The organism is Nocardia jiangsuensis (assembly GCF_042650385.1).
Classification (GTDB): domain Bacteria; phylum Actinomycetota; class Actinomycetes; order Mycobacteriales; family Mycobacteriaceae; genus Nocardia; species Nocardia jiangsuensis.
Genome location: NZ_JBHSAX010000009.1, coordinates 55,887 through 112,705, shown reverse-complemented (window position 1 = coordinate 112,705; position 56,819 = coordinate 55,887). Strand labels below are relative to the sequence as shown.

54 protein-coding genes (2 of these 54 cut by a window edge) are annotated in these 56,819 nt (G+C 71.7%); 31 read left to right on the top strand and 23 right to left on the bottom strand.

Annotated features, from left to right (window positions below; translation table 11 throughout):
• The 5 genes from ACFO0B_RS09750 to ACFO0B_RS09730 all read right to left on the bottom strand — a co-directional run.
• Positions 1-393 carry the start of a hypothetical protein gene (locus ACFO0B_RS09750; protein ID WP_378612034.1) on the bottom strand. The gene continues 1,428 nt to the left of window position 1, outside the view, so 393 of the gene's 1,821 nt are visible here — the first part of the coding sequence; its start codon is at positions 391-393; its stop codon lies off the left edge, out of view.
• Positions 390-1,658 carry an ABC transporter substrate-binding protein gene (locus ACFO0B_RS09745; RefSeq protein WP_378612033.1) on the bottom strand — a complete coding sequence of 423 codons (1,269 nt, stop codon included), beginning with the start codon at positions 1,656-1,658 and terminating at the stop codon, positions 390-392. The genes ACFO0B_RS09750 and ACFO0B_RS09745 overlap by 4 nt, the downstream gene beginning before the upstream one ends.
• 74 nt (positions 1,659-1,732) lie before the next feature.
• Positions 1,733-1,924, bottom strand: coding sequence for a ferredoxin (locus ACFO0B_RS09740; RefSeq protein ID WP_378612032.1), 192 nt, complete (start codon positions 1,922-1,924; stop codon positions 1,733-1,735).
• The gene (locus tag ACFO0B_RS09735) at positions 1,921-2,133 is read right to left on the bottom strand and encodes a ferredoxin (RefSeq protein ID WP_378612031.1); all 213 of its coding nucleotides are present in this window, start codon (positions 2,131-2,133) and stop codon (positions 1,921-1,923) included. The genes ACFO0B_RS09740 and ACFO0B_RS09735 overlap by 4 nt, the downstream gene beginning before the upstream one ends.
• On the bottom strand, positions 2,130-3,437 hold the full coding sequence (locus ACFO0B_RS09730; protein ID WP_378612030.1) for an NADH-ubiquinone oxidoreductase-F iron-sulfur binding region domain-containing protein: 1,308 nt from the start codon (positions 3,435-3,437) through the stop codon (positions 2,130-2,132). Before ACFO0B_RS09730 ends, ACFO0B_RS09735 begins: the two co-directional genes overlap by 4 nt.
• 43 nt (positions 3,438-3,480) lie before the next feature.
• On the opposite strand from ACFO0B_RS09730, the gene ACFO0B_RS09725 reads away from it, so the two are divergent.
• Entirely contained in the window at positions 3,481-3,942 is a 462-nt protein-coding gene (locus tag ACFO0B_RS09725; protein WP_378612029.1) for a hypothetical protein, read from the top strand.
• 2 nt (positions 3,943-3,944) lie between these two features.
• Here ACFO0B_RS09725 and ACFO0B_RS09720 read toward each other — a convergent pair whose 3' ends face one another.
• The 6 genes from ACFO0B_RS09720 to ACFO0B_RS09695 form a co-directional block, all read right to left on the bottom strand.
• Positions 3,945-4,811, bottom strand: a complete 867-nt coding sequence (locus tag ACFO0B_RS09720; RefSeq protein WP_378612028.1) for an alpha/beta fold hydrolase — start codon at positions 4,809-4,811, stop codon at positions 3,945-3,947.
• Between the two features lie 73 nt (positions 4,812-4,884).
• Positions 4,885-5,277, bottom strand: a complete 393-nt coding sequence (locus ACFO0B_RS09715) for a Rieske (2Fe-2S) protein (protein WP_378612027.1) — start codon at positions 5,275-5,277, stop codon at positions 4,885-4,887.
• Positions 5,274-6,419 carry an amidohydrolase family protein gene (locus tag ACFO0B_RS09710; RefSeq protein ID WP_378612026.1) on the bottom strand — a complete coding sequence of 382 codons (1,146 nt, stop codon included), beginning with the start codon at positions 6,417-6,419 and terminating at the stop codon, positions 5,274-5,276. The genes ACFO0B_RS09715 and ACFO0B_RS09710 overlap by 4 nt, the downstream gene beginning before the upstream one ends.
• 10 nt (positions 6,420-6,429) lie before the next feature.
• Positions 6,430-7,512, bottom strand: coding sequence for an amidohydrolase family protein (locus tag ACFO0B_RS09705; RefSeq protein ID WP_378612025.1), 1,083 nt, complete (start codon positions 7,510-7,512; stop codon positions 6,430-6,432).
• 16 nt (positions 7,513-7,528) lie between these two features.
• Complete coding sequence (locus ACFO0B_RS09700) at positions 7,529-8,893, bottom strand: cytochrome P450 (protein WP_378612024.1); 1,365 nt, start codon at positions 8,891-8,893, stop codon at positions 7,529-7,531.
• A gap of 19 nt (positions 8,894-8,912) precedes the next feature.
• Entirely contained in the window at positions 8,913-9,773 is an 861-nt protein-coding gene (locus ACFO0B_RS09695) for a mycofactocin-coupled SDR family oxidoreductase (RefSeq protein ID WP_378612023.1), read from the bottom strand.
• A gap of 207 nt (positions 9,774-9,980) precedes the next feature.
• Between ACFO0B_RS09695 and ACFO0B_RS09690 the strand changes: the two genes are divergently transcribed.
• The 15 genes from ACFO0B_RS09690 to ACFO0B_RS09620 all read left to right on the top strand — a co-directional run bounded on the left by ACFO0B_RS09690 (position 9,981) and on the right by ACFO0B_RS09620 (position 26,093).
• The gene (locus ACFO0B_RS09690) at positions 9,981-11,576 is read left to right on the top strand and encodes an AMP-binding protein (protein WP_378612022.1); all 1,596 of its coding nucleotides are present in this window, start codon (positions 9,981-9,983) and stop codon (positions 11,574-11,576) included.
• A complete protein-coding gene (locus ACFO0B_RS09685; protein ID WP_378612021.1) occupies positions 11,573-13,213 on the top strand; it encodes an FAD-dependent oxidoreductase in 1,641 nt (546 codons plus the stop codon). Before ACFO0B_RS09690 ends, ACFO0B_RS09685 begins: the two co-directional genes overlap by 4 nt.
• Before the next feature lie 20 nt (positions 13,214-13,233).
• Entirely contained in the window at positions 13,234-14,097 is an 864-nt protein-coding gene (locus tag ACFO0B_RS09680) for an alpha/beta fold hydrolase (protein ID WP_378612019.1), read from the top strand.
• Position 14,098: 1 nt separating this feature from the next.
• The gene (locus ACFO0B_RS09675; protein ID WP_378612018.1) at positions 14,099-15,730 is read left to right on the top strand and encodes a bifunctional 3-(3-hydroxy-phenyl)propionate/3-hydroxycinnamic acid hydroxylase; all 1,632 of its coding nucleotides are present in this window, start codon (positions 14,099-14,101) and stop codon (positions 15,728-15,730) included.
• A complete protein-coding gene (locus ACFO0B_RS09670) occupies positions 15,699-16,649 on the top strand; it encodes a 3-carboxyethylcatechol 2,3-dioxygenase (RefSeq protein WP_378612016.1) in 951 nt (316 codons plus the stop codon). The genes ACFO0B_RS09675 and ACFO0B_RS09670 overlap by 32 nt, the downstream gene beginning before the upstream one ends.
• Entirely contained in the window at positions 16,646-18,358 is a 1,713-nt protein-coding gene (locus ACFO0B_RS09665) for an FAD-binding protein (protein WP_378612015.1), read from the top strand. Before ACFO0B_RS09670 ends, ACFO0B_RS09665 begins: the two co-directional genes overlap by 4 nt.
• A complete protein-coding gene (locus ACFO0B_RS09660) occupies positions 18,355-19,155 on the top strand; it encodes a coniferyl-alcohol dehydrogenase (RefSeq protein WP_378612014.1) in 801 nt (266 codons plus the stop codon). Before ACFO0B_RS09665 ends, ACFO0B_RS09660 begins: the two co-directional genes overlap by 4 nt.
• 38 nt (positions 19,156-19,193) lie before the next feature.
• Entirely contained in the window at positions 19,194-20,183 is a 990-nt protein-coding gene (locus ACFO0B_RS09655; RefSeq protein WP_378612012.1) for a cyclase family protein, read from the top strand.
• Positions 20,184-20,201: 18 nt separating this feature from the next.
• A complete protein-coding gene (locus ACFO0B_RS09650) occupies positions 20,202-20,807 on the top strand; it encodes an NADPH-dependent FMN reductase (RefSeq protein WP_378612011.1) in 606 nt (201 codons plus the stop codon).
• Positions 20,804-21,658: an alpha/beta fold hydrolase gene (locus ACFO0B_RS09645; RefSeq protein WP_378612010.1), complete on the top strand. Its 855-nt coding sequence runs from the start codon at positions 20,804-20,806 to the stop codon at positions 21,656-21,658. Before ACFO0B_RS09650 ends, ACFO0B_RS09645 begins: the two co-directional genes overlap by 4 nt.
• Before the next feature lie 71 nt (positions 21,659-21,729).
• Positions 21,730-22,548 (top strand): SDR family NAD(P)-dependent oxidoreductase, encoded by an 819-nt coding sequence (locus tag ACFO0B_RS09640; RefSeq protein ID WP_378612009.1) that lies wholly within the window; start codon positions 21,730-21,732, stop codon positions 22,546-22,548.
• A gap of 19 nt (positions 22,549-22,567) precedes the next feature.
• Positions 22,568-22,762, top strand: coding sequence for a ferredoxin (locus ACFO0B_RS09635; protein WP_378612008.1), 195 nt, complete (start codon positions 22,568-22,570; stop codon positions 22,760-22,762).
• Positions 22,763-22,788: 26 nt separating this feature from the next.
• Positions 22,789-24,021 (top strand): cytochrome P450, encoded by a 1,233-nt coding sequence (locus ACFO0B_RS09630; RefSeq protein WP_378612007.1) that lies wholly within the window; start codon positions 22,789-22,791, stop codon positions 24,019-24,021.
• An 82-nt stretch (positions 24,022-24,103) separates the two neighbouring features.
• A complete protein-coding gene (locus ACFO0B_RS09625; RefSeq protein WP_378612006.1) occupies positions 24,104-24,754 on the top strand; it encodes a TetR/AcrR family transcriptional regulator in 651 nt (216 codons plus the stop codon).
• Positions 24,755-24,890: 136 nt separating this feature from the next.
• Positions 24,891-26,093 (top strand): cytochrome P450, encoded by a 1,203-nt coding sequence (locus ACFO0B_RS09620; protein ID WP_378612005.1) that lies wholly within the window; start codon positions 24,891-24,893, stop codon positions 26,091-26,093.
• Between the two features lie 51 nt (positions 26,094-26,144).
• Here the strand turns inward: ACFO0B_RS09620 and ACFO0B_RS09615 are convergent, their stop codons facing one another.
• Both ACFO0B_RS09615 and ACFO0B_RS09610 read right to left on the bottom strand, forming a co-directional pair.
• Entirely contained in the window at positions 26,145-27,671 is a 1,527-nt protein-coding gene (locus ACFO0B_RS09615; RefSeq protein ID WP_378612003.1) for an alpha/beta hydrolase, read from the bottom strand.
• On the bottom strand, positions 27,664-28,395 hold the full coding sequence (locus ACFO0B_RS09610; protein WP_378612002.1) for a MerR family transcriptional regulator: 732 nt from the start codon (positions 28,393-28,395) through the stop codon (positions 27,664-27,666). The genes ACFO0B_RS09615 and ACFO0B_RS09610 overlap by 8 nt, the downstream gene beginning before the upstream one ends.
• Before the next feature lie 153 nt (positions 28,396-28,548).
• On the opposite strand from ACFO0B_RS09610, the gene ACFO0B_RS09605 reads away from it, so the two are divergent.
• Together ACFO0B_RS09605 and ACFO0B_RS09600 are read left to right on the top strand one after the other, a co-directional pair.
• Positions 28,549-30,420: a S9 family peptidase gene (locus ACFO0B_RS09605; protein WP_378612001.1), complete on the top strand. Its 1,872-nt coding sequence runs from the start codon at positions 28,549-28,551 to the stop codon at positions 30,418-30,420.
• A gap of 857 nt (positions 30,421-31,277) precedes the next feature.
• Positions 31,278-31,967: a hypothetical protein gene (locus tag ACFO0B_RS09600; protein WP_378612000.1), complete on the top strand. Its 690-nt coding sequence runs from the start codon at positions 31,278-31,280 to the stop codon at positions 31,965-31,967.
• A gap of 165 nt (positions 31,968-32,132) precedes the next feature.
• On the opposite strand, the gene ACFO0B_RS09595 is transcribed toward ACFO0B_RS09600, so the two are convergent.
• The 5 genes from ACFO0B_RS09595 to ACFO0B_RS09575 form a co-directional block, all read right to left on the bottom strand.
• Positions 32,133-34,511, bottom strand: coding sequence for a CaiB/BaiF CoA-transferase family protein (locus ACFO0B_RS09595; protein WP_378611999.1), 2,379 nt, complete (start codon positions 34,509-34,511; stop codon positions 32,133-32,135).
• Positions 34,512-34,519: 8 nt separating this feature from the next.
• Entirely contained in the window at positions 34,520-35,470 is a 951-nt protein-coding gene (locus tag ACFO0B_RS09590; protein WP_378611998.1) for an enoyl-CoA hydratase/isomerase family protein, read from the bottom strand.
• Between the two features lie 81 nt (positions 35,471-35,551).
• A complete protein-coding gene (locus ACFO0B_RS09585; protein WP_378611997.1) occupies positions 35,552-36,676 on the bottom strand; it encodes a M24 family metallopeptidase in 1,125 nt (374 codons plus the stop codon).
• The gene (locus tag ACFO0B_RS09580) at positions 36,666-37,904 is read right to left on the bottom strand and encodes a M24 family metallopeptidase (RefSeq protein WP_378611996.1); all 1,239 of its coding nucleotides are present in this window, start codon (positions 37,902-37,904) and stop codon (positions 36,666-36,668) included. Before ACFO0B_RS09580 ends, ACFO0B_RS09585 begins: the two co-directional genes overlap by 11 nt.
• Positions 37,901-39,076: an amidohydrolase family protein gene (locus ACFO0B_RS09575; RefSeq protein ID WP_378611995.1), complete on the bottom strand. Its 1,176-nt coding sequence runs from the start codon at positions 39,074-39,076 to the stop codon at positions 37,901-37,903. The genes ACFO0B_RS09580 and ACFO0B_RS09575 overlap by 4 nt, the downstream gene beginning before the upstream one ends.
• 233 nt (positions 39,077-39,309) lie before the next feature.
• Here ACFO0B_RS09575 and ACFO0B_RS09570 point away from each other — a divergent pair, with 233 nt between their 5' ends.
• The 11 genes from ACFO0B_RS09570 to ACFO0B_RS09520 all read left to right on the top strand — a co-directional run bounded on the left by ACFO0B_RS09570 (position 39,310) and on the right by ACFO0B_RS09520 (position 50,828).
• A complete protein-coding gene (locus ACFO0B_RS09570; RefSeq protein ID WP_378611994.1) occupies positions 39,310-39,996 on the top strand; it encodes a TetR/AcrR family transcriptional regulator in 687 nt (228 codons plus the stop codon).
• A gap of 23 nt (positions 39,997-40,019) precedes the next feature.
• Complete coding sequence (locus ACFO0B_RS09565; RefSeq protein ID WP_378611993.1) at positions 40,020-40,415, top strand: hypothetical protein; 396 nt, start codon at positions 40,020-40,022, stop codon at positions 40,413-40,415.
• 173 nt (positions 40,416-40,588) lie between these two features.
• The gene (locus ACFO0B_RS09560) at positions 40,589-42,067 is read left to right on the top strand and encodes an aldehyde dehydrogenase family protein (protein WP_378611992.1); all 1,479 of its coding nucleotides are present in this window, start codon (positions 40,589-40,591) and stop codon (positions 42,065-42,067) included.
• A gap of 112 nt (positions 42,068-42,179) precedes the next feature.
• Positions 42,180-42,920, top strand: coding sequence for an MlaE family ABC transporter permease (locus ACFO0B_RS09555; RefSeq protein ID WP_233021256.1), 741 nt, complete (start codon positions 42,180-42,182; stop codon positions 42,918-42,920).
• Between the two features lie 19 nt (positions 42,921-42,939).
• Positions 42,940-43,779, top strand: coding sequence for an MlaE family ABC transporter permease (locus tag ACFO0B_RS09550; protein WP_378612273.1), 840 nt, complete (start codon positions 42,940-42,942; stop codon positions 43,777-43,779).
• 8 nt (positions 43,780-43,787) lie between these two features.
• The gene (locus ACFO0B_RS09545; RefSeq protein WP_378611991.1) at positions 43,788-44,972 is read left to right on the top strand and encodes an MCE family protein; all 1,185 of its coding nucleotides are present in this window, start codon (positions 43,788-43,790) and stop codon (positions 44,970-44,972) included.
• Complete coding sequence (locus tag ACFO0B_RS09540; RefSeq protein WP_378611990.1) at positions 44,969-45,991, top strand: MCE family protein; 1,023 nt, start codon at positions 44,969-44,971, stop codon at positions 45,989-45,991. The genes ACFO0B_RS09545 and ACFO0B_RS09540 overlap by 4 nt, the downstream gene beginning before the upstream one ends.
• Positions 45,991-47,025 (top strand): MCE family protein, encoded by a 1,035-nt coding sequence (locus ACFO0B_RS09535; RefSeq protein ID WP_378611989.1) that lies wholly within the window; start codon positions 45,991-45,993, stop codon positions 47,023-47,025. The genes ACFO0B_RS09540 and ACFO0B_RS09535 overlap by 1 nt, the downstream gene beginning before the upstream one ends.
• Positions 47,022-48,254: an MCE family protein gene (locus tag ACFO0B_RS09530; protein ID WP_378611988.1), complete on the top strand. Its 1,233-nt coding sequence runs from the start codon at positions 47,022-47,024 to the stop codon at positions 48,252-48,254. Before ACFO0B_RS09535 ends, ACFO0B_RS09530 begins: the two co-directional genes overlap by 4 nt.
• Before the next feature lie 6 nt (positions 48,255-48,260).
• Positions 48,261-49,424: an MCE family protein gene (locus ACFO0B_RS09525; protein WP_378611987.1), complete on the top strand. Its 1,164-nt coding sequence runs from the start codon at positions 48,261-48,263 to the stop codon at positions 49,422-49,424.
• Positions 49,425-50,828, top strand: a complete 1,404-nt coding sequence (locus ACFO0B_RS09520) for an MCE family protein (protein WP_378611986.1) — start codon at positions 49,425-49,427, stop codon at positions 50,826-50,828.
• 124 nt (positions 50,829-50,952) lie between these two features.
• Here the strand turns inward: ACFO0B_RS09520 and mftC are convergent, their stop codons facing one another.
• From mftC to mftA, 3 genes are read right to left on the bottom strand one after another with little or no spacing between them, the layout of a single operon-like run.
• Positions 50,953-52,134, bottom strand: a complete 1,182-nt coding sequence (gene mftC / locus ACFO0B_RS09515; RefSeq protein WP_378611984.1) for a mycofactocin radical SAM maturase — start codon at positions 52,132-52,134, stop codon at positions 50,953-50,955.
• A complete protein-coding gene (mftB, locus tag ACFO0B_RS09510) occupies positions 52,131-52,427 on the bottom strand; it encodes a mycofactocin biosynthesis chaperone MftB (protein ID WP_378611983.1) in 297 nt (98 codons plus the stop codon). The genes mftC and mftB overlap by 4 nt, the downstream gene beginning before the upstream one ends.
• Positions 52,405-52,494 (bottom strand): mycofactocin precursor MftA, encoded by a 90-nt coding sequence (gene mftA, locus ACFO0B_RS09505; protein WP_233017410.1) that lies wholly within the window; start codon positions 52,492-52,494, stop codon positions 52,405-52,407. Before mftA ends, mftB begins: the two co-directional genes overlap by 23 nt.
• Positions 52,495-52,621: 127 nt before the next feature.
• Here mftA and ACFO0B_RS09500 point away from each other — a divergent pair, with 127 nt between their 5' ends.
• A complete protein-coding gene (locus tag ACFO0B_RS09500) occupies positions 52,622-53,476 on the top strand; it encodes an acyl-CoA thioesterase (RefSeq protein WP_378611982.1) in 855 nt (284 codons plus the stop codon).
• A 13-nt stretch (positions 53,477-53,489) separates the two neighbouring features.
• On the top strand, positions 53,490-53,885 hold the full coding sequence (locus tag ACFO0B_RS09495) for a DUF427 domain-containing protein (protein WP_378611981.1): 396 nt from the start codon (positions 53,490-53,492) through the stop codon (positions 53,883-53,885).
• Position 53,886: 1 nt separating this feature from the next.
• On the opposite strand, the gene ACFO0B_RS09490 is transcribed toward ACFO0B_RS09495, so the two are convergent.
• On the bottom strand, positions 53,887-54,813 hold the full coding sequence (locus ACFO0B_RS09490; RefSeq protein WP_378611979.1) for an LLM class flavin-dependent oxidoreductase: 927 nt from the start codon (positions 54,811-54,813) through the stop codon (positions 53,887-53,889).
• Positions 54,814-55,027: 214 nt separating this feature from the next.
• On the bottom strand, positions 55,028-56,819 hold the 3' portion of the coding sequence (locus ACFO0B_RS09485; protein WP_378611978.1) for an FAD-dependent oxidoreductase. It continues 164 nt past the right edge of the window; 1,792 of the gene's 1,956 nt are visible here — the last part of the coding sequence; its start codon lies off the right edge, out of view — the gene reads right to left on this strand; the stop codon is at positions 55,028-55,030.

Here is a 56,819-nt window from a genome sequence, read left to right as displayed (position 1 = left end):
CAGATAGGCCCGCGCCCCGGCCGGGCTCAGTCCGCGCCCGACCTGGTAGCAGGCGGCCGCGACCACCCACGGCGTCGCCACCGCAAGGAAGGCACGCAGCTTGTCCGCGGCGGCATCGTCCCCGGCGCGCTTGCCGACGGCGACCGCGACCGCGACCGCCAGCACGGCCGCCACGCACCACAGCGGGACCGCGGGCGCGGTCGCGACCGCGAAACCGACGGTGATCCCCGCCGGAACGATCAGCACCGCGGTGACCAGCACCGCCGCGGGCGCGGCCCAGAGCAGGGTCAGCCGGCGCAGCCGCGGCACGCCGGGCACCGGTGCGCCCCGCATGGGCCGGGTGGTCAGCGCCAGCGTGATGCCGTGCGCCCGGATGTGCGAGTTCGCGCTCACCGATGCCCCCGTTCCCGATCGTCCAGCGCCGCGACAGCCCGATCCACGGCGGGCTGCACCGGATTCGCGCCGTCCCCGACCTCGGCGAGAAACCCGGTCAGCACCGGCCACAACCCGTGCCGCCCACCCATCGCACCGATCCGCTCGGACAGCTCGACCACCGGTTCCGCGGCCAGCTCCCCGGCCACCGGACCCAGAATCCGCGAGTACGTCGCCTCGGTGGCCCGATGCGGTCCCAGAAACCCCCCGAACCCCTCGATCCAGGGCTTCGCCGCCGCCGGCGCGGCGAGCGCGGCGACCACCTCGTCCGCCGCCCGGCTCGCCCGCGCCGTCACCACCGCAACGTCGCCGCCGACGATGTGCGGGCGGGTGCCGCCGGGGACGGGTGGGAACCAGGTGGTCCCCACCACCTCCTCGGATCGTCCCGCGTGCCGCAAGCAGCGCCGCACGATCGGCTCGGCGAAGTCGGGCATCGCGACCATCAGCGCGGTGCGCTGGTCGAAGACCTCCCGGACGGCGTCGGGGAACTGCCTGGTCATGGCGTAGCCGATACCGCGTGCCGCGCGCACCCCCCACAGCGCGCCGAGGTCGAGCAGCGCCGCCCGGACCGACGGCCGATCCCAGCGCCGCGGCGGCGCGCTCTCGGCCAGATCCGCGTAGTCGGCGGGGGATTCGGCGAGCAGCATGTTCTCGAAGCTGTCGGTGAGCGTCCACCCGTCGGCCCCGGCGAGCGCGAGGAATCGCACCGGCCCACCGGAGACCTCACCGGCGGCCGCGACCCAGTCCCGCACGGTCCACCCGGCCGGATCGCCGAGCCCGTACTCCGCCATCGCCTCCCGGTCGAACCACACCAGCGACTTGGCCGTCGCCTTGAACGGCGCGCCGTAGGGCTTGCCGTCGTGGACGAGCAGCCGCTCCCAGTACTCGGCGTACGGCGCGTCCCGCCACACCTGCTCCGGCAGCGCCCGCAGCCCGCCGCGCGCCGCGAGCGCCCGCACCTGCCCGATCTGCGGCATCATCACGATGTCCGGCGCCTCCCGGCTCGCCGAGCCGAACGCGGTGTCGATATCGTCGCCGAGCGGCACCACCTCGACGGCTGTCCCGATCTCCGGCGCGGCGAGCACCGCCCGGAAGGCGGCCAGCTCACCCCCGCTCCACGCCACCGCGATCCGCACCGCCCCCGACCCGCCGAACGGGCCCGTGCCGCACCCGGCGGCCAGCGGCAGCAGCGCTCCCGCCCGCAGCAGCCCCCTGCGTGAAACCATGCTCCCCCGATGTCGTTGCCCGACAGCCGGTCCCGATTATGCCGCGTGGCCTCCCGCGAAGGTTCCGAATCGGCTCACTCGGTGGCGGTGAGCGCGGCGCGCGGGCACTGCGCGACCGCCTCTCGAACCCCCGGCGCCAGCGCGTCCGGGACCTCCTCGTGCAGGACGTGCAGGTTGTCCTGGTCGTCCAGGTCGAAGACCTCGGGGGCGATTCCGGCGCAGACGCCGTTCGCCTCGCAGAGGGTCCAGTTCACATCCACCTTCACGGGGTCACCTCCGGGTCGTCGACGGTCAGGATGGCGTGCACGGGGCAGTCGAGCAGGGCGCGCAGGACGCCGTCGTGCTCGGTGGGCGGGACCGAGCCGTCGGTCTCGAGGGCGGCGTAGCCCCAGTCGTCCAGGGAGAAGTGGCGCGGCGCGTGTCTGGCGCAGATGCCGAAGCCGTCGCAGAGGGTGCGGTCGAGGCGGATCTTCACGGGCGGACCTCCGGGTGCACCTCGAACGGGCGTTCGGCGCGGTACGGGCCGTCGGCACAGGTGGGGCAGGTGCCGGTCAGGTGCGTGGCGACGTCGGCACCGAAGTGGGCGAGCAGGGTGGCGGCGGCGTTGGTGGCGCCGTCCAGGGTGCCGCAGGCGCCGCGGCCGCGCAGCACAACCGACCAGCGGCGCAGCCGGGCCACGTCCTCGTCGGTGGCGGCGCCGTCGCGCAGCGCGCCCGCCGCGGCGGCCATGGCGGCGGTGCCGTTCCAGCAGGAGCCGCACTGGCCCGCGTTCTCCCTGGCGAAGTACTCCAGCACCGCGGCGGCGACGGCCACCGGGCATTCGGTGGTGATGAGCGAGAAGGCGCCGCAGCCGAGTCCGCCGCCGATCGCGCGCAGGGCGTTGTGCTCCAGCGTGACGTCCACGACGGCCCGGTCCACCATGCCGGCGAAGTAGCCACCGGTGAGCGCGCCGCGCACGCTGTCCGGCGAAACGCCGTGCAGCGCGAGCAGTTCGGTGAAGGGCAGGCCGTGCGGGAGCTCGTACAGCGCGGCGGGGCGGCCGCCGCCGGTGACGGTGGCGAGGAATGTGCCGGGGGAGGCCTCGGTGCCCGCCGCGCGGAACCCTGCCCCGCCGTGCGCGTGCACGAAGGGCAGGTGCGCGAGCGTCTCCACATTGCTGACCACGGTGGGCAGCCCGGCGACGCCGCGCTCGAACGGACGTGGCGGCTTGTCGCTCGGCAGCGCGGGGCCGCCCTGCACCGCGCGGACGGCCGCGGTCTCCTCACCGGCCACGTAGGTCGGGTCGACCAGCACCAGCTCGATCGGGGGCGCCTCGATCCCGGACGAGTCGAGTTCGGTGAGCGCGGCGTCCAGGCTGCGCGCCGCGGCGGGGTCGGAGAGGTAGAGCACCGCGCGCTCGGCCCCGACGACCCCCGCGGCCAGCCGCAGCCCGTCCAGCACCAGGTGCGGGCGCTGCCGCAGCAGCCACTTGTCCTTGATCGAGGCGGGCTCGCCCTCCTCGCCGTTGGCGAGCACAACGGTGCCGCTGCCGCGCTGATGCGCCGCGCGCACCCCGGCCAGCTTCACCGCGAGCGGGAACGCCGCCCCGCCGCGACCGAGCAGCCCGCTGCGCCGCACCTGCTCCAGCAGCGCCTCCGGATCACCGGCCGGACGGTAGCCACCGGCCGTGCGGTACCCGTCCAGCTGCTCCGCGTCCGCGCCCGCGCGCAGCAGCCGCGGCTCCAGCCCCGGCGCCGGGCCGCCGACCCGGAACCCGGACCGCTCGAAAATGTCCTGCATGGCAACCTCTTCCGGGGGAGAAACGGCCGCTAGGCTGGCCGGTATGAGAACCGCGGTGGTGCGAATCGACGTCGACCCGGCCGGCGAGCTGTCGCCCGCCGGGCTCACCGACGGGCTCGCCGCGCTGCGCGCCCACCTGACCGAGATCCCGGCGGCGGCGGTGGTGGTCGGCTCGGCCGCGGGCAGGGAGCTCCAGCTGCACATCGAGACCGGCGATACCGAGGCCGCCGTGCACGCCGCCGTGCGCGCCTGTGCGAAGGCCTTCGGCACCGAGCCGGTGCCCGGCGTGGTCACCTACGTCAGCCGCGGCACCGACGACGACGCGTACGGCGTGCTCGCCGGGTTGGGGCTGCGCGGCGACATCCGGCGCGAACCGGATGCCGACGGCTTCGACGTGGTGCACGTGACCCTCGACCGCGCCGACCTGGAGCGGGTGCCGGAGAGCCGGATCCACACCGCCCTGGAGGCGTCGCTCAACTGCGAGGTGCTCGTCCATACCCGCTGAGCTCAGCCGTCGAGGAAGGACAGGATGGGCGGCGCGGCCAGCACCCAGGTGTCGAACAGGTTGTAGCGGTCGACCCGCTGGTGCGCCCGGTCCTCGACGGCGCGCTCCCAGGCGTCCTCCGGCCACGGCGGGTCGATCAGCGTCGAGCCGGCGATCAGGCAGCTCACCTCCAGCGAGGTGCGCTTCGGGTGGTCCAGGTCGTTCGTGCCGCCGCGAATGATCAGCGTGGGCACGGTGATCCGGTCGAAGAGCTCGTCGTCCACGCCGGGCACGGTCTGCCCCGGCTTGGAGACGTACGCGTTCAGCCAGCGCAGCGAGAGCTTGACGAACTCGTCCCGGTCCAGCGCGAGCAGCCGCTGCTCGTTCTTCGGGTTGGCCGCGATCAGCTCGCGCCACTCCCGCATCCGCGGCAGCCCTTCGACGCCGAGGCCGCGCGCCACCTGCAGGCTGGGCAGCACGTAGTGGGCGCCCAGGTTGAAGGTGCCGTAGATGCCGCCGACGATGTTCCAGAGCACCAGTTTCGAGACCAGCTCCGGGTACAGGATCGTGGTGAGCATCGAGTCGCGGGCGCCGCCGGAGCCGCCCGCCAGCACCACCGGGCCGGTGTCCAGCGCGGTGAGCAGGCCGTGCAGGGTCTCGGCGCGCATGTGCGATTCGCTCTGCCCGTAGAACTGGACGTCCGAGGCGCCGCAGTTGGGACGGTCCCAGAGCAGGACCCGGTACCCGCCCGCGACCAGCGCCTCGGCCAGCGGGCGCAGCCCGGGGATGTCCATCCCGAACCGCCCGCCGGGCGTGAGCACGATGAGTTCGCCGCTGTCGCCGAGAATCTCGTAGACGACCGAACCGCCGTTCACGACGACCGATGGCATGGGGACTCCTCTCCGGGACCGCACCGGAGCCTCCGGCCGGCCGCGCGACCGGGCACCCGCCGTCCGGGGCGGCTCACGCCGTCACGATGACGTCGGCGCCGTCCACCCGCACCGGGTAGGTGCGGATGCTCCACTCCGGCTTCACCGCGGTTGTCCCGGTGGCGAGCTCGAAGCCCCACTGGTGCCAGGGGCAGTAGATGTACTCCTTGTCCCGCACCTCGACCGCGTCGCCGGGCACCGACTCGTCCACCACGGTCCGGCCGCGGGCCCGGCCCGCGCAGAGCGGGCCGCCCTCGTGCGGGCAGTAGTTGGCGATGGCGTAGAAGGTGCCGCCCACGTTGTAGACGCCGACCCCGTGCCTGCCGATCGGCACCACCTTGGACTCACCGGGCGGGATCTCGTCCACCGTGGCGACGACGTGTTCCCGCCCCTGGGCGAGCCGGGGGCGTTCGGGCTGCGCGGTCACAGCACCCGCCTCTGGCCCTCGATCGCGGGCACGAACTCCGGCAGGTGGTAGGTCTCGATGCCGTTCTTGTACATGACCCGCTCGCGCGCGTGCTCCGGCAGGTGCTTGACCAGCCAGCGCGGGTCGTCGAAGGTCCAGTGCGGGTAGTCCGAGGAGTAGAGCAGGATCCGGTCCGCCTCCATCCACTCGAAGGCCCTGGTCAGCTCGGTCTTGTCCTCCGGGTAGTCCAGCGGCTGGGTGGTGAAGCGGATGTGCTGCTTCACGTACTCCGACGGCTTGCGCTTGATGTCGACGAACGACTTGCGCGCCGCGTAGATGGCGTCCATCCGCCACATGAGCGGCAGGATCCAGGTGAAGGCGTGCTCCACGAAGACGATCCGCAGCTCCGGGAAGCGGTCGAAGACGCCGTCGAAGATCAGGCTCATGATCTGGTTCGCGGCGAGCAGCGAGTAGGTGACCATGAAGTCGTGGTTGTAGCTGGGGAAGCCGACCGGCGGCATGGGCATGGTCTCGTACGCCCCGCGGCCCAGGTGGCAGCTCACCACCAGGTCGTGCTTCACCGCGGCGGCCCAGATCGGGTCGTAGCGCGGGTCGCCCCAGGCCGGGCGCGGCTCGGCCTTGATCAGGATCTGCGACATGAAGGGGTGCCCGGCCCAGTGCTCGATCTCGCGCACCGCGCCGTCCACATTGTCGATGGCGGCGCAGATCGAGCCGCGCCAGCGCTGGTGCCGGTTGTGCACCGGGTCCAGCCAGTGGTTGGCCAGCCAGTGGTTGATGCCGGTGGCCAGCGCCTGGGTCGCCTCCGGCAGCCGGGTCGCCTTCACCGTCGGCTCCAGGATGCAGATGTCCGAGCCGGCCTCGATGATGAGCTGTTGCAGCGCGAGTTCGGGGTCGCTGCCGGGGAATTCGCCGTCCTTCGGGAAGGTGTCGACCCGCATGGCGTAGGAGTGCGCGTAGTCGGGGGCGTCGTAGATGATGGTCTCGCCGACCCGGTGGCTGAGGAAGTGCTTGCTGCGGAACGGCTCCGGGATGTACTCGACCAGCTCCCGGCGCCGGGGCACCGGGTGCACGTCGGAGTCGACCACGCGCACGGCGACCTGCTCGGCGGCCGGTGCGCGCTGCTGCTGATGCGCCAGTGTCATGGGCGTCTCCTTATCCCGCGGGGGCCATGATGTCGATGCCGTAGAGCTCGGCGGCATTGCGCCAGAGCAGCTTCGCGCGCTGCTCCGCGCTCAGCCCGGCCGGCAGCGCGAGCGCGTCGCCCGCGTGCCAGTGCGGGTAGCTGGAGCCGAACATGAGCATGTCCTCCTTGCCGGTGAACCCGAGCCACTCGGCGGCGAACTCGGTGTCACCGGGGCCGTCCAGGCTGCCCTGCACGAAGTACACGTGGCCGGGCAGGTAGTCGCTCGGCATCTTCGGCGCCCACGGGGTCTGCTCCAGGTGCGGCCTGCCGAAGGTGTCCATCCGCCAGCTGAACGGGGTGAGCATGTCGGCCCCGCCGTCCGCCCACACGAACTTCAGCGCGTCGAAGCGCTCGAAGACGCCCTCCGCGATCATGTTCATCAGGTGGTAGACGTAGTTCAGCGCCATGAAGCCGAGGTACTGCTCGTAGCCGCGGGTGTGCCCGGACGGCGTCGGCGGGAAGGCGATGCTCTCGCCGGTCTCGATGTGCGCGGCCACCGGGAGCCCGGCCGTGGCGGCGGCCTCCCAGATCGGCCAGTACTGCGGCTTGCCGTACAGCGCCATGGACTGCAGCGGGATACCGAGCTGCACCACCCGCGGGTGCGAACCCCAGCGCTCGATCTCGCGCAGCGCGCCGGGCACGTCGTCGGGGTTCACCCGGATGGTGCCGCGGAACCGGTCGGCGTGCGCGCCGTCGAGCCAGCGAGTCACCAGCATCTCGTTGTGCGCCGCCAGCACCGCGGTGGTGAGGTGCCGGTCCGGCAACACCCCGCGGGTCATCGGATGGAGAACCGCCACGTCGACGCCGCGCTCGCCGAAGAGCTGCGCGGCCACCAGCTCCGGGTCCGAGCCCGGGTACTGCTTCTCCGGGCCGCGGGTGCCCTTCGCGTACTCACCTCCCGGTGCGCCGTACCAGTCCATCTCGGCATCGGGGATGCCGCGGCTGCGGTACGGCTCGCGCAGGAAGCTCCGCATGTCGGCGTTCGAGGCGAAGAAGACGTGCACGCTCGCGTCAACGACGGGGGTGCTGGTGCCGTCGGGCAGTTCTCTCATCCGATCACTCTCTCGATCAGTCGATCACCGCGACGTCCGGACGCTCCGTCACCGGGGCGGCCAGCTGCTGCTCGTCGCAGATCCGCTGCAGCTTCTCCAGGGTCTCGTCCAACCCGGGGCCGAGCTTCGTACCCGGGGTGAAGGTGGCGGGCAGCTTGCGCATGCCCTGGATCACGCCGATCGTCTCGTAGTGCACCGTGCCCTCGGGATCGCACCGGTAGTCCGGCATCCGGTCCAGCACCGCGGTGAGCATCGACTTGAACACCGTGCGCGCCACGTTGGAGCCGATGCAGCGGTGGATGCCGAGGCCGAAGCTGAAGTGCCGGTTGCCCTTCCGATCCAGAACCACCTCGGTCGGGTCGGGGAAGACCGACGGGTCGCGGTTGGCCATGGCCCAGGAGAGCCAGAGCCGGTCGCCCTCCCGGAACTCGGTCTCCTGCAGCTCGACGTCCTCGGCGATGGTGCGGCCGTCGCCGGGGGCCGGGGTGAAGTAGCGGAGGAACTCCTCGGTGGCCGGGTCGAGCAGCTCCTCGCGCTCCCGGCTGAGCAGCTCGCGCTGGTCGGGGTTCTCGGAGAGCCACTCCAGCGAGTGCGCGGTCAGCGCGGTGGTGGTGTCGAAGCCGCCACCGATGATCAGCCCGAGCATGCCGAGCAGCTCCAGGTCGGGGGCGGGCTCGCCGTCGATCCGCAGCTGGGTCAGCGCGTACACCAGGCCGGGGCGCGGGTTCTCCTTGATCTCGGCCAGGCTGGTGAGCAGATCGATGCCCATGGCCCGGTGCATCTCCGCCACCTTCGGCGCCTCCGGCGAGTTCTCCGGGGTGTAGACGGCGGCGTGCACCGGCTCGCTGTAGAGCGACCAGCGCTTCAGCGGAATGCCGAGCATGGCCAGGGTGAGCACGGCCGGGACGACGTTCGCCAGGTCGTCGACGAAATCGATGCGGCCGGACTCGATGTGCTCGTCGAGGGCGGCCCGTACGATCTCGTCGATCACCGGCTCCCAGCGCCGCACCGCGGCGGGGGAGAGGTAGGGGTTGAGCACCGAGCGGTAGATCCGGTGCTCCGGGTCGTCCATCTCCAGGATGCCGCCGCGCACCATCGAGGCGCGCTGCGCGGTGGGGATCGAGATCCCCTTGTACCCCTTGCGCTCCCCGTGCAGGTCGTGGTCGTTGGAGACGTGCGGGCAGCGCGCCAGCTCGAACACCGCGTCCGCGCTCGCCGCGACCCAGTGCCCGTCGTGGGTGTCGGACCAGGCGACCGGGCACTTGCCCTGCATCTCCTCGGTGATGTCCTGGAAGCGGTGCCGGTACTCGGGGCTGTGCCGGTCGAACTGGTACCTGACCCGCTTGCGGTCCTCGCCGGCCACGCTCTCGTCGATGGTCACGATGTGAATCCTCTTCAGCTCAGATGTGGTAGTCGTACCACTTCAGGTAGCCGCCGCCGTCGACCCGCAGCTGCGTACCGGTGACGTACCTGGCCTCCTCGGACGCCAGGTACACGATGGCGTTGCTGATGTCCTCGGGCTCGACGTAGCGGATGGGCATGGCCTGCTGGACGGCGAACACCGGTTCGGCGTCGGCGCGGGTCGGGTGCTCCAGGTCCGGCCGGAACGAGCGGTACATGGGCTCGCTCTGCAGCATCGGGGTGTTGCAGTTGGTGGGGTGCACGACGTTCGCGCGGATGCCGCGCGGCGCCAGCTGCCTGCCCAGCTCGTAGACGTAGGCGGTGAGCGCGCGCTTGGAGTGCACGTACGCCATGCCGCCCGGATCCTTGCCCGGCTGGTCGACCTTGGAGATGTCGATCAGCGAGGCGGTGGAGCCGGTCGCGATGATCGAGGCGCCCTCGGTCAGGTGCGGCAGCGAGACGTGAATGGCGTTGATGGTGCCGATCAGATTGGTGTTGATCACGTCGGTCCAGGCCTGCAGCTGCGGCTCGCCCTTCATGCCGGCGATGCCGGCCTGGGCGACCACGATGTCCAGCTTGCCCAGCTCACGAACGCCGTCGTCCACGGCCTTCTGCAGTTCGGACGCGATGCGCACGTCCGCCTTCGCGGTGACGATCCGGCGACCGGTCTTGGCGACCAGGTTCGCGGTCTCCTCCAGATCCTCCGGGGTCGCCAGTGCGTACCCGACCGTCGCGATGTCCTCGCAGAGGTCGACCGCGATGATGTCGGCGCCCTCCTCGGCGAGCCGCACCGCGTGACTGCGGCCCTGCCCGCGCGCGGCGCCGGTGATGAACGCAACCTTGCCTTCGACACGTCCCACAGCTGTCCCTCTCCTGTGACTTCTCGGACGAGAATTTACCTCGCCATCGAGGAGAACGCTACTCTCCTCACGGAAAATCTCGCAAGGTTTTCGGACTTTTCGGGCAGGTCGAGGCGCTGATCCGCCGCGAATGCGCACGGCAGCGTGAATGTGTTATTACCCTCAGAGGAGAATGGCATTTTCACTCGATCTCGGAGGCGACCCGCGATGCGAACCATCCCCGACGAACTCAGGGCCGCGTACGAGGCAGCGGGCTGGTGGCGCCCGGAGACGCTGGGCGAGCAGCTCACCCGCGACCTGGCCGGGCTGCGCGAACTCCCGTTCCGGGTGCACTCGGACGCGCGGCCCTGGTCAGGCAGCTTCGGCGAGGTGGAGCTGCTGGCGCGGCGGCTGGCCGCCGGGCTGCGGGAGCGCGGGGTCGGGCCGGGCGACACCGTCGTCTTCCAGCTGCCCAACTGGATGGAGGCGGCCGCCACCTTCTGGGCATCGGCGTTTCTCGGCGCGGTGACCGTCCCGGTGGTGCACTTCTACGGCGCGCGCGAGCTCACGCACATCCTCGGGGTGACGAAGCCCGCGGTCTTCATCACCGCGGCGAGCTTCGGCAGGCTGGTCTTCGACCCGGAGGTGAGCGCCGGGGTGCCGATCGTCGGCGTGGTGGGCGGAAGCGGCTCGGCGGCGGTCGATTTCGACGCGCTGCTCGCCGACGAGCCGCTGGCGGGCGCGCTCCCCGCCGATCCGGCCGGGCCTGCCCTGATCGCCTTCACCTCGGGGACGACCAGCGCGCCGAAGGGCGTCGTCCACAGCCACCAGACGCTGGGCTGCGAGGCGCGGCAGCTGGCCGAGCAGAACAAGCTGGACCGCGGCGCGCAGCTCACCGCGGCCCCGGTCGGCCACTTCATCGGCATGCTCGCGGCCTTCCTCATCCCTGTGCTGCACGGGAAGCCGGTGCACCTCACCGACGTCTGGGATCCGGGCCGGGCGCTGGCGCTCATGCGCAGCGACGGCCTCTCGGTCGGCGGCGGGCCGCCGTACTTCGTCACCAGCCTGATGGAGCACCCGGACTTCTCCCCCGAGCACATGGCGCACATGCGCTACGTCGGGCTCGGCGGCTCCACCGTGCCGCCGTCGGTCACCCGCGGGCTGGCCGATCTGGGGCTGATCCCCTTCCGCGCGTACGGCAGCACCGAGCACCCCTCGATCACCACCTCCCGGTACCACGCGCCGGAGTACGAGCGGCTCTACACCGACGGCAGGCCGATGCCCGGCGTGGAGATCCGGCTCGGCCCGGACGGCGAGATCCTCAGCCGCGGACCCGATCTCTGCCTCGGCTACACCGACCCCGAGCTCACCGCGGCCGCCTTCGACGCCGACGGCTGGTACCACACCGGCGATATCGGGGTGCTGCACCCGGACGGCCACCTCACCATCAGCGACCGCAAGTCCGACGTCATCATCCGCGGCGGCGAGAACGTCAGCGCGATCGAGGTCGAGGAGGTGCTGGCCGGGCTGCCCGCGGTGGCCGAGGCGGCGGTGGTCGCGGTGCCGGACGCGCGCTTCGGCGAGGTGGTCGGGGCGGTGCTGCGGCTGCGGCCGGAGCACGCGCTGCCGACCGTCGACGAGATCGCCGCGCACTTCGCCGCGGCGGGCGTGGCCAGGCAGAAGTGGCCGGAGCGGGTCTTCGCCGCCGACGAGTTCCCGCGCACCGCGAGCGGCAAGGTGCAGAAACATCTCATCCGGCGGGGCATTGCCACATCCCGGCGAGGAGAATACGATTCTTCTCAGTTGCGAACGGAGATTTCATGACGACCCCCGCTCAGCCCGGAACCCCCGCATGGGACACCGAGGTCGACGTCGTGGTGCTCGGGAGCGGCGCCGCGGGCCTCACCGCCGCGCTCTCCGCCGCCGTGGCCGGTGCCTCGGTGGCGGTGTACGAGAAGGCCGAGACCGTCGGCGGCACCAGTGCGGTCTCCGGCGGCATCGCCTGGATTCCGGCGCACGACCGGGCCCCGGACGGGCCGCTCACCGTCGAGGACGCCATGGCCTACCTGGACGCGCAGTCGTTCGGGTCGATGGACGTCCCGCTGGTGCAGACCTTCGTGCGCACCGGCGGCGCGGCCGTGGATTTCGTGGAGAAGCACAGCGCGGTGCGCTTCGAGATCGCCGACGGGTTCCCCGACTACAAGCCGGAGCTGCCCGGCGGCCGCCCCGGCGGCGGCCGCTCGCTCAGCCCGATCGCCTTCGACCTGGGCCGGCTCGGCGCCTGGCGGGACCGGATCACCACCTTCCCGGCGGACTGGAGCAATGTCGGCTTCGACGCCGAGACGAGGGCGCGGCTGAACGCGGGCGTCACCGACGCCAACGCCGACCTGGTGGTGGCGGGCGCCGCGCTGATCGGCGGGCTGCTCACCGGGGTGCTCGCGGCGGGCGTCGTGCCGCGCACGGGCGCCCGCGCGGTCGAGCTGGTGACGGCGGAAGGGGCCGTCACCGGGGTCCGGATCGCCACCGCGGCCGGGCTCTCCACGGTGCGCGCGCGGCGCGGCGTGATCCTGGCGACCGGTGGCTTCGAGTGGGACGCCGAGCTGGTCCGCGCCTACCTGCGCGGCCCCATGCGCGGCCCGGTCTCGCCGCCGAACAACACCGGCGACGGGCTGCGGCTGGCCATGGCGCTCGGCGCCGAGCTCGGCACCATGAGCGAGGCGTGGTGGGTGCCGGTGGTGCAGATCCCCGGCGACACCATCGAGGGGAAGCCGCGCAGCCGCAGCGTCCGGCTGGAGCGCACCCGGCCGCGCAGCATCATCGTCAACCGGGCCGGTCGCCGCTTCGTGAACGAGGCGGGCGAGTACAACGCCATGGTCGGCGCCTTCCACTACCTGGATCCGCGCGGGGGCTACGTCAACGACCCCGGCCACATCGTCTTCGACGCCGAGCACCTGCGGAAGTACGGCTTCCTCGGCGTGCCGCCGGGCGGCGCGGTGCCGGAGTGGTTCAACGAGTCGGCCGATCTCGCCGAGCTGGCCGGGCGGATCGGCGCCGACCCGGACGGCCTCACCGCCACCGTCGAGCGCTGGAACAAGACCGTCGCCGACGGCGCCGACCCGGACTTCGGCCGCGGCGCCAGCGCCTACGACGGCTACTGGGGCGACCCGGACGCCGAGCCGGCCTGGGCCAGGACGCTCGGCCCGCTGGACACCGCGCCGTACTACGCGGTGCCGGTCACCGCGGGGGCCATGGGCACCAAGGGCGGCCCGCGCACCGACGAGGACGGCCGGGTGAAGCACGTCAGCGGCGCGGTGATCCCCGGACTCTTCGCGGTCGGCAATGCCATGGCCGGCGCGACCGGGCGGGCCTACGGCGGCGCGGGCGGAACCATCGGCCCCGGCCTGGTCTTCGGCTACCGCGCCGGGCACGCCGCCGCCACCGGCTCCTCCGTCGAATCCTGAAAGCAGAAGGGAACCACGCGTTGTCGGAGTACGAGAGCATCTGGAGCGATCTCCAGGGTGTGGCGTTCGAGCAGGGCTACCTGGACGCCGGGGGCGTGCGGACCCGCTACCTGCGCGCGGGCCAGGCGGGGAAGCCGACGCTGATCCTGCTGCACGGGTCGGGCGGGCACGCCGAGGCCTACGTGCGCAACCTCGCCGCGCACGCCGAGCACTTCGACACCTGGTCGATCGACATGCTCGGGCACGGCTACACCGGCAGACCGGGGCACCCGCTCGAGATCCCGCACTACGTGGCGCACCTCGCCGCCTTCCTCGACGCCATCGGCGTCGCCACCGCCTCGATCAGCGGGGAGTCGCTGGGCGGCTGGGTGGCGGCCCGGTTCGCCATCGACCACCCGGAGCGGGTGCACCGGCTGGTGCTGAACACCGCGGGCGGCTCGCAGGCCGACCCGGTGGTCATGCAGCGGATCATCACGCTCTCCATGGCCGCGGCCGCCGACCCGACCTGGGAGACGGTGCAGGCCAGGATCAAGTGGCTGATGGCGGACAAGTCCAAGGACTACGACGACATCGTGGCCAGCAGGCAGCGCATCTACCGGCAGCCCGGCTTCGTCGACGCCATGCGCGACATCATGGCGCTGCAGGACCCGGAGATCAGGCAGCGCAACCTGCTCGGCCCGGACGAGTACGGCCGCATCACCGCGCCCACCCTCGTCCTCTGGACCAGCGACGACCCCACCGCCGACGTCACCGAGGGCAAGCGCATCGCCGCGATGATCCCGGGCGCGCGCTTCGAGGTCATGCCGGACTGCGGGCACTGGCCGCAGTACGAGGACGCGGCCACCTTCGACGCCCTGCACCTGGGCTTCCTGCGGGAGAGCTGACGTGCCGGCCGATTACGACGTGCTGCTGGTCGGCGCGGGCCCGGTCGGGCTCACGCTGGCCAATGTGCTCGGCGGGCACGGCGTGCGGACCAGGGTGGTGGAGGAGCGGCCGACGCTCATCGACTACCCGCGCGGGGTCGGGCTGGACGACGAGTCGCTGCGCACCTTCCAGTCCATCGGGCTGGTGGAACAGGTGCTGCCGCACACCAACCCGAACCAGATCATGCGGTTCGTGGACGGGCGGCGCAGGCTGCTCGCCGAGATCGCGCCCACCGACACCTCGTTCGGCTGGCCCAAGCGGAACGGTTTCGTGCAGCCGCTGGTCGACGCCGAGCTGCTGGCCGGGCTCGCGCGGTATCCGTCGGTCGAGGTGTCCTGGGACACCGCCGTGACCGCGTGCGTCGATACCGGCGCCTACGTGGAGGTCTCACTCGGGGACGGCAGCGTGGTGACCGCGGAGTACGTGGTCGGCTGCGACGGCGGGCGGAGCGTGACCCGCAAACAGATGGGGGTGGGCTTCGAGGGGACCACCTCGCCGACCCGCTGGCTCGTGGTCGACCTGGCCTCGGATCCGCTCGGCCACCCCAATATCGAGGTCGGCGCCGATCCCACCCGGCCCAATGTCTCGGTCTCCATCGCGCACGGCATCCGGCGCTTCGAGTTCATGATCCACGACGACGAGCCGGACGAGCTCGCCGAGGATCCCGCCTTCTTCCAGCGGATGGTGGCCTCCTTCGTGCCGTACCCGGAGCGGCTGGAGGTGATCCGGCGCCGGGTCTACACCCACCACTCCCGGATCGCGGACACCTTCCGGAAGGGCAGGCTGCTGCTGGCGGGCGATGCCGCGCACCTCATGCCGGTGTGGCAGGGCCAGGGCTACAACAGCGGCATCAGGGACGCCGCCAACCTGGGCTGGAAGCTGGCCGCGGTGGCGACCGGCAGGGCAGGCGACGCGCTCCTCGACAGCTACGACACCGAGCGGCGCAAGCACGCCCGCGCCATGATCGACCTCTCCACGCTGGTCGGGAAGGTGATCTCGCCGACCAACAAGCGGGTGACCGCCGCGCGCGACGTGCTGGTGCGCGCGGCCGCCGCGATCCCGCCGGTGAAGTCGTACGTGCTCGGCATGCGGTTCAAGCCGATGCCGCGGTACGACACCGGCGCTGTGGTGCACACCTGGTCGCGCTCGCCGAAATCCGCCGTCGGGACGCTCTTCGTGCAGCCCCGGGTCGACACCCGCGAGCGCTCCGACGTGCTCCTCGACGACGTGCTCGGGCCGTGGTTCGCGGTGCTGTTCTGGAACAACCGGCCGCGCGAGGTGCTGGGGGAGCGGGAGTTCGCGCGCTGGAAGGCGCTCGGCGCGGTCTTCGTCGCGGCCCGGCCCTCCTGCCAGCTGCACTGGCCCGACCACGACGATCCGGACGTGCTGATCGTCGGCGACCGCACCGGCGGGCTCAAGCGCTGGTTCGACGGGCACCTGGACTCGGTGCTCTTCCTGCGCCCCGACCGCTGCATCGCGGGCGCCTCGCCCGCGCAGTACGCGCCGGAGGTCGGCGCCGCGCTGGCCGACGCGCTCGCGCTCGACCCGGAGGGGGAGCACGATGCCGCTGGCCGTGTGCTGCGTCTCGCATAGCCCGCTGCTCGAGCTGCCCGGGCCGGGGCGCGAGCTGCTCGACGATGTGGAGGGGGCGCTGGAGCGGGCCGCCGGGTTCGTCCGGGAGTTCGATCCCGAACTGGTGCTGACCTTCTCGCCGGACCACTACAACGGGTTCTTCTACCGGACCATGCCCGCCTTCTGCGTCGGCACCGCGGCGAGCGGGGTCGGCGACTACGGCAGTCACGCCGGGCCGCTCGACGTGCCGGCCGAACTCGCCACCGAGCTGGCCGAGGCGGTGCTCGCCGACGGCGTCGACGTCGCGGTGTCGGTGGCCATGGAGGTCGACCACGGCACCGTGCAGCCGCTGCGCAGGCTGCTCGGCTCGGCCACCGCGCTGCCGGTGATCCCGATCTTCGTCAACGCGGTCGGGGTGCCGCTCGGGCCGCTGCACCGGGCCGCCGCGCTGGGGGCGGCGGCCGGGCGGTTCGTCGCCGGGCTCGGCAAGCGGGTGCTGATCATCGGCTCCGGCGGGCTCTCGCACGACCCGCCGGTGCCCGCGCTGGCCACCGCCGCCGGGCCGGTGCGCGAGCGCATCGTGCACGGGGCGCCCATGTCGGCCGAGGCGCGGGCCGCCCGCCAGGAGCGGGTCATCGCCGCCGCGCGCGAGTTCGCCGCGGGGGAGGGGCCGTCCGCGCCGCTCGCCCCCGAGTGGGACGCCCGATTCCTCGACGTGCTCGACCGCGGCGCGCTCGGCGAGTTCGCCGGGTGGGACAACGCCGACATCACCCGCGCGGCGGGCAACTCCGCGCACGAGGTGCGCACCTGGGTCGCCGCCTTCGCCGCGCTGGCCGGCCAGGGCCCCTACCGGGTGGCCGACCGCTACTACCGCGCCGCCCCCGAACTCATCGCGGGCTTCGCCGTCCGCACCGCGCTGCCGGAAGGGAGGTCGTCATGACCGAACCAGTGGAGAGAGCCGACGAGACCGTGGACGTACTCGTCGTCGGCTCCGGCGGCGGCGGGCTCACCGCCGCACTCGCCGCCGAGGCCGCGGGGCTGACGGTGCTCGTGGTCGAGAAGGCCGCGTACTACGGCGGCTCGACCGCGCTCTCCGGCGGCGGCATCTGGGTCCCGAACGCCCCCGCCCAGCACCGCGACGGCTTCCAGCTCGACCCGGACAGCGTCGTCCAGTACCTGCGCACCATCACCGAGGGCCTGGTGACCGACGAACGGCTCCGCGCCTACGTGCACAGGTCCCCGGAGATGATGGCCTTCCTGGAGAGCCGCAGCCGCTGGCTGGAGTTCGTCTGGAAACCCGGCTACGCCGACTACTACCCGGAGCTCCCCGGTGGCTCCGACCAGGGCAGCACCATCAATGTCCCGCCGATCGACCTGCGCGAGCTCGGCCCGGACGAGGAGCTGCTGCTCAAGCCGCTCGCCCTGGCGCCGAAGGGCATCTGGCTCGGCCCCAAGGACCTGCGCCTCTTCTACCAGGTCCGGCAGAACTGGCGCGGCAAGGCGGTGCTGGTCAAGCTGCTGTGGCGCAAGTTCCGCGCGCACGTCTTCGGCGACCGCATCGCCGCCATCGGCCAGTCCCTGGTGGCGCGGCTCCGGTTGGCGCTGCGCGAGCACGACATCCCGCTCTGGCTGAACGCCCCGATGACCGAGCTGACCACCGGCCCGGACGGCGAGGTCACCGGCGCGGTGGTCGAGCGCGACGGGGTGCCGGTGCGGATCCGCGCCGAGCGCGGCGTCATCCTCGCCACCGGCGGCTTCGACCACGACATGGAGTGGCGCAGGCGCGAAGAACCGCTCATCGACGAGGACTGGAGCTTCGGCAACCCGCTCGCCACCGGCGACGGCATCCGCGCGGCCGAGAAGGTCGGCGCCGCGACCGATCTGATGGACGAGTCCTGGTGGTTCCCGTCCATCCAGTGGCCGGACGGCCGGATGCAGTTCCTGCTCAACGAGCGGATGATGCCCGCCCAGTTCATCGTCAACGGCAACGGCGAGCGCTACATCAACGAGGCGGCGCCGTACATGGACTTCGGCCACGCCATGCTGGCCGGCCAGCGGACCGGCGTCGACCACATCCCGAGCTGGCTGATCACCGACCACCGGTCGTGGAACCGCTACGTCGTCGCCGGGCACCTCCCGCTGCCCAAGATCCCGTTCGCCCCGGTCCCCACCGGGCGCAGGATCCCGCAGGCGTGGCTGGACTCCGGCGTCGTGGTCGCGGCGAATTCCATCGAGGAGCTGGCCGCGAAGATCGGCGTGCCGCCGGAGCGGCTGCGCGCCACCGCGGACCGCTTCAACGAGCTCGCGAACTCGGGCCACGACGACGACTTCGACCGCGGCGACAGCGTCTACGACAACTACTACGGCGACCCGACCCTGCCCAACCCCAACCTGGCGCCGCTGCGCAAACCCCCGTACTACGCCTTCCGCATGGTGCTCGGCGACCTCGGCACCTCCGGCGGGCTGCGCACCGACGAGCACGCCCGAGTCCTGCGCCCCGACGGCAGTGTCGTCCCCGGCCTCTACGCCACCGGCAACACCGCGGCGCCGGTCATGGGCCGCTCCTACGCGGGCGCGGGCGCCACCATCGGCCCCGCCATGACCTTCGGCTACATCGCCGCCGAACACCTCGCCGGGGCGGGCGGATGACGATCGGTGAGCTGTGGCGCTACGACGGCCGCCGCGCCGTCGTCACCGGCTGCGCGTCGGGGATCGGCGCACAGGTCGCGCGGCAGGTGCGGGAGCTCGGTGGCACCGTGATCGGGCTCGACCTCGCCGAACCGGCCGCCGAGCTGGACGGCTTCCACCGCGTGGACATGGCCGACCCCGCCTCCATCGACGCGGCCGTCGCCGAGCTGGGCCCGGTGGACACGCTGTTCAACGTCGCGGGCGTCTCCTCCGGCATCGGCGACCCGCCGAAGGTCGTCACCATCAACTTCCTCGGCCTCCGCCACCTCACCGAGGCCCTGCTGCCGGGGTTGCGGCAGGGCGCGACGATCGCCAGCGTCTCCTCCCTGGCCGCCGCGAACTGGCTCGAGCACCGCGACCAGACGACCGGGCTGCTCGACACCGACGGCTTCGAGGCCGGAAGGGCCTGGTGCGCGGCCAACCCCGAAGCGCTCGAAGACGGCGGCTACCGCCTGTCGAAGGAGGCGATCATCCACTACACCGCCCGCGCCGCAGCCCCGCTCGGCGCGCGCGGCATCCGCGTCAACTGCACCGGCCCCGGCGTCACCGAGACCCCGATCCTGGACCAGCTGCGCACCGCCTACGGCGACCAGTACCTCGACACCATCCCGAAACCGCTCGACGGCCGGGTCTCCGACCCGGCCGAACAGGCGGCGGTGCTGGTGTTCCTCAACAGCGCGGCGGCGAGCTACGTGACCGGCCAGGTGATCTGGGTGGACGGCGGCAATGTCGCCGGCCGGCTCGCCGGCCCGGTGTGACAGCGCGGCTGACGAAAGAACTCGGAAGGACAACGACAGTGGCAAGCTTGACCGATTTCCGGAAACTCGGCGACGAGGTTCGCAACTGGGGCCGGTGGGGCGCCGCCGACGAACTCGGCACGCTCAACTTCATCACCCCGGAGAAGGTGGCCCAGGCCGCAGGCCTGGTGCGGCACGGGAAGGTGTTCCCGCTCGGCGTCGACTTCGGCTCCTCCGGCCCGCAGGGCGCCTTCAAGTTCCGGCACAACCCGGTGCACGTCATGACCGTGGACGGCGGCGACGTCACCGCGCTCACCGAGTACGGCCCGAAGTGGCTGCGCAACAGCGTCGGCGCCGAGGTCGCGGGGTTCTTCGCGGACAACCCGTTCCGCTTCAACGACGACATGATCGTCATGCCGCTGCAGGCCGCCACCCAGTGGGACGCGCTCTCGCACGTCTACTACGACGAGAAGCTCTACAACGGCTTCCCGGCCGCCTCGGTGACCAGCTTCGGCGCCTTCCACTGCGGCATCGACAAGGTGGACGGCAAGGGCATCACCAGCCGCGGCGTCCTGCTCGACCTGGTGAAGCACCGCGGCGCGGACACCTGGCTGCCCGGCGGCGAGCCGATCACCCCGGACGAGCTGGACGAGGTCGCGAAGCGGCAGGGCGTCGAGGTGGGCCGCGGCGACATCGTGCTGGTGCGCACCGGCTGGTGGGCCCGGTTCGAGGAGGCGGGCGACGGCTCCGAGCCCTACTCCGGGCTGGACTGGCGCTGCGCCAAGTGGCTGCACGAGCGCGAGGTCGCCGCGGTGGCCGCGGACAACCTCATGGTCGAGGACCCGGTCTCCGGCGTCGAGGGCACCTTCCTCCCCATGCACATGCTGTGCCTGCGCGACATGGGGCTGATGCTCGGCGAGTACTGGGACCTCACCGCGCTCGCCGCGGACTGCGCCGCCGACGGCGTCTACGAGTTCCAGCTGGTCGCCCCGCCGCTGCGGGTGGTCGGCGCGGTCGGCTCCCCGCTGAATCCCATCGCCATCAAGTAGATGAAGGAGGTAGCGGCCATGACCGCGAGCACCACCCCGGTGACCACCGAACCGCACCGCGCCGGTGGCCGCCCCTTCGTGGTCGGGGTCGGCGGCACGCTGCGCGCCGGGTCGTCGACCGAGCGCGCGCTGCGGCACTGCCTGGCCGCGGTCGAGCGCAACGGCGGCGAGACCGCGCTCTTCGCCGGCCCCGACATCGACCTGCCCATGTACAGCCCGCACGACCCCGCGCGCACCGCCGAGGCGGCCGCGCTGGTGACGGCGCTGCGCCGGGCCGACGCGGTGGTGATCGCCTCGCCCGGCTACCACGGTGGTGTCTCCGGGCTGGTCAAGAACGCGCTCGACTACATCGAGGACCTGCGCGGCGACCCGATCGTCTACCTGGACAACAAGCCCCTCGGCTGCATCACCTGCGCCTACGGCTGGCAGGCCGCGGTCGGCACGCTCGGGCAGCTGCGGGTGATCGGGCACGCGCTGCGCGCCTGGCCGACCCCGCTCGGCGTCGCCATCAACTCCGCCGAACCGGTGTGGGACGCCGCGGGCGAGCTGGTCGACGAGACGGTGCGCGGCCAGCTCGAGCTGCTCGCCACCCAGGTGCTCGCCTTCGCGGGGAGCCGCGCGTGATCGCCGAGCGCAGGACCCTGCTGGTGGACGGCGCGCGCACCAGCTATCTGGAGGCGGGCGCCGGCGAGCCGGTGGTGCTGCTGCACGGCGGCGAGTTCGGTGCCGGCGCCGAGGTGGGCTGGGAGTTCACCGTGAACGCGCTGGCCAGGCGGTACCGGGTGCTCGCCCCGGACATGCTCGGTTTCGGCGATTCGGCCAAGGTGGTCGACTTCACCGACGGCCGCGGGCTGCGGATCCGGCACATCGCGCGCTTCCTCGCGCTGCTCGGCATCGAATCGGCGCACTTCGTCGGCAACTCCATGGGCGCGATCAACCTGCTGGCCGACGCCACCTCGGAGCGGCCGAAGCTGCCGCTGCGCAGCCTGGTTGCGATCTGCGGCGGCGGCGAGATCCAGCGCAACGAGCACATGGCGGCGCTCTACGACTACGACGGCTCGCTGCCCGGCATGCGCCGGATCGTGACGGCGCTCTTCCACGGCGGCTCCTGGCCCGCCGACGAGGGGTACGTGCGCCGCCGCTACGAATCGAGCATCGCGCCGGGGGCGTGGGAGGCGCTGGCGGCGGCCCGGTTCCGGCGGCCGGGGCTGGAGCCGCCCGCCGCGCCGTCCACCGAGCGCGCCTACCACCGCATCGGGGTTCCGGTGCTCGTGATCGAGGGTGGCGAGGACAAGCTGCTTCCCCCCGGCTGGGCGGCCGAGATCGCCGCGCTGCTCCCGGACGGCCGCTCCGCGGTGGTGCCCGGCGCCGGGCACTGCCCGCAGATCGAGCGGCCGGAGATCGTGAACGCGCTGCTCCTGGACTTCCTCGCGAACTGTGCGAAAACCGACTCCCGGAAGGAGATCTCGGCATGAGCGAATCAGGCCCGGAGGCGGGAGCGGAGCGTGGCCACGGAGGGCCTTCGCTCATGCCCAATGGATACCGCATGAGCGATCTGGCAGGCAGGGTCGCCGTCGTCACCGGGGGAGCGGCCGGGATCGGCCGGGCCGTGGTGGCGCGGTTCGTGGCCGAGGGCGCGCGGGTGGTGGTCGGCGACCTTGACCCCGAGCGCGGGGCCGAGGCGGTCGCCGGGCTCGGCGCGGCCGCGGTGTTCCAGACCACCGACGTCTCCGACCCCGAGCAGGTCGAGGCGCTGGTCCAGCGGGCGACAACCGATTTCGGCGGCCTGCACATCATGGTGAACAACGCGGGCATCTCCGGCCGGATGCACAAGAGCATCCTGCACGACGACCTGGCCGACTTCCACCGGGTGCTCGGCGTGAACCTGCTCGGCGTCATGGCAGGCACCAGGCACGCCGCGCGCCACATGGCCGAGCACGGTGGCGGCTCGATCATCAACCTCTCCTCGATCGGCGGCATCCAGGCGGGCGGCGGCGTGCAGACCTACCGCGCCTCCAAGGCCGCGGTGATCCACTACACCCACTCCGCCGCGATCGAGCTGGCGCAGTTCGACATCCGGGTGAACTGCCTGGCGCCGGGCAATATCCCGACCTCGCTGCTCTCCTCGTCCGGCAGCGGCATGTCCGACGCGGCGCGGGAGAAGTTCACCCGGCTGGCCCGCGAGGCCATGCAGAACGACCGCCCGCTGCGCCGCGACGGGACGCCGGAGGACGTGGCGGAGGCCGCCGTCTATCTCGCGAGCGAACGCGCTCGCTACGTCACCGGGACGGTGCTGCCGATCGACGGCGGCACCCGCGCGGGCAAGCCCCTGGCCAAGCAGTTCGACAAGGCAGCCGCGCGCTGACCCCGGAGAGAGAGAACCCATGAAAGTCACTGTCGATCAGGTCAAGTGCGTCGCGGCCGGGCACTGCGTGATGCACGCGGACGAGGTCTTCGACCAGCGCGACGACGACGGCATCGTCGAACTGCTCGATCCGAACCCGCCCGAAGAGCTCGCCGACGAGGTGCGCCAGGCGGCGGCGGTCTGCCCCGCCATGGCCATCCACGTCGAGGAATGAATTCCCCCACCCTCCAGGAGTGAACCGTGACCGATACAGCCACCAGCAGCGTGACCGCGGAGGTGCCCGAGTACCCGATGGTGCGCTCCGCCGGCTGCCCCTTCGCGCCGCCCGAGCAGGCCCTGAGCATGGGGCGGGCCCGCCCGCTGAACCGGGTGCGGATCTGGGACGGCAGCACGCCGTGGCTGGTCACCGGCCACGCCGAGTTCAAGGAGCTGATGTCGGACCCGCGGGTCAGCGTGAACGACAAGGTGCCCGGCTTCCCGTACTGGAACGAGGGCATGAAGGCGATCAAGGACTCCAGGCCGAAATCGCTCTTCACCACCGACGGTGAGGAGCACCAGTTCTACCGCCGGATGCTCACCAAGCCGTTCACCTTCAAGCGGGTCAAGCAGCTCCGCGACGTGATCCAGCAGGTCACCGACGAGCACATCGACGCCCTGCTGGCCGGGCCGCAGCCCGCCGATCTGGTCGCGGCGCTGGCCCTGCCGGTGCCGACGCTGATGATCAGCGAGATGCTCGGCGTCCCCTACGCCGACCACGAGTTCTTCCAGCAGCACGCCAGCGCCAACGTGGACCGCTTCGCCACCAAGGAGCAGGCCGAGGCAGGCCGCAGCATCCTGGCCCGCTACCTGGTCGAGCTGGTGAAGCAGAAGCTGGAGGAGCCGGCCGAGGACGCGCTCTCCGACATCGCCGAGCGGGTGCGGGCCGGCGAGATCGACATGCGCGAGGCCGCCCAGCTCGGCACCGGGCTGCTCATCGCCGGCCACGAGACCAGCGCGAACATGATCTCGCTCGGCGTCCTGGCGCTGCTGCACAACCCGGAGCAGTGGGAGCTGCTGCGCACGAGCGACGACCCGAAGCTGGTCGCGAGCGCGGTCGAGGAGCTGCTGCGCTACCTCAGCGTCATCCAGAACGGCCAGCGCCGGGTGGCGCTGGCCGACATCGAGATCGCCGGCGTCACGGTGCGGGCGGGCGAGGGCCTGATCTTCGACCTGGCACCGGCGAACTGGGACGAGAAGGCGTGGGAGCAGCCGGAGCGGCTCGATATCACCCGGCCCGCGCTGCAGCACGTCGGCTTCGGCTTCGGGCCGCACCAGTGCGTCGGGCAGCAGCTGGCCAGGGCCGAGCTGCAGATCGTCTTCGGTACGCTGGCGCGGCGGATTCCCACACTGCGCCTGGCGATTCCGTTCGAGGAGGTCGAGTTCAAGCACGACCGGCTCGCCTTCGGGGTCTACTCGCTCCCGGTCGCCTGGTAGTGGCCGGCCGCGCGGCGCACACGTGTTGTGCGCCACTGCGCATCACCGTACAATGCGGCGCCGCGCCGAGTACTATGCCCTGATGCACACCAGTGAGGAGCAGCAGCCCGCTTGGAAGGCGCGTGCCGTGGAGCGGTCGCTGCGCACCGCGACGCAGCGGGCGGGCGATCGGGTGCAGAAGTTCCTGGACGCCGCGCAGGCCATCATCACCGAGAAGGGGAGCACCGATTTCACGGTGCAGGAGGTGGTCGACCGCTCCCGCCAGTCGCTGCGCAGCTTCTACCTGCAGTTCGACGGCAAGCACGAGCTGCTGCTCGCGCTCTACGAGGACGCGGTCGGCCGCACCGCCGCGCAGATCAGGGCCGCCACCGGCACCGCGGACGACCCGGTGGCGAAGCTGCGCACCGCGGTCGAGCTGCTCTTCCAGCTCTGCTGCCCGGACCCGGAGGCGCGGCGCCCGCTCTTCACCGAGTTCGCGCCGCAGCTGATCGGCTCGCACCCGAACGCGGTGCGCTCCGCGCATACGGCGCTGTTCACGCTCTTCGCCGACCTGCTCGTCGAGGTGCAGGAGGCGGGTGCGCTCGTGCCCGGCGGGAACCCGCGCAGGCTGGCCGCGCTGACCATGCAGACGGTCATGTTCATCGCGCAGCCGTCGGATACCGACGGCGATCCCGATCCGATCACCGCCGACGAGGTCTGGCGCTTCTGCGCGCACGGTATCGCCGCGCGCTGATCTCCCCGTCCTCCCTCGGGCCCCGGTTCGCCGGGGCCCTTTTCCTTTCTCTCCGGATCGCGAGAGAATGCCGCTCTCATTGTCGGAGAAGGTAAGTTACACTGGCGTTCGCTGTTCTCCAGAGAGGCGAATCCCTGTGACCACCAGTGCGGCCAGCGACGTGTACTACGACCCGTACGACGTCGAGCTCAACGCGGACCCCTTCCCGATGTTCAAGCGGCTGCGCGACCAGCTGCCGCTCTACTACAACGAGAAGCACGATTTCTACGCCATCAGCCGGTGGGCGGACGTGAACGCGGCACTGATCGACCACGCCACCTACAGCTCGGCCAAGGGTGCGATCATCGAGTTGATCAAGGCCGATATCGAGATCCCGCCGGGCGTGGTGATCTTCGAGGATCCGCCGATCCACGACATCCACCGCGGGCTGCTGTCGCGGATGTTCACCCCGCGCAAGATCCAGGCGCTGGAGGCGCAGATCCGGCAGTACTGCGTGGACAGCCTGGAGCCGCACGTGGGTACCGGCAAACTCGACTTCATCACCGACATCGGCGCGCAGATGCCGATGCGCACCATCGGCCTGCTGCTCGGCATCCCGGAGCAGGACCAGGAGGCCATCCGGGACTTCGCCAACGAGCAGATGCGCACCGAGGAGGGCAAGCCGATGAAGGCGGCCTCCGAGGGCATGGACACCGGCGACATCTTCTCCGCCTACATCGACTGGCGGGTGGAGAATCCCGCCGACGACATCATGACCGAGCTGCTGAACGTCGAGTTCGAGGACCACACCGGCGAATGGCGCAAGCTCACCCGCACCGAGCTGCTCACCTACGTGAACGTCGTCTCCGGCGCGGGCAACGAGACCACCACCCGGCTCATCGGCTGGGCCGGGCGGGTGCTCGCCGACCACCCGGACCAGCGCCGCAGGCTGGTCGAGAACCCGAAGCTCATTCCCAAGGCCGTCGAGGAGCTGCTGCGCTTCCAGCCGCCCGCCCCGCACGTCGCGCGCTACGTCACCCGCGACGTCGAGCTGCACGGACAGACCGTGCCCGCGGGCAGCGCCATGATGATGCTGATCGGCGCCGCCAACCGGGACGAGCGGCAGTTCGCGCCGGACGGTGACGTGTTCGACATCGACCGGGACACCAGGGGGCACCTGTCGTTCAGCGTCGGTACGCACTTCTGCCTCGGGTCCGCGCTGGCGCGGTTGGAGGGGCGGATCGCGCTCGAGGAGATCCTGAAGCGGTTCCCGGAGTGGGAGGTGGACTCGAGCGCCGCCCGGCTCTCGCCCACCTCCACCGTGCGCGGGTGGGAGACCCTGCCCACCTTCACCGCTTGAGGTTGTCCCGACCGCGCCGGCTGCTCGCGCTCGGCTTCCCGCGGCCCGGTGTCACAGCGCGCAGCGCGCGCCGGGTTCCGGGGTCTTCAGGTCGATCAGGTAGCCGGCGACTGCGTCGTTGACGCAGGGGCTGGCGCCGCCGAGCGCCACGGTGTGCTGCTCGGCCTCGACGGTGAGCAGCGTGCCGCCGAGGGTGTCGGCCAGGCTCACCCCGCCGTCGTAGGGAGTGGTGGGGTCGCCGGTGATCGAGATGGTCAGGGTGGGCGGGAGCCCCTCGATGCCGGTGGCGTACGGGTAGCCGAGGGTGGGTTCGGCCGGCCAGGCTTCGCAGGGGTCGCGGGCTCCGTCGGGGCCGAGGCCGGTGTCCAGGAACGGGGCCACCTGGTGGATGCGGCCCTTCAGCTCGACCTCCTGCTCGGGGGTGTGCCGCTCCTCGTCCAGGCAGTTGATGGCGAAGAGCGCCTCGGTGAAGTTGCCGTAGCGGCCGTCGGCGCCGCGGCCGCCGAAGGCGTCGCCGAGCGCGGCCAGGGTGGTGCCCTCGCCCGCGCGGAGCTCGGTGAGCCCCTTCCAGATCACCGGCCAGGCCCTGGCGTCGTAGAGCCCGGCGATCACGCTGCCGACAGCGCCGTCGTACTCCATCGGGCGGCCGTCCGCCAGGATGATCGGGCGCTCGATGAGCGGCCGGGTCAGCGCCTGGAAGGCGGCGGTGGCCTGAGCCGGGTCGGGGCCGAGCGGGCAGTCCGGGGTGGCGGCGCAGGCGGCGGCCATCACGTCGAAGGAGCGCTGGAACCCGGCGTACTGGGTGAGCCTGCGCTCGTCGGTGCCCTTCAGCGGGTCGATCGCGCTGTCGAGGACGAGCGCGCGCACCCGCTCCGGGAAGGTCTCGGCGTAGACCGCGCCGAGCCGGGTGCCGTAGCTCTGGCCGAGGAAGTTCAGCTTCTCGTCGCCGAGCGCCGCGCGCAGGATGTCCATGTCGCGCACGGCATCCCTGGTCCCCAGGTGTGCCAGGACGTCCTCGCCGCCGGAGCCCGCGGCGCAGCGCTCGACCAGGCGGCGGGTGTCGTCCGCGGTGAGCGTCTTCGGGCCGATCAGCACCGAGGTGACCGCCTCCCCGGCGTCGATCTCGGCGTCGGTGAAGCAGTCCACCGCCGGGGTGGAGGCGCCGACGCCGCGCGGGTCGAAGCCGATCAGGTCGAAGCGCTCGGTCACCGGGCTCTGCGCGAGCGTCTGCGCGCCGACCGCGGCCATGCTCATGCCGGGGCCGCCCGGGCCGCCGGGGTTGAGCAGCAGCGAGCCGATCCGTTCGCCGCGCGCGGGTGCCTTCAGCACCGCGATGCTCAGGGTGCGGCCGTCGGGGTCGGTGTGGTCGAGCGGCACCTCCAGCCGGGCGCATTGCAGCGCCGGATCGCCGGCGAAGGCCTGCTCGTCGGCGGCCGTGGTGGCGTAGCCCGCGCACGGGCCGAAGCTGAGCCGCTGGTCGTAGAAGCGGTCCAGGTTCGGCGGGGCGGTGTCGGCGCCGCAGGCGGCGAGGCCGAGCAGCAGCGGTATCGCGGCGGCGAGCAGGGCGAACTTACGCATGGGTATCCCCTCGGTCGGTCTTCATCGCGATGCCGATGCGCCGCATGACGTCGAGCTGGGCCGGGTTGTACAGGTCGCGCATGGCGACGCCGATGGTCTGGGCGGCGCGCTGCGGGGGCAGGTCGAGCTCGCGCATGCCCGGGTGCGCGGCGAGCAACTCGCGGATCCGCGGGACCATGCGCTCGGCCAGGTCGCGGCGGGTCTCGGGGTCGGCGTCGGCGGGCAGGTCGTCGAACTCGCGGTCGACCTCGGTCGGTTCGTCGGAGCGGATCAGGTCGGCGTAGGCGTCGAGCTGGTCGCCGGTGAGCAGCCTGCTCAGCACCGTCACCATGCCGCGGTCGGCGCCGGTGAGGTCGGCCTCGGCCGCGGCCAGCGCCAGCTCCGGCGGCAGGTCGGTCGGCGGCGCGTGCCGCAGCAGCAGCTGCAGCTCGACCCTGGCCCGCTGCAGCCGTTCGATGGTGGCCGCCAGCTCGTTGTCCAGCGCGCGCAGCGCCGCCTCCGGATGCTCGGTCGCGTCGCCCATCTCGGCGATCTGCGGTAGCGAGAAGCCCAGGTCGGTCAGCCGCTTGATCTGCAACAGCCGCACCAGGTGCGCGACGCCGTAGTGCTTGTAGTTGTTGCTGCCGCGCTCGGGCTCCGGCAACAGCCCGACGTCGTGGTAGTGCCGCACCGTGCGCAGGCTGGTCCCGGCGAGCTCGGCGAGCTGCCTGGTGCTCCACCCCATGCTGTCCTCCTCGGGTCGGTCGGTCCGGCCAGTCTCGGGTGTGCCGCAGCGGCACAGTCAAGGGTGATCCGGGTCATGCCCGGAAGGTCTTGAGTATGCCGTTGCGGCCGGGTGTCTCATGGGAGCCGTCCCCGCTCGACGGAAAGGAAAGCCATGATCGGCGTCGAGGAATTCTTCGGCTCGCCCGCCTTCACCGCGCCCGTCATCTCCCCGGACGGCACCCGCATCGCCTACCTGGCCCCCCGGAAGAACCGGATGAACATCTGGGTCAGGGACGTGGAGGGCGGTGAGCCGCGCTGCGTCACCGCCGACGAGACCCGCAGCGTGCAGAACGTCTTCTGGTCCCGGGATTCCCGCTGGCTGCTCTACGCCCAGGACGAGGGCGGGAACGAGCTGTGGCACCTCTTCCGCGCCGACCCGGACGCCCCCGGGGCACCGGCCGTCGACCTCACCCCGTTCCCCGGCGTTGCCGCGCTGGCGCCGGAGCTGCCCGCGCACCGCCCCGGCATCGTGCAGGTGCAGCTGAACAAGCGCGACCCCGTCGCCTTCGACCTCTACGACCTGGACATCGAGTCCGGCGAGCTCACCGGGGTGGTGCGGAACCCCGGCGGCATCGGCGCCTACCTGCGCGCCCCCGACGGCACCGTCTACGGCACCGGGCTCACCGACGCCGGCGACCTGGAGCTCAGCCGCTTCACCCCGGACGGCTTGCGGCGCGTCGCCCGCTTCGCCGGCCGCGACTACCCCATGCAGATCGCGCCCTTCCGGCTCACCCCGGACGGCACCGGGCTCTGGATGGGCTCGAACCGGGGCACCGACCGCATGCGGCTGGTCCGGCTCGACCTGGCCACCGGATCCCAGACCGCGGTGGACAGCCACCCGTCCTTCGACCTCGACCCACGCTCGACGGTCGACCCGGCAGCGCCGGACCCGCTCATCACCGACCGCGCTACCGGGGCCCTGCTCGGTGTGCGCTACCTGGACGAACGGCTGGAGATCAGGGCGCTCGACCCGGGCTTCGCCGAGATCCTCGACCGACTCACCGCGCTCTCCGACGGCGACATCGAGACGCTCTCCGCCGACGACTCCGGGCAGCGCTGGGTGGTGACCTTCGAACACGACCGCGACCCCGGCGTCGCCTGGTTCTACGACCACGCCACCGGTGCGAGCAGGCTGCTCGGCCGCGCGCACCCGCACCTCGACCCCGCCGCGCTCGCCCCGATGCGCCCGCTCTCGATCACCTCCCGGGACGGGCTGCGGCTGCCCCTGCACCTGACGCTGCCGGTCGGGGTGGAGCCCGCCGGGCTGCCGCTGGTGGTGCTGCTGCACGGCGGGCCGTGGTTCCGCGACCACTGGGGCTACTCCGGGGCCGTGCAGTTCCTGGCCGACCGCGGCTACGCCGTGCTGCAGGTGAACTTCCGCGGCTCCACCGGCTACGGCAAGGCGTTCACCAGCGCCGCCATCGGCGAGTTCGCCGGCGCCATGCACGACGACGTGATCGACGCGGTCGAGTGGGCCGTCGGTCAGGGGTACGCCGACCCTTCCCGGATCGGGATCTTCGGCGGCTCCTATGGCGGGTACGCGACGCTGGTCGGCGTCACCTTCACCCCCGACGTCTTCGCCGCGGCCATCGACTACGTCGGCATCTCCAGCCTGCCGAACTTCCTGCGCACCCTCCCGCCCTTCACCCGCCCGCACCTCGCCAACAACTGGCACCTCTTCGTCGGCGACCCCGACGACCCGGAGCAGGAAGCGGACATGCTCGCCCGCTCGCCGATCACCCACGCCGACCGCATCCGCACCCCGCTGCTGGTGCTGCAGGGCGCCAACGACCCGCGCGTGGTGCGCGCCGAATCCGACAATCTCGTTGCCGCGCTGCGTGGTCGGGGGGTTGCGGTGGAGTACATCGTCAAGGACGACGAGGGGCACGGGTTCGTGAATCCGGAGAACCAGATCGACATGTTCCGGGCGGTCGAGCGGTTCCTGGCCCGGCATCTCGGGGGGAAAGCTCCCGTGGGCGAATAGTGGGTGCGGGGCGCGACAGATGCCGCGCGGCCGACCGGGCGTGGTCGCGGCGGCGAACCTGGAGCACGCCGTGACCATTCCCCGAGCCGTCCCAGCTGATCCGGCCGGGTTGCAGTACCGCCCTCAGCACTGCCGAAATTCGGTGCGGGTCGCCGAGTTCGCGAGCCCATTCGACGAACGGCGACTTGCCGGACAGGTGCCCGGTGATGGCCAGGGACAGCTGGCGGTGCTCGAGCAGGCCCGGCCGTGCGGCGACGGCGCCGGCGCCGGGCGGTGGCTCGGAGTGCGCGTACGCGACTCGCATGAGGGCCCCTCTGGGTAGGTTTGCCGGGAAGGTGTATGACAACTGTGCCGCGCGGCGGTGGGGCCGAAATAGCGACTGGCACAACACCGCCGTCACACCGGCGTGCTCGCTGCGTCATACTCGGCCGGGCAGGGTGGAGGGGGCTTCGCCATGGAGTGGACCGGCTTCGAGGCGATTGCGCTGAAGAACGCCACTCGGCGATCGATTCGTGAATTCGCCACTGATCTCGGCGTTGGCCAGAACACCGTCACCAAGTGGGGTCGCCTCGGCTCGGAGATTCGACTGCGTCCGCTCACCCAGCGCGTACTGGACGAGGCGCTGGCGCGGGCGGACGAGTCGGCGAAAGAACGATTCGCCGAGATGGTGCTGCGGGGTGACGGGACGAATCCGAGGACGCCGTCATCCGATGGCGACGGCGCCGGCTGGCCGGCGGGGCAGGTGGTCAACCTCGATCTGCGCATCGATCTGGAAATCAGCGCCGACAACACCGCTGAGCTGACCTATCGGTACGAGACGCTGAACCTGACGGATCGCCCGCTGACGCGAATGCTGCGTGAACGCCGACTACATCTCCGAGTGCGGCCGAGCCGCTCGGGAATCGCTCGATGGCGCCGGTATCGCGTGGGGGCCGAAGACCATGGCGGAAGCGGCCGCCGCGGAGGGCCCGCTCGAGCCGGCCGATGTGCAGGACGCCATTCGCGCGGCTGTCGCGGAATACGAACCGGCGGTCCGGGATGCGACAGGATCAGATGCCCACTATCGGCTGACCGTCGAAACCGTCGACGTGGATGCGTACTGGGCCTACTGGCTGGATGGGGCCGGTGATCGGGTGCGGCTTCGGCTGAATTCGCGGAATGCCCAGTACACGGCGGTGCGTGCGCGCCAGTTCGCCCTGCATGAAGTCCTCGGACACGGGTTGCAGAGCGCGAGTATCGCGGCCCGCTGCACCGAGGACGACGTGCCGTGGGTGCGGCTGCTGTCGGTACACGGGCCGCAGCAGGTCCTGCTGGAGGGCTGGGCGCAGGCCATGCCGCTGTTCATCGCGCCCGATGACCGGCAGCTCGGGACGCGGGTGCGGCTCGACCACCACACGCAGCTCGTGCGGGCCGAGCTACACCTGCGCCTCGAGCGCGGGACGGCGATCGAAGACTGCGCGGACCTCGCGCGGCGACGCGTGCCCTGGTGGACCGATCGCTACATCGCCGATGCCCTCGCCGACCGGGGCGCCGATCCGCAGCTGTGAAGCTACCTGTGGGCGTACGCCGCGGGCATCGATTGGTTCGTGCACCTGACCGAGGCGCCGGCGCCCACCGTCGACACCGTTCCCCGCGCGGCCTACCGCGCCCCACTCACACCGGTTGAGTTGCGGGAGCTCTGACCGAAGGGGCCGAGCCTCGGCGGCTGAGGTTCAGGGCGTTCCGCCGACGACCCCGTCCGCGAACAACTCCGCGATCTCCGCGTCCCCCAAACCCAGCTCCCGCAGGATCTCCTCCGTGTGCTCACCGAGCAGGGGCGCGGGGCGGGTGTGGAGTTGGGCAGGCCCTTCGGAGAGGGAGAACGGGAGGGTGCTGTGCCGGGCGGTGCCGAAGACCGGGTGGTCGACCGGTTCGAAGAAGCCGCGGGACACGAGCGGCGGGAGTTCGGCCTGGTGGTGGGGTTGCAGCACCTTCGCCACCGGAACGTCGGCCGCCCAGAGGAGCGAGACGATCTCGTCGGGGGAGCGCTCGGCGCACCAGTCGGCGAGGTGCCCATCGAGGAGGTCGTGCTGGCGGCGGCGCCCGGCGGCGGTGCACAGCTCCGGGTCGAGTGACCAGACGGGCGTGCCGAGTGCCGCGCGCAGGCGACGCCACTGCGCGTCGTCGGCTACGGCGATGGCGACCCAGAGGTCCTCGCGGCCGAACTCGTCGGTTCCGGCGGCGCGGTACAGGTTCTGTGGGGCGGCGGCGGGGCCGCGGTTCCCGTCGCGGGTGAGCAGCGCGCCGTAGGCGGAGTACTCGATGACCTGCTCGGCGGCGACGTTCATGGCCGCCTCGACCATGGCCGCCTCGATCACGACACCCCGCCCCGTGCGGCGCCGGTGCTCGAGCGCCAGCAGGAGCGCGTTGAGCGCGTGCACCCCGGCATTGGGGTCACCGATGCAGTAGGGCTCGATGGGGTTGGTGTCGGGATAGCCGGTGAGCGCGGTGATCCCGGAGGTGTCCTCGATGACGTAGGCGAAGGCGGGGTTGTCCCGCCACGGCCCGTCCAGCCCGAACCCGGGCATGCGCACCATGACGATGTCCGAACGCAGCGCCCGCACACTGGCCGCGTCCAGCCCGATCTGCTCGAGCACTCGAGGGGTGTAGTTTTCCACCACCACATCGCAGGTGGCGACGAGCTTCTTCAGCAGCGCCTGCCCGCGCTCGGTGCGGAAATCGACGGTGAGCCCGCGCTTCCCGGTGTTCAGCCCGGAGAAGATGGGGGAGCGCTCCCACCACTGCGGTTCCGAAGCGGGGACGCCGGCGATGAGCCGGGTGCCGTCCGGCCGGCCGGCCGACTCCACGTGGATCACGTCGGCGCCGAGCAGGGCCAGGTAGTGGGTGACGGACGGCCCGGCCCAGAAGGTGGTCAGGTCCAGCACCCGCAGCCCGCGGAAGGGAAGCGGATCACCCGGCGCGGCAGCGGTCTTCGCCACCAGCTCGGCTGACCGGTAGTAGGCGGTGTGCGCACCGAGCCGCGGCGCCGGACCCGGCTCGCGCAGCAGCGCGGGCGAGGTGCGGTGGGGCGGCCCGGGCTGGGTGAACCCGTCCCGCGGGTTGGTGGTGAAGAACTTCCGCGCCACGTGGTGGTCCAGCTCCGCGACCGTGGCCCCGTCCGCCACCGGCCCGTTCGGAATCCGGAACGCCGTCGCCAGATCCTGGACGACATCCACCGGCTGCTCCGCCATCCACGCCTGGATCTCGGCCGCCTTGGCACCCGCCCGCTGGGTGATGGAGAGCTCGGTGTCCTCGTCGATCCACTCCGCGTGCCCGACCATCGCGCACAGGTCGAACCACTGCTGCGCGGTCCCGCACCCCACCGCCACCAGCCCGTCCGCGGCGGTCGCCACCCCGGGCACGCTGAGCCTGCGCTCGGTGCGGAACGGCCGCCCCAGCCCGTCGTGGAACGACACCGGGAAGTAGGTGAGCCCGAGGATCTGCGTCTCCAGCACGGAGAGGTCGACCAGCGCACCGCCGCCGCGCAACCGCGCGACCTGGGTGGCCACCGCCGCGTGCGCACCGGCGAACCATTCCCCGATCTGCCCGCCGACGTGCACCGGCGCCCGATCCGGGGCCCCGCGCCCGAGCCCGACGATCCCACCGGACCACGCCTGCAGTGTGAACTCGGTGGCGGCATGCGAACTCCACGGCCCGCTCAGCCCGAACGGCGTGATCGCGGTGACCACGAGGTGCGGATACCGCTGCCGCAGCACCGCGGGGGTGAAGTGCTCGGCGAGCCGCGAGCCGGCGGACCAGAGCACCACGTCGGCGGCGGCCAGCAGCTTCTCGACCAGGTCGAGCCCCGCCCCGGGGTCGGCGACCACGCTCTCGGTGGAGCAGGCGAGGAAGGAGAAGAGCGCCCCGTCCGAACCGGGCGGGACGACCGCGCCGGAGGCGGACCACCGGCGCAGCGGATCACCCTCCGGCGGCTCGGCCCGCACCACCCGGGCACCCCCGTCGGCGAGCAACTTCGCGCAGTACCCGCCGGAGATACCGGTGGCCAGATCGACCACCAGCCACTCCCGCAGCGGCGGTTCGGCGTGCGTCACGACAACCCCTACGGCTTGTTCCGGCCCGACCTGCTGAGCCGGAAGTCGGGCGGGAACCGGTCGTCGTTGTCCTTGACCGAGTTGTTCAGCCCGCCCTCGAAGGCGTTGTCCAGCATGAGGTCGTCCTCGTCGGCGGCGATGTGCCCGCCCATCGACTCGAAGAAGCCGCTGAGCAGGCTGCCCATGTACTCGCCCTGCTGCTGCTTCATGATCTCGAAGAAGACCTTCTGCATGAACACCGTGTCGGTGGGGCGGTTGCGCGAGCAGGCCAGCGCGTACTTGGCCGTCTCGGCCTCCAGCTCGGCGCGCGGGACCACCTTGTTCAGGAAGTTGCACTCGTACATCTCGGCGGCGGAGAAGGCGCGGCCGGTGAAGACCATCTCCTGGAAGCGGCGCAGCCCCATGGTCTGCGCCCAGGTCCACATGCGCGGGCCCCAGCCGTAGTAGCGGAAGGAGGGGTGGCCGAACAGCGCGTCGTCCGAGGAGATCACCAGGTCGGCGTCGGCGGCCTGGTAGAAGTGCCAGCCGTAGCAGTAGCCCTTGACCTCCAGGATGGAGATCTTCTTGAACTCCTGCAGGCTGCGGCAGCCGGCCGAGGCGTTGGCGTACCACTGGCTCACCGAGGCGCCGTGCCGGAACGAGCCGCGCGGGGGGTAGCGCACCTCGTCCGGGCCGATCCGGAACTCGGCCAGCCGCGGGCCCTGGTCCTCGGACTCCTGCATCGCCATGAACTCGGGCAGGTCGGCGCCGGTGCCGAGATCCCGGCCCTCGCCGCGGACCACCAGCACCTTGACCTCGTCGTCCACGCTGGCCCGGTGGATGAGGTCGGCGTAGCGGAGCCGGGCCGCCGCGGTCGGCGCGTTCAGCGCGTCCGGGCGGTCGAAGGTGATGGTGGCGATCCGGGTCTTCGGATCCTTCTCGTAGCGGATGATCTCTTCCGCGGACGGTTGGTCGGGCATGGGTACGGCTCCTTCGCCGAAGGGGTGGGGTGCGGCGGGCGGGCCGGGTGCGCGCCGGCCCGCCCGGCGGGAGAGAGGGGCTCAGGCCGTGCCGTGCGGCACGTCCGTGAGCAGTTCGGCTCCGTCGTCGGTGATCAGCACGGCGTCGCGGGTGAATACCGCGCCGACGCCCGACTCCCACACGTACCCGGTGAGCGCGAGCACCATGCCCGGCTCCAGCCGTTCGGCCGCCGCGGTGGCGGGCAGCTGCGGCGAGACCACCGGCGGGTCGAACCCCATCCCGAGCCCGCGCGCCACCGGCATCGGCGGCAGCGGCTCACCGGCCGCCTCGTAGGCCGCGAGCAGCCCGCTGGACGGCTCCCCGGCCCGGCTCGCCGCGAGCAGCCGCTCGCGCACCACCTCGCTGCGCCGGAACAGCGCGGCAACCGCGGCGTCGTCCCCGCCGGGCACCGCGACGGTCCGCCCGACCTCACCGATGTACCCGTCACCGAGCACCCCGGCGGAGATCGCCACGAGATCGCCGGGGCGCACGGTCCGGTCCGCGTCGGCGCGCCGCCACGGATGCTCGCGCGAGGTGACCCACACCGAGTCCTGCTGCGCGGGCGTACTGATCCCGCCGGCCGCCATCGCCTCCAGCAGCACGCCGGTCAGCGCCTGCTCGGTCCGCCCCGGCGCCAGCTCGGCGGCGGCTGCCGCGAGCCCGGCCTGCGCCACCCGCAGCGCGCCGCGCAGCACGGTGACCTCCGGTTCCGTCTTGATCCGCCGAGCCGCCCGCATGGCCTGCTCGCCGTCGACGAACTCGGCGTTCGGGAAGGCCATCGGCAGCAGCTGCGCGAAGGTGGGGGAGAGGCAGTCGGTGCCGACCCGCGCCGCCGTCGACGCGCCCGCGATGTCGCGGAGCACCGCCATGGTGTTCAGCGGATTCCAGACCAGCCCATACAGGTGGTCGTGCGGGATGTCGTCCGGGATGCCCTCGTCCCAGGTGCTCAGCAGGTGCACCTCCCCGGTCTCCCTGATCACGGTCGCGACGGGGCCGAAGGGCCTCGTCCCGGCCACCCAGAGCTGCGGGGCGCCGGAGACGTAGCGGGCATTGGCCTGCCTGCCGAGCACGAGGACGTCCAGGTCATGGGCTTGCATCTGTGCCAGTGCGCGATCGCGCCGCCCATGCCGCAGGGCGCGATCGTCCGGCAGGATCTCAATTCCCATAGGGGGCGTACGGGTAGTCGGTGAGAGGGGTCCACCCCTCCTCGGTGATCACGATGATCTCCTCGCTTCGGTATCCGCCGGTGCCGTCCTCCCAGACGACCGGCTCCAGCACCAGCACCATCCCCGGCTCGAAGACGAAGTTCTCGTCGTACTCCGCGCCGAGATCGGTGCCGATCATGGGCATCTCGGCCGCGCTGACCCCGATGCTGTGTCCCAGGTAGAAGTGCGGCAGCCAGGGTTTGGCTCCGCCGTTGGCGGCGATCGCCGCACGGGCCAGGTCGGCCGCGGTGGCGCCGGCCTTCGTGACGTCGAGCACGGCGGTCAGGATGGTCCGCCACTGGTCGAACTGCCGCTGCTGCGCGGCGTTCGGCCGGCCGCCGACCAGCCAGGTGCGGCCGAAGTCGGAGCAGTAGCCGCCGTAGGTGATGCTGACGTCGGTCCAGAGCACGTCGCCGGCTTCCAGCTCGCGCTCGGTGGTGAGCAGCGGAAGCGCCAGGTCGCCGTGCGTGGTCCAGACGCCGTCGGCCTTGGTGTCCGGCATGACCTGCCAGATGGCGTCGAGCATGTTCGCGGTCGCGCCGTACTCGAAGGCGCGGCGCACGAAGCCGGCCGAGAGGTCGATCTGCCGCCTGCCCGGCGCCAGCGCCGCCTGCACCTCGGTGACGGCCCGCTCGGTGATCCGGCACGCGGTGCGGATGCAGGAGATCTCGTCCGGGGTCTTGATCACCTTGGCCGGGCCGACCACCAGCGCCGCGTCCGATGGCGCGCCGCCGGGGAAGATCTGCTTGCCCGCGCGCAGCATGGCGCCGGTGTGCTCGTCCACCGCGACGCTCGACCCGGCCGGGATCAGCTCGGCCAGCAGCCGCGCGAAATTCTCCACGCCCTCGTCGAATTCGAGGTAGACCGGGCCGTGCAGGTGGTCGGCGGGCAGGTCGCACTCGGCGGAGGCGCCCTCGCGGAACGGCATGAACAGGTGTGGCCACGGGTCGTCGCGCAGCACCACCGCGACCGGGCGCTCGACATGCGAGAGCCCGGCGTCGCCGAGCGGCCAGTTGGCCCCGGTGGCGTAGACGACATTGCTGTTGTTCAGCAGCACCAGCGCGTCGACGCCCTTGGCGGCCATGCTGGCGCGTAGCCTGGCCCCGGTCTCCCGCCGCATCCGGCCCCGGTCGGGGACGTCCGGGATCGGGAAGGCCACGCTGCCACGCCGGGTGGCGAAGGCGGTCATCCGGCCAGCCCGAGGAAGTCGAGGATGTTGCCGCTCACGATGCGCGCCGCGTCCTCCGGGCCGACCGCGTCGACCACGGTGGCGATGGACTTCTCCGAGTAGCCGAAGGTGCTCTCGTTGTGCGGGTAGTCCGACGACCACATGACGCGGTCGCGGCCGATCAGGTCGACCATGGAGAGCCCGAGCGGGTCGACCATGAACGAGGCCCGCATGTGGTTCTCCCAGTAGTAGCGCACGTCGTGCTCCACCGGCCGGTCCAGCATGTGCTGGAAGGAGGCGAGCATGTGCTCGGCGTCCTGGATCGCCGACGGCACCCAGTTGATGCCGCCCTCGAACCAGCCGATGCTCAGCCCGGGGTGCCGGTCGAGGATGCCGCTGAAGATGTACTTGGAGAACAGCTCCCGGAAGGGCGCGACATTGTGCATCATGCCGACCGCGACGCTGTTCACCTCGCAGGGCGCCGAGAGCGGCGACTCGCCGATGTGGTGCGAGACCGGCACGCCGGACTCCTCGATGGCCTCCCAGACCGGCCGCATGGCGGTGGAGGCGTAGTCGATGACCTTGCCCTCCTCGTCCTTGCCCGCGGAGAGCGGGAGCAGGAAGGTGCGCAGCCCCAGCGACTTCAGCTCGGTCAGGGTGCGCCGCGCACCGTCGCCGTCCCACCAGTTGATCAGCCCGACGCCGTAGAAGCTGCCGTTCGACTGCTCCTGCAGCTCGGCGATGTAGGCGTTGTAGGTGCGGAAGCAGAGCTCGCGGATCGCCCGGTCCGGGTAGAAGAGCAGCGCGAGCAGCGCGTTCGGGAACGCGAGCTCCTTGGCGATGCCGTCGGCGCGCAGGTCCGAGATCCTGGCCTCCAGGTTGCCGCTGCCCGACCCCTCCAGGGGGTCGTACTGCATCAGCACGTGGCTGAAATCGCCCGGCAGGAAGGACTTCCCCTTGCGGCCGAGCTGGAAGGCGCCGTCCTCGTACCAGACCCGCGGCGCCTTGTCCTTCAGCTCCTCCGGAAAGCGCTCGAAGAAGATGTCGTGCGCGAGCGAGATGTGGTTGTCCGCCGAGAACACCTCGGTGCCGACCGGCAGGCCCAACGCACCCGCCGCGTGCCCGCGGCGATCCTTCGGTGGCCCGAAGCCGCCGGGCGGATACAGCGAGACGCTGCTGGTGGGAACCGACATCGTGACCCTCCCATGGGTTCGAATCGTGGTGGGAATGACGTTATCACAATCGGAGAGAACGAATCCCGAATATCGCCGTAAATCGCGTTCAAATACGGCCCATACCTGCGAGAATATCGTTATCACTCGTTGTCGAGGGAAGTGCCTCCGAACAACTTCCCTTGAGACCCTTGTCACACCGCCCAAACCAACCTACTGTGTGTTCACTAGGTTTTGTCGGACAGGAACTCTTCGTGACCACTCCTCGCCCCTACGCCACCCTCCTCGCCAAAGGTGAGGACCGCAGGCAGCGGATTCTGGGTGTCGCCCAGCGGCTGCTCACCCGCAACGGGTGGCGCAGCACCAGCCTGGCCCAGATCGCCCGCGAAGCGGGGGTCACCCCGGCCGGGCTGCTGCACCACTTCACCTCCAAGGAGCAGTTGCTGCACGCCGTGCTCGACGCCCGGGACGCGGACGACGCGCGCGACGCCGACCTGACCAACGACCTGATCGCCGAGATCCGCCGGGTGCCGGATCGCATGGCCCGCTCACCGGAGCTGGTCGGTACCTTCGTCGTCCTGCTGGTGGAGAACCTGCTGCCCGAGGCTCCGCTGCACGATCGGCTGCTCGATCGCTGGAAGGTGGCGGTCGACATCGTCGCCGAGACCATCCGGCACAACCAGGAGATCGGACGGTATCGGCCCGACCTCGATCCAGAACTCCGGGCTATGGAAATCGTCGCCTTCATCAACGGAATGGAGATCTCATGGCTACTCGATCGTTCGATCCCGCTGACCGAAGTGTTCAGCGAGTACACCAGGTCACTGGCTCGCGACTTCGCTTCAAGTGGGGAACCATCCGCTACCGGCTCGACATCGTCGGGGCCGACGTCATCGACGTCGTCCAGCACGCCGGCGGCTGGCTCTTCGACCGCGCCGTAGCGGGCTGGGACGTCACCGTCCTGGTGGCCGATCTCGGCGACGCCCGGCCGCTGCGGATCCTCGGCGCCGAGGTGCTCGAGCTGGAGGCGGTGCTCGCCAACGAGGGCAAGGGCAGGCAGCCGCACGCGCTCGCCATCGCCTCCGAGGTGCTGGCCAGCGATACCAGGACCCATCGCGGGCTGGTGAAGGCGCTGGACGACGGCGGCATGGAGGTGGTGGTCTGGGGGGAGAGCTGGCCGACCCCGCCCGAGCACCGCATCGAGCCGGTGGTGCACCGGCTCAGCGTGGCCGCGCAGGCCTTCAAGGCGCAGGCGCTGGCCGCCGCCGGGGTCCCGGTCGTCCCCGGCGACGTCGAGGTCTTCCGCAGCGGGCTCTCCGCCTTCCCTCCGGTCGGCGCCGACCTCAGCCCCGTGGGCTGACTCCGGCCGACCCCTCCCTTCCGACGCCGCGGCGCGTGCCGGTTCTGTCTCCGAACCCGCACGCGCCGTGTTGTTTTGGCATCTCCGGCAAACTTTGAGTATTGAATTCTTGCCTTGAGTATGTAACCTTGTTCACAAGTGAGAATGCCATTTTCCACCGCGTCGGGAGAGACATGACCGTCGAAGCAACCACCGCCGCGCCGGCGCTGAACACCGACCGGCGGCTGCTGATCGACGGCGAGCTCGTCGGCGCCGAGCGGACCTACCCCACGAGCAACCCCGCCACCGGCGCGGTGCTCGGGCATGCCCCGGACGCCGGGGTCGCCGAGGCCGAGCGGGCGATCGCCGCCGCGCGCCGCGCCTTCGACGAGACCACCTGGGCCACCGACCCCGGCTTCCGCGCGGACTGCCTCGACCAGCTGTACCGCGCGCTCGTCGAGAACGTCGAAGAGCTGCGCGAACTCACCATCGCGGAGGCCGGCGCCGCCCGGCTGCTCACCGAGCGGGCCCAGGTCGACGCGCCGCTGGAGATCGTGAAGCACTACGCCGAGCTGCTGCGCGGCTACTCGTTCCGCGAGGAGCTCGGCGAGCTGGAGTCGCGCGGCGCCAAGCACCGGCGCTGGGTGGAGAAGGAGGCCGCGGGCGTCGTCGCCGCGATCATCGCCTACAACTACCCGAATCAGCTGGCGCTGGCGAAGCTCGCCCCCGCGCTCGCGGCCGGCTGCACCGTCGTACTCAAGGCGGCTCCGGACACCCCGCTGATCACCCTCGCGCTCGGCGAGCTGATCGCGAACCACACCGATATCCCGGCCGGCGTGGTGAACGTGCTGAGCAGCGACGACCCCGAGGTGGGGCCGCTGCTCACGACGCACCCGGACGTCGACATGGTCACCTTCACCGGCTCCACCGCCACCGGCCGCCGGATCATGGCCGCCGCGAGCGAGACGGTGAAGAAGGTCTTCCTCGAGCTCGGCGGCAAGTCCGCCATGGTGCTGCTGGACGACGCCGACTTCGCGATGCCCGCGATGATGGCGGCCTTCATGATCTGTTCGCACGCCGGACAGGGCTGTGCCATCACCACCCGGCTGGTGGTGCCGCGGGCCGAGCACGACGAGATCGTCGCGGCCGTCGCCCAGAACCTGGCGAACATCAAACCCGGCGACCCGGCGCACCCGCACACCTACCTGGGCCCGCTGATCAGCGAGCGGCAGCGGGACAAGGTGCACGCCATGGTGCAGCGCGCCGTCGCGGACGGCGCCACGCTGGTCACCGGCGGCGAGAAGGTCGACCCCGGCTGGTTCTACACCCCGACGCTGCTCACGAACGTCGATCCGGACAGCGAGATCGCCCAGGAGGAGGTCTTCGGCCCGGTCCTCGTGGTGCTGCCGCACGACGGCGACGACGACGCGGTGCGGATCGCCAACAACTCCATCTACGGCCTGGCCGGCGCGGTGTACAGCGCCGACGAGGAGCGGGCGGTCGCGGTGGCGCGGCGGATCCGGGCAGGCGCCTTCAGCGTGAACGGCGGGCTGTACTTCGCGCCGGACACCCCGTTCGGCGGGTTCAAGCAGTCCGGCATCGGGCGCGAGATGGGCACCGCCGGGCTGGAGGAGTTCCTGGAGAGCAAGACCTTCGCCACGGTGGTGCCGTGAACCCGGCGGGGCACGCGGCGCCCGGTGGCCGGGCGCGGCAGCGATCGGCTCGCCGGTGACGGCCGCGGCGCCGGGCCGGCTGCGCGCTGTGGTCCGGGCGGGGTCACGGCCCATGCAGGCCGTCGGCGGGCTTTTCGCGATGTCCGCCGACGCGGTCCGGTTCCTGTTCAAGCGCCCGTTCCAGACCCGCGAGTTCCTGGAGCAGTCCTGGTTCATCGTGCGCGTCTCGCTGGTGCCGACGCTGCTGGTGGCGATCCCGTTCACCGTGCTGGTCAGCTTCACCATCAACATCCTGCTGCGCGAGCTCGGCGCCGCCGACCTGAGCGGCGCGGGCGCCGCCTTCGGCGCGGTCACCCAGGTGGGGCCGATGGTCACCGTGCTCATCGTGGCCGGGGCCGGCGCCACCGCCATGTGCGCCGACCTGGGCTCGCGCACCATCCGCGAGGAGATCGCGGCCATGCAGGTGCTCGGCATCGACCCGGTGCAGCGGCTGGTGACGCCGCGCATGCTCGCCTCCGGGCTGGTCGCCTTCCTGCTCAACAACCTGGTCTGCATCATCGGCATCCTGGGCGGCTACGTCTTCTCGGTGTACGTCCAGGACGTGAACCCGGGCGCCTTCGCCGCCGGGCTCACCCTGCTCACCGGGATCGACGAGGTGATCATCTCCTCGATCAAGGCGCTGCTCTTCGGTCTGGTGGCCGGGCTGGTCGCCTGCTACCGCGGGCTGGTCGTGACCGGCGGCGCGAAGGCCGTCGGCAACGCGGTGAACGAGACGGTGGTCTACGCCTTCATGGCGCTGTTCGTGATCAATGTCGTTGCCACCGCGATCGGCATCCAGCTGACGGTCCGCTGAGAGGAGGCCGGTCGTGACGATCGCCGCGCGCTACCCCAAGTACCTCCGCCGCATCCGGCGGCCCTACCTGACCCTCGGCCGGATCGGCGACCACGCGCTCTTCTACCTGCGCGCGCTGACCTCCGCGCCCTACGCCGCCTGGCACTACCGCCGTGAGACGATCAGGCTGATCGCCGAGATCAGCATGGGCTCGGGCGCGCTCGCGGTCTTCGGCGGCACCGTGGTGATCGTCGGGTTCCTCACCCTCGCCACCGGCGGCACGCTGGCCGTGCAGGGCTACAGCTCGCTCGGCAACATCGGCATCGAAGCGCTCACCGGCTTCCTCTCCGCCTTCATCAACGTGCGCATCTCGGCGCCGGTGGTGGCGGGCATCGGGCTGGCCGCGACCTTCGGCGCGGGCGCCACCGCGCAACTCGGCGCCATGCGGATCAACGAGGAGATCGACGCCCTCGAGTCGCTGGCGGTGGAGCCGGTGGCCTACCTGGTCGGCACCAGGCTGGTGGCCGGGATGATCGCGATCACCCCGCTGTACGCGCTGGCGGTGATCGCCTCGTTCATCGCCAGCCGGGTGATGACGGTGTTCCTGCTCGGCCAGTCGGCAGGGCTCTACGACCACTACTTCGGCACCTTCCTGAACCCGATCGACCTGCTCTGGTCGTTCCTGCAGGCGATGCTCATGGCACTGGTGATCCTGCTGATCCACACCTACTTCGGCTTCTTCGCCTCCGGCGGCCCGTCCGGGGTCGGGATCGCGGTCGGCAATGCCGTGCGCACCTCGCTGATCGCGGTCGTCTCGGTGACCCTGCTGGTCTCGCTGGCGGTCTACGGCTCCAACGGCAACTTCGACCTCTCCGGATGAGGAACCCGATGCCCCTGCTCTCCCGCCTGCGGCCGTCGCCGGACGCGAAACGCGCGCTGGCCGGGCTGATCTCGATCGGCCTCGGCGTGGCGATCGTCGCCGTCGCGCTGCGCATGTTCGACGGTGGCTTCACCGAGACCGTCCCGGTGACGGTGCTCTCGCCGCGCGCGGGTCTGGTGATGAACCCGGATGCCGACGTCAAGCTGCGCGGGGTCACCGTCGGCACGGTGGAATCCATCGAGACCAGGGCCGACGGGCTGGCCGAGCTGCGGCTCGCCATCCGCGCCGGGGAGCTGAGCCACATCCCGGCCGACGTGACCGTCGACATCGCCTCCACCACCGTCTTCGGCGCCAAGTTCGTCCAGCTGGTCCCGCCCGCCCGGCCCGGCGGCGAGCACCTGACCGCCGGACAGGTGCTGGACGCGCAGCACGTCACGGTGGAGATCAACACCGTCTTCCAGCAGCTCACCACGGTGCTCGGCAGGATCGAGCCGGAGAAGCTGAACGAGACGCTCGGCGCCATCGCGACCGCGACCAGCGGCCGCGGCGACCGGGTCGGGCAGATGCTCACCGACCTGGAATCGTTCCTGGCGCAGCTGGATCCGGCGCTGCCCGCGCTCTCCGCCGACCTCGCCGCCGCTCCCGTCGTGCTGAACACCTACGCCGACGCCGCGCAGCCGCTGCTCGACACCGCCGCCAACGCGAGCACCATCAGCCGCACCCTGGTGGACGAGCAGCAGAACCTGGACGCCTTCCTGGTCGGGCTGATCGGGCTCTCCGACACCGGGACGGCGGTGCTCGCCGAGAATCACGCCGTGCTCGACAGCACGCTCGCCGCCCTGGTCCCGACCACCACCCTGACCAGGGACTACCGGGCGGCGCTCACCTGCTCGCTGGAGGGGTTCGGCGATCTCTCCCGCTCCCCGCCGGTGGATGTGCCCGGCCTCGGGCTCTCGGCCAACTTCATGCTCGGCATCGAGCCCTACATGTACCCGCAGCACCTGCCGAAGGTCGCGGCCTCCGGCGGGCCGCAGTGCTCGGTGCTGCCGGTGCCGTACGAGGGCAGGCCGCCCTACGTGGTCGCCGACACCGGCGCCAACCCCTTCGAAAGTGGCAGGCAGACCGTGGAACTGAACTCGGCCAGTATTCAGCAGCTGCTCTTCGGCCCGCTGCTGACGGGGGCGCCGCGATGAAACGGCGCAACGGCCCGCTGCTCAAGTTCGGCGCCTTCGCGGTGGTCATGCTGGTGCTCTCCGGGCTGCTCCTCGTGGTGTTCGGCGACTACCGCTCCGGCTCGCGGGCGGAGTACGCGGCGATCTTCGCCGACTCCTCCGGGCTGCGCCCCGGCGACACCGTGCGCGTCGCCGGCGTCGAGGTCGGCAGCGTGCGGGAGGTGACGCTGCGCGCCGACCACTCGGTGCGGGTCGACTTCGACGCCGAGCGCACGGTGGCGCTGACCGAGGGCACCGCGCTGGCGGTGCGCTACCTGAACCTGGTCGGCGACCGGTACCTGGAGCTCACCGACGCGCCGGGCGCGCCGGGTGTGCTCGGCGAGGGCGCGGAGATCCCGCAGCAGCGCACCTCACCGGCGCTGGATCTGGATCTGCTGCTCGGCGGGTTGAAACCGGTGATCCAGGGGCTGGATTCGCGCCAGGTGAACGCGCTCACCTGGTCGCTGCTGGAGATCGTGCAGGGCAGGGAGGGCACCGTCGAATCGCTGATGGCGCGCACCGCCTCCTTCACCGGCACGCTCGCCGCCGACGGCCAGGTGATCCAGCAGCTCATCGACCACCTGAACACCGTCATGCAGACTCTCGCCAGGGACGGTGACCGGTTCTCCGCCACCATCGACCGGCTGGACCGGCTGGTCGCCGAGCTGGCCGCGGAGCGGGACCCGATCGGCGACGCCATCACCGCGCTCGACACCGGCACCGCGACCATCGCCGGCCTGCTCACCCAGGCCAACCCCCCGCTGGCGGGCACCGTCGACCAGCTCAACCGGCTCGCCCCGCTGATCGACGACGACAAGCAGACGCTCAGCGACGCGCTCGGCCGGGCGCCGGGGAACTTCCGCAAGCTGGTGCGGGCGGGCACCTACGGCAACTTCATCCAGTACTACATCTGCTCGATCATCGTGCGGGTCAACGACCCGGCCGGAAATGTGGTGGTGCTGCCCGCGATCGAGCAGACGACCGGAAGGTGCAGCAGGTAATGCTGGAGTACCGCGGAAACCACTTCGCCAGGCACGGCACCGTCGGTGTCGTCCTGATGCTGTGTGTCATCCTGCTCGGGCTGCAGGCGCAGCAGTTCATCACCTGGGTCAGCACCGTGCGCTACCACGCGGTCTTCACCGAGGCGGGCGGGCTCTCGGTCGGCGACGACGTGGTGGTCTCCGGGACGAAGGTGGGCCGGGTGTCGCGGGTCGAGCTGGTGGACGGCGACGCGCGCGTCACCTTCGCCATCGACGAGACCGTCGTGCTCGGCGACGCCAGCACCGCGAGGATCAAGACCGGCTCGCTGCTCGGCCAGCGGGTGCTCACCCTGGTCTCCGAGTACTCGGCGGGCTCGCGCCCGCTGCGCCCCTTCGACACCATCCCGGCCGAGCGCACCGGCTCGCCGTACTCGCTCACCGACGCGGTCGGCGAGCTGACCACCAATGTCACCGAGACCGACACGGAGTCGCTGAACCGGTCGCTGGACATGCTCTCGGTCACCATGGACCGGATCGCGCCGCAGATCGGCCCGGCCTTCGACGGCCTCACCGAGCTCTCCCGCTCGCTGAACGGCCGCAACACCGCGCTGCGCGACCTGCTCGCCGCCACCGCCGACGTCACCGGCATCCTGGCCGAGCGCGGCGCCCAGGTGAACAGCCTGATCCTGAACGCCAACGACCTGCTCGGCGTGCTCGCCGCGCGCAGGCAGGCGATCGTGGAGCTGCTGGCCAACACCACCGCCGTCGCCGAGCAGCTCAGCCTGCTGGTGGCGAACAACGAGGCCGAGCTGGCCCCCACCCTCGACCGGCTGAACTCGATCGCCGCCATGCTGCAGCAGAACCGGGACAACATCGCCGAGGCGCTCCCCGGCCTGGCCAAGGTCGCCATGACCCAGGGCGAGGCCGTCTCCGGCGGGCCGTTCTACAACGCCTACGTCGCGAACCTGATCCCGGCGCAGGTGATCCAGCCCTTCATCGATCAGGCGTTCGGCATCCAGCCGCAGCCCGCACCAACCCCGGAGCCGCCCCGATGACCCGAAGAATTCTGCTCGCCGCCGGCGCCGTGCTGGTCGTCGCGGCGCTCGCCGTCGCGGGGACCTACGGTTACCGCGCGGTCTTCGGGCCGCGCACCATCACGGCGGTGTTCAGCACCGCCACCGCCATCTACCGGGGTGACGACGTGCGGGTGGCCGGGGTGAAGGTCGGGCGGATCGCCGATATCCGGCCCACCGGCACCAGCACCGAGATGGAGCTGGAGGTGGAGCGCGGCGTCGACATCCCGGCGAACGCCAGGGCCGTCGTGGTGGCGCAGAGCCTGGTCGACGCCCGCTACGTGCAGCTCACCCCCTCGTATCGGGGGGACGGCCCGACGCTGGCCGACGGCGCGGTGATCCCGCTGGAGCGCACCGCCGTCCCGGTGGAGTGGGACGAGGTGAAAACCCAGCTCACCCGGCTCGCCACCGAGCTCGGGCCCGGCGCCGACCTGGCCTCCAGCTCCACCGGCCGCTTCATCGACAGCGCGGCGCGGGCCATGGACGGCAACGGCGCGAAGCTGCGCAGCACGCTGCTCGAGCTCTCGGCGGTGGGCCGGGTGCTGGCCGACGGCAGCGGCGACATCGCGAGCACGCTGCGCAACCTGCAGACCTTCGTGACGGCGCTGCGCGACAGCGATGTGCAGATCGTGGAGTTCCAGGACCGGCTGGCCACCCTCTCCAGCGTGCTCGACGACAGCCGCTCCGACCTGGACGCGGCGCTGGCGAGCCTCTCGGTCGCGGTGGGGGAGGTGCAGCGGTTCGTCACCGCGAATCGGGACCGGGCCACCGAGCAGGTGCAGCGGCTCACCGACGTGACGCAGAACCTGGTGGACAACCGGGACGACCTGGAGCAGCTGCTGCACGTCTTCCCGACGAGCATCGCCAACTTCTACAACATCTACAACCCGGACACCGCCACCGAGGCGGGCGTCTTCGTGCTGAACAACTTCAGCGACCCGATCCAGTTCGTCTGCTCGGCCATCGCCAGCCTGGAGAACGGCACCTCCGAGGAGGGGGCGCGGAAGTGCCGCGAGTACCTCGGCCCCGTCCTCGGGCTGCTCAACTTCAATTACCTCCCGGTCCCGGTGAACCCGGCGCTCGGCCCCACCGCGCGCCCGGAGAGCCTGATCTACACCGAGCAGGATCTGATTCCCCAGGTGGTGGATACCACGTCCCCGCCCCCGCCGCCCCTGCCCGATCTCGGGGCCATCCTCTTCCCCGGAAGGTAGTGAGCCGTGTTCACCTCCGGCAACCGTGCGCCGATCGGCCGACCCCGGAAAGAAACGCGGCACGCGCTGCGCGCGATCGGGATCGCGCTCTGCACCGCAGCGGTGGCGACGAGCTGCGCCTGGAACGGCGTGGAGACGCTGCCCCTGCCCGGCGCGCCGGGGCAGGGGAGCGATGCCGTCACCATCGACGTGGAGATGGCGAATATCGGTACCCTGGTGCAGAATTCGCCGGTCATGGTGGACGACGTCGTGGTCGGCAGCGTCAGCGGCATCCGGCTGGACGGCTGGCACGCCGTCGTCCAGGCCTCGATCCGCCCGGACGCCGCCGTCCCGGCGAACGTCGTCGCCACCGTCGGCCAGACCAGCCTGCTCGGCTCCAGCCACCTCGCGCTGAACACGCCCGCCGGTGAGGCCCCCGCCGGGGCCCTCTCCTCCGGCGTCCGCATCCCGCTGAACGCCTCGTCCACCTACCCCTCCACCGAGCAGACCCTCGCGTCGCTCTCGGTGGTGGTGAACGGCGGCGGCCTCGGCCAGCTCGGCGACATCATCCACAGCCTGAACGACGCCTTCGACGGCAGGCAGGAGCAGGTCGGGGCGCTGCTGGACCGGCTGGACACCGTCATGGGGACCCTGGACGGCCAGCGCGCCGACATCCTCGCCTCGATCGACGCGCTGAACCGGCTCGGCGGCCGCTTCGCCGAGCAGCGCGACACCGTCAGCCGGGCACTGAACGAGCTGCCCCCCGCCCTCGACGTGCTGCTCGCCGAGCGCCCCGCCATCACCGACGCGCTGAACCGGCTGCGCGCCTTCAGCGACACCAGCACCGCGGTGGTCCGCGACGTGCAGGCCGACCTGGTCAGCAACCTGCGCAACCTGGAGCCGACGCTCGCCGCACTGGCCGACGTCGGCCCGCAGATCGACGCCGCGCTCGCCTATGCGACCGTCTACCCCTACGGGCAGAAGACGATCGACGGCGCGGCGCGCGGCGACTACCTCAACCTGTTCGCCACCGTCGACCTCACCATTCCCCGGCTGCGGCGGGAGCTGCTGCTCGGCACCCCCTACGGCGACCCGACCGCCGTGGTGCAGGCCGCCGTCGGCGATCCCGGCTACGCGCAGCAGACCTCCGACCCGCTCCGGGTCGGCATCGCCCCGAACGGAGGCCGCTGAATGTTGCTGTCCCGCTTCGTCAAGTTCCAGCTGGTCACCTTCGCTGTGCTCTCGGTGATCGGGCTGACCGTGATGGCGACGGTCTACATGAAGCTGCCGACGCTCGCCGGCATCGGCACCATGCGGGTGACGGTCGAGCTGCCTGCCACCGGCGGGCTCTACCGGTTCGGCAACGTCACCTACCGCGGCGTCGAGATCGGCAAGGTGACCTCGGTCGAGCTCACCGACGACGGGGTGCTCGCGCACCTCGCGATCGACTCCGGCCGCGATATCCCGGCCGACCTGGAGGCGCAGGTGCGCAGCGTCTCCGCCGTCGGCGAGCAGTACGTGGAGCTGCGTCCGCGCACCGACGCGGCGCCGTTCCTGCGCGACGGTTCGGTGGTGGCTCGGCGCGACACCGCCATCCCGCAGCCGGTAGGCCCGATGCTCGACTCGCTGAGCGCCCTGGTCGGCACCATCCCCACCGACGAGCTGCACACCCTGCTCGGCGAGCTCTTCACCGGGCTGCACGGCGCCCAGTACGACCTGGAGACGCTGCTCACCTCGGGGCAGACCATCGCCACCGAGCTGAACGGGGTGGCGCCGCAGACCCGCACCCTGATCGAGGACGCGCGGCCACTGCTCGACTCCCAGGTGCGCTCCGCCGACGCCATCCGGATCTGGACCCGCAGCCTCTCCGGCGTCACCGCCCAGTTGGTCGCCAACGACCCCCAGCTGCGCGAACTCCTGCACTCCGGGCCCGGCTTCAGCGCCGAGCTGGAGCAGTTGCTCGGTCAGGTGCGGCCCACGCTGCCGATCCTGCTCGGCAACCTGACCAGCGTCGGCCAGCTCGCGGTCACCTACAACGCCGGGCTGGAGCAGCTGCTGGTGCTGCTGCCGCCCTCCATCTCCATGATCCAGGCGGTGCAGCCGAACCGGAACGCCTCCGGGCTCGGGCTCGGCGACTTCCGGATCAGCGGCGTCTCCGACCCGCCCGCCTGCACCGTCGGCTTCCTGCCGCCGTCGGAGTGGCGCTCGCCGGAGGACACCACCGTCATCGACACCCCCGACGACCTGTACTGCAAGCTGCCGCAGAACTCCGATATCGCGGTGCGCGGCGTGCGCAACATCCCGTGCGCGGAGAATCCGGCCAAGCGCGCCCCGACCGCCGCGCTCTGCCACAGCGAGGAAGGGTTCGTCCCGCTCGCCAACGAGCAGCCGCTGCTCGGCCCCTACCCCCGCGATCCCAGCCTCGAGGGGCAGGGGATCCCGCCGGACTCGCGCTACGGGACCGCGCCCGCCTCGTTCGGGACGGCGCAGTACGACCCGCACACCGGCAACTACCTCGGCCCGGACGGAAAGCTCTACCAGCAGACGGATCTCGCCGACAAGGCCGCGGTCTGGACGGACATGCTCCCGCGCTGAGCACGGCTCGGCCCGGCCCGACCTGGTCACCCGGCGAGCGCCGCGGCCGGTGGTCGTGCCCACCCCCCAACACGCGCAGGGCGCCCCGCATGTCATGCGGGGCGCCCTGCGCGTATTCAGTCGGTCAGAGGCCGAGATCCGCCAGCGGACTGGTATCGCACGCCTTGCCTGCGACGGTCGCGGCCCGCCGCTGCACGGTCGGCAAACCGAGCCCGACCGACGCCTTGCGCCCACGCCGCGAGTGATCCTTGTCCGGCTTGGGCAGGGCCCCCGCCATCTCGAGCTCCGCGTTCCCGCGCACGCACTCCGGATCCGGCCCGTCCAGCGGCAGCCCGGTGAAGAACTTGGCCGCCATGCACCCGCCCTTGCAGGAGTCGTAGGCCGAGCAGGAGACACACGCCCCTCCGGTCTGCGGCTCGCGCAGCCGGGTGAAGAGCTCGGAACGGCGCCAGACGGATTCGAACCCGCCCGGGTCGCGCACGTTCCCGGCCAGGAACTCGTCGTGGATGGCGAACGGGCAGGCGTACACGTCGCCGACCGGGTCGATCAGGCACACCACCCGACCGGCGCCGCACAGGTTGAGCCCGGGCAGCGGGGTGGAACCGAGCGCGTTCAGGTGGAAGAACGAGTCGCCGGTGAGCACCTGCTCACCATTGGCGATCAGCCAGTCGTAGATGGCCAGCTGCTGATCGGTGGTCGGGTGCAGCTCGGGCCAGACGTCGGCGCCGCGCCCGGAGGGCCGGAGCCGGGTGATCCGCAGCTGCGCGCCGAACCGGTCGGCGATCGCCTTGAAGTCGTCGAGTTGCCCGACATTGTGCCGCGTCATCACGACCGAGATCTTGAAGTTCTCGAACCCCGCGTCGGCCAGGTTCCCCATGGCCCGGTAGGCCATGTCGAACGAGCCCGGCCCGCGCACCGCGTCGTTGACCTCGGCGGTCGCGCCGTCCATGGAGATCTGCACGTCGACGTAGTCGCTCGCCGCGAGCTGCCTGGCCCGCGCCGCGTTCAGCCGCACCCCGTTGGTGGAGAACTTCACGCCGACGCCGTGGTCGACGGAGTAGTCGAGCAGCTCCCAGAAGTCGGGCCGCACGGTGGGCTCGCCGCCGCCCATGTTGACGTAGAAGACCTGCATGCGCTGCAGCTCGTCGATCACGGCCTTGCACTCGGCGGTGCTCAGCTCGCGCGGATCGCGCCGGCCGGAGGAGGAGAGGCAGTGCTCGCAGGCCAGGTTGCAGGCGTAGGTGAGCTCCCAGGTGAGGCAGATGGGGGCGTCCAGGCCGTGTTCGAAGTGCTCGACGAGTTTCATGGTCGCTCCTGGATGGTCCCGGCGTCGGCGAGGCCCGCGAGCGCTCGCAAGTAGTGGTCGTGCGAGGGGGCGGGCACGCCCGCCGCGGTGAGCGCGCTGTTCGCGTCGGGCTGCTCGGCGAGCGCGCGCACCACCGCCACCAGCAGCGGCGTCTTCAGGAACGAGAGCCGGCGGGTGCCGTAGTCGTAGAGCAGTGCCCCGAACGGCTCGGGCCGCACCGACACCGAGGGTGCCAGTGCGTAGGCCCGGGCCGGATCGAACGGCGGACGGTCAGTAGACACCGCACATGCCATCGATCGAGACCTCCTCGACCAGCACGTCCTCCTCGACGAGGGATTCGGTCTTCGTGTCCTCGGTCATCTGCGTCACCTTCCTGTATGGCTGTGGCACCGAGCATAATGTCAGTTCGTGTCGAAAAGGAAGGAATGGCACGAGAATGTAATTTCCGGACTTGCATTACACTGTTCTCGACCAAGGGAGGTGCGCGATGACGGAGTCGTCGGTGCGGCGCATGCTGGCCATCTTCGACGTCGAGCCCGCCGGCCCCGGCCGCTTCGCCGGGACCAGCGACGGCGGCTCGCGGCGCGTGGTCGACGGCACCCAGCTGCTCGCGCAGTCACTGGTCGCGGCCGCGAAGACGTTCGAGGACAAGGTGATCCGCTCCGCGCACGCCACCTTCTCGCGCGCGGTCGATCCAGAACGGCCGGTGGAGTTCGTGGTCGAGCAGACGCACCGCGGCCGCTCGATGGCGAGCGCGGTGGTCGGGGTCGAGCAGGGCGGGCGGCGCTGCGCCACCGTCTCGGTACTGGCCGACACCCCGACCGACGATGTGGTGCGGCATCACGTGCCGCGCCCCGACGTGCCCGGCCCGGCGGCAGCCATCTCGGCCGACATGCCGCTGACCGGCCGCGACCTGCGGATCGTCGGGGTGGCCGACGTGAACGACCCGGACGAGGTCGGTCCGCCGGAGCTGCACGCCTGGCTGCGCTACGACCCCGTCCCGGACCGCGACGACCTGGCCAAGGCGCTGCTCGCGCACTTCACCGGACACCTCTCGGTCTCCGCCACGCTGCGCGCGCACCCCGGCGTCGGCACCGCCCAGGCGCACCACACGATCTCCACCGCGCCGATGACCGTCGCGGTGCGCTTCCACGAGCCCGCCGCCTGGGACGGGTGGCTACTGTATTCGCACGAGAGCATCCAGGTCGGCGCGGGCATGTCCTGCGTGCGCGGGCTGGTGCACACCGAGGACGGGCGGCTGATCGCCTCCTTCACCCAGGAGGCGATGATCCGCCCGCTGCGCGGGGACGACACCGCCATCCCGGCGGAGGCCCGGCTGTGAGAAGGGAACACCGATGACCGATCACCCCGGCTTCCTGACCCGCCCCGACTATCGGGTCGACATCCACCTCCGGCGCAACCTGATCACCGTGCACCACGGCGAGTCGCTGATCGCGGAGAGCATCCGCGCGCTGCTGGTGGACGAGCAGGACCACGGGCTGGTCTTCTACCTGCCGCGCGCCGACGTCCGGGTGCGGCTGGCCGCCGACGAGTCGCGCGCGAGCACCTGCCCCTTCAAGGGCGCCGCCACCTACTGGCGCTTCGACGGCGACGGCGGCGAGGCGGTGGTCTGGAGCTACGAGGACCCGGCGCCGCAGGTGGCGCAGTTGCGCGGGCACGTCGCCTTCTATCAGGACCGGGTGACGCTGCGGGTCGGCGTGGCGACCCCGGCGGTCAGCGGCAGGGACTGACTCAGCGATCGAGCCGCGGCAGTACCTCGGCGGCGAAGAGCTCCATCGTCGCCTCGGCCTCCCGCGGCGAGACCAGGAAGACGACCGCGTCGATGCCGCTCGCGGCCCGCTCGGCGAGCTGCTCGGCCACCATGGCCGGGGTGCCGACGTAGCCGTCGTCCAGGCCGTAGGCCGCGGCGCCGTACCGGCGTTCGGCCCGCTCCCGCACCGCGGGCAGCGCGGCCTCGTCCGGGGCCAGCGCGAGCACCGCCTGGTGCGAGCGCGCGATGGTGGCCGGATCCCGCTGCACGGCAGCGCATTCGCGCTCCAGCGCGGCGGTGAGCGCGGGCCGGTCGCGCAGCCCGTAGGTGGGGATGTTCCAGACGTCGGCGTACCGGGCGACCAGTGGCAGTGTGTACTTCGGGCCCGCCCCGCCCAGGTGGATCGGCGGCCGCGGCCGCTGCACCGGGCCGGGCACGTTCGGCAGCTCGGTGACCCGGTAGTGCGCGCCGGCGAAGGTGGTCGGCTCGCCGGTGAACATCCGGGTGACGATCTCCAGCGTCTCGCCGAGCCGCGCGGAACGCTCGGCGGCGCTGCCCCACGGCAGCCCGGCGCGGCGGTGCTCCTCCTCGACCGAGCCGCTGCCGAGCCCGAACTCCAGCCTGCCGCCGGAGATGACGTCGAGCGTGCTGGCCATCCGGCCGAGCAGCGCCGGGTGCCGGAAGCTGTTGCACAGGACGAGGGTGCCGACCCGGAGCGTCTCGGTGCCGCAGAGCAGCGCGGTCGCGGTGGTCCACGCCTCCAGCGCGGGCTGCTCGGGCATACCGGGCGCGTAGAGGTGGTCGAACACCCAGAACGTCTCGAAACCGGTGCGCTCGGCGGTGCGCGCCAGGCCGAGCAGCGCGACGGCGTCGGCGACCAGCTGGGGTACGAAGATGCCGAAGCGCATCACTAGACGGTAGCCCGAACGCCCGGTCCCGCAGGGAAAACGAGAGCCGCATTTCCATAGAGCAAGTTGTTGGGTGACGGGTGTCACTCTGACTGGGCGATGCGTCGACCCCAGCTCCGCCGCGGCCTCTCCGGCGATGCCGGGCTCGGGCTCTTCGTCGTCGGCAGGTCGGCCTCGGTGTCCTGCGCGCCCTGCCGAAGGGGATCCAGGCGCTCTAGCCGAGCGTCGCGGCCAGCCTGCCCGCGTTCATCCAGCCGATCGCCTCGATCGAGACCATCGGGTTCACCCCGGAGGCGGTGGGGAAGCAGGAGGCGTCCGCGACGACGAGATTCGGCACCTCCCAGGTGGCGCCGTCCGGGTTCAGCGCGGAGTGCTCGGCGCTGCCGCCCATCCGGGCCGAGCCCATGATGTGCAGCGCCGCCATGGCGCACTGGCCCGGGCCGTACCCGGCGCTCGCGCAGCGGGCCGCGAAGGCCGCATGGTCGCCGCGCTTCCCCGGTTCGTAGGAGGCGCCGGACTGGTGCCCGGAGTCGATCGCCCGCGCCCCCGCCGCCTCCAGGATCTCGGCGGCGCCGACGATCCCGCGGTGCAGGTGCGCGCGGTCCCGCGCGGAGAGGGTGTAGTGCACGATCGCCTCGCCCTGCTTGTCCACGGTCACCTTGCCGTGGTCGCGGTCCCTGGTGATCACGCCGATGGCGACGGTGTTCGCGAGATTCAGCATGGCGGCGCGGTGCGCGTCGGCGCCGCGCCAGTTCATGAAGCCGACCAGCATGCCGGGGTGCATCGGGCCGGTCTCGTAGATGACGCCGTAGCCGTCGCCGTCCAGATCCGCGTGCTGCCGGGAGATCCGGGTCTGCAGCCCGCCCTCCCAGGGCCGGATCTCGTCGTCGAAGGTGCCGAAGACCGCGGAGGCCGGGTGCAGCCGCAGGTGATCGCCGATGTTCTTGTTCCGCAATCCGGAGCGGCGCAGCAGCGCCGGGGTCTGGATGGCGCCGGCGGCGACCACCACCGCCCCGGCCCGCACGGTGAACTCGGCGCCGTCGGCGGTGCGCGCGCTGACACCGGTCGCCCGGCCCGCGCTGACCTCGACCCGGCGCACATCGGCGCCGACCACCAGCCGGGCGCCGCGCTCGGCGGCATCGCGCAGCCAGGTCTTGGTGGCCGACTGCTTGGCGCCGATGCGGCAGCCGTAGCCGCAGCGGCCGCACTCGGTGCCCGCGTCACAGGCGTCGGTGACGTTGCGCGGCAGGGTGTCGAGTTCCCAGCCGAGCGCGGTGACACCGCGCTCGAGCACGCCGTCGCGGGCGGAGAGCGGGGAGCGCTCGGAGGTCACCCCGATGCGGCGGACCACCTCGTCCATCGCGGCGCCGTACTCCGCGCCGGCGAACTGCTCGGCGCCGAGCGCCGCCCACTCCGCGCGCACCGCGTCGGGGGTGCGCAGCGAGGTGCTCCAGTTGACGACGGTGCCGCCGCCGAGGCAGCTCCCGGCCACCAGGGTCAGCTGCCCCTCGGTGGTGGCCTGCGGGCCGGGGGAGTAGAGCCTGGTGAGGGCGTCGAGTTCGCCGGTGCCGAAGTCGGCGTCGTCGTAGTACTCGCCGCGCTCCAGCACCACGACATCCAGCCCGGCGGCGGCGAGCCTGGCCGCAGCCGCGCCGCCGCCCGCGCCGGAGCCGACCACGACGACATCGCAGTCGAGCGTTTCAGCGCCGTTCGGGCGCAGCGGTCTCAGTGCGGGCTCCGGCGCCGTCGCCTGCGGGCCGGGCGCGGCCGGGTACCCCATCTCCTTCCACAGCGGGTTGTCGCCGTGCGGGCCGGGAGTCGTGTAGTACGAGAGCAGCGCCGCCTGCTTGAGTGCCTGGAAGATCGCGCGCTTGGGGGCGAGCCGCGAGTTGCCGAGCCCGAGCAGCAGCCGCTCCCGCTCGGCCTGCGTGCGGGCCGAGAAGCGGCCGGGGGCGCCGCCGGTGAGCAGCGCGAGCAATGGGGAATCCCAGATACCGAGCAGGGTG

Coding starts and splice junctions, on each gene's coding strand:
- ACFO0B_RS09530 (WP_378611988.1), top strand. CDS start 47,022: ATGACCCGAAGAATTCTGCTCGCCGCCGGCGCCGTGCTGGTCGTCGCG.
- ACFO0B_RS09730 (WP_378612030.1), bottom strand. CDS start 3,437: ATGCAGGACATTTTCGAGCGGTCCGGGTTCCGGGTCGGCGGCCCGGCG.
- ACFO0B_RS09725 (WP_378612029.1), top strand. CDS start 3,481: ATGAGAACCGCGGTGGTGCGAATCGACGTCGACCCGGCCGGCGAGCTG.
- ACFO0B_RS09490 (WP_378611979.1), bottom strand. CDS start 54,813: ATGCGCTTCGGCATCTTCGTACCCCAGCTGGTCGCCGACGCCGTCGCG.
- ACFO0B_RS09560 (WP_378611992.1), top strand. CDS start 40,589: ATGACCGTCGAAGCAACCACCGCCGCGCCGGCGCTGAACACCGACCGG.
- mftA (WP_233017410.1), bottom strand. CDS start 52,494: ATGACCGAGGACACGAAGACCGAATCCCTCGTCGAGGAGGACGTGCTG.
- ACFO0B_RS09540 (WP_378611990.1), top strand. CDS start 44,969: ATGAAACGGCGCAACGGCCCGCTGCTCAAGTTCGGCGCCTTCGCGGTG.
- ACFO0B_RS09580 (WP_378611996.1), bottom strand. CDS start 37,904: ATGACCGCCTTCGCCACCCGGCGTGGCAGCGTGGCCTTCCCGATCCCG.
- ACFO0B_RS09555 (WP_233021256.1), top strand. CDS start 42,180: ATGCAGGCCGTCGGCGGGCTTTTCGCGATGTCCGCCGACGCGGTCCGG.
- ACFO0B_RS09665 (WP_378612015.1), top strand. CDS start 16,646: ATGACCGAACCAGTGGAGAGAGCCGACGAGACCGTGGACGTACTCGTC.
- ACFO0B_RS09575 (WP_378611995.1), bottom strand. CDS start 39,076: ATGTCGGTTCCCACCAGCAGCGTCTCGCTGTATCCGCCCGGCGGCTTC.
- ACFO0B_RS09605 (WP_378612001.1), top strand. CDS start 28,549: ATGATCGGCGTCGAGGAATTCTTCGGCTCGCCCGCCTTCACCGCGCCC.
- ACFO0B_RS09615 (WP_378612003.1), bottom strand. CDS start 27,671: ATGCGTAAGTTCGCCCTGCTCGCCGCCGCGATACCGCTGCTGCTCGGC.
- ACFO0B_RS09535 (WP_378611989.1), top strand. CDS start 45,991: ATGCTGGAGTACCGCGGAAACCACTTCGCCAGGCACGGCACCGTCGGT.
- ACFO0B_RS09745 (WP_378612033.1), bottom strand. CDS start 1,658: ATGGTTTCACGCAGGGGGCTGCTGCGGGCGGGAGCGCTGCTGCCGCTG.
- mftC (WP_378611984.1), bottom strand. CDS start 52,134: ATGAAACTCGTCGAGCACTTCGAACACGGCCTGGACGCCCCCATCTGC.
- ACFO0B_RS09590 (WP_378611998.1), bottom strand. CDS start 35,470: ATGCCCGACCAACCGTCCGCGGAAGAGATCATCCGCTACGAGAAGGAT.
- ACFO0B_RS09720 (WP_378612028.1), bottom strand. CDS start 4,811: ATGCCATCGGTCGTCGTGAACGGCGGTTCGGTCGTCTACGAGATTCTC.
- ACFO0B_RS09495 (WP_378611981.1), top strand. CDS start 53,490: ATGACCGATCACCCCGGCTTCCTGACCCGCCCCGACTATCGGGTCGAC.
- ACFO0B_RS09650 (WP_378612011.1), top strand. CDS start 20,202: ATGACCGCGAGCACCACCCCGGTGACCACCGAACCGCACCGCGCCGGT.
- ACFO0B_RS09690 (WP_378612022.1), top strand. CDS start 9,981: ATGCGAACCATCCCCGACGAACTCAGGGCCGCGTACGAGGCAGCGGGC.
- ACFO0B_RS09545 (WP_378611991.1), top strand. CDS start 43,788: ATGCCCCTGCTCTCCCGCCTGCGGCCGTCGCCGGACGCGAAACGCGCG.
- ACFO0B_RS09585 (WP_378611997.1), bottom strand. CDS start 36,676: ATGGGAATTGAGATCCTGCCGGACGATCGCGCCCTGCGGCATGGGCGG.
- ACFO0B_RS09705 (WP_378612025.1), bottom strand. CDS start 7,512: ATGAGAGAACTGCCCGACGGCACCAGCACCCCCGTCGTTGACGCGAGC.
- ACFO0B_RS09640 (WP_378612009.1), top strand. CDS start 21,730: ATGAGCGATCTGGCAGGCAGGGTCGCCGTCGTCACCGGGGGAGCGGCC.
- ACFO0B_RS09670 (WP_378612016.1), top strand. CDS start 15,699: ATGCCGCTGGCCGTGTGCTGCGTCTCGCATAGCCCGCTGCTCGAGCTG.
- ACFO0B_RS09660 (WP_378612014.1), top strand. CDS start 18,355: ATGACGATCGGTGAGCTGTGGCGCTACGACGGCCGCCGCGCCGTCGTC.
- ACFO0B_RS09685 (WP_378612021.1), top strand. CDS start 11,573: ATGACGACCCCCGCTCAGCCCGGAACCCCCGCATGGGACACCGAGGTC.
- ACFO0B_RS09610 (WP_378612002.1), bottom strand. CDS start 28,395: ATGGGGTGGAGCACCAGGCAGCTCGCCGAGCTCGCCGGGACCAGCCTG.
- ACFO0B_RS09520 (WP_378611986.1), top strand. CDS start 49,425: ATGTTGCTGTCCCGCTTCGTCAAGTTCCAGCTGGTCACCTTCGCTGTG.
- mftB (WP_378611983.1), bottom strand. CDS start 52,427: ATGGCATGTGCGGTGTCTACTGACCGTCCGCCGTTCGATCCGGCCCGG.
- ACFO0B_RS09710 (WP_378612026.1), bottom strand. CDS start 6,419: ATGACACTGGCGCATCAGCAGCAGCGCGCACCGGCCGCCGAGCAGGTC.
- ACFO0B_RS09500 (WP_378611982.1), top strand. CDS start 52,622: ATGACGGAGTCGTCGGTGCGGCGCATGCTGGCCATCTTCGACGTCGAG.
- ACFO0B_RS09635 (WP_378612008.1), top strand. CDS start 22,568: ATGAAAGTCACTGTCGATCAGGTCAAGTGCGTCGCGGCCGGGCACTGC.
- ACFO0B_RS09625 (WP_378612006.1), top strand. CDS start 24,104: ATGCACACCAGTGAGGAGCAGCAGCCCGCTTGGAAGGCGCGTGCCGTG.